Genomic DNA, 57,671 nt, shown 5'->3' on the forward strand with positions numbered 1-57,671 from the left:
CCCGTTCAGTCCGCCGGCCGAGTACGCACCGCTGCGCGACGAAGGGCCCATGTCCCGGGTGGTGCTCCAGAACGGAAAGTCGGCCTGGTTGGCCACCCGCCACGAGCACGTACGCACTCTTCTCAGCCATCCGGCCACCTCGGCCAGCAGAGCCCATCCCGCCTTCCCCGCGACCGTCGCCAATGTGGGGGCTTTCGCGCAGAAGGGTTTCCTGCTGTCGATGGACTCCCCGGACCATTCGCTTCACCGGCGCATGGTCACCAGCGAATTCACGCTCAATCGTGTCCGCCGCCTGCGTCCGCGTATTCAGGAAATCGTGGACGAATGCGTGGACCGCATTCTGGAGGCCGGCGCGGGCGGCAGGCCGGTGGATCTGGTCCAGGAACTCTCGCTGCCGGTCCCCTCACTCGTCATCTGCGAGCTGCTCGGGGTTCCGTACGAGACCCGCGGCACGTTCCAGAAGTACACCGAGGTACTGCTGGAACGATCCAGCACACCCGAGGAGCGCGGGGCCGCCTTCGGCGCTCTGCGCACGTTCCTCGGCGACCTGGTGTCCAGCAAGGACGACGCGCCCGATGACGCGCTGCTCAGCCGCCTCGCCGTGAAGTACCGGGAAGCGGGCATCTACGACCACGAGCTGCTCACCGGCTTCGCGATGCTCCTGCTCCTGGCCGGCCACGAGACGACGGCGAACATGATCTCGCTCGGAGTGGCGGCCCTGCTGCGGGAGCCGGAGAAGCTCGCCACGATCACCGCCGACCCGTCCACGACCCCGGGCGCGGTCGAGGAACTGCTGCGCTGGTTCAGCATCGTGGACTACCCGACCGCCCGCGTGGCCCTTGAGGACATCGAGGTCGGCGACGTCGTCGTACGCGCGGGCGAGGGCTTCATCGCGTCGGCCGCCGCCGCCAACCACGACGAGCGGGTCTTCCCCGACGCGGCCACGCTCGACCTGGGACGCCAGACGTCCGGCCACGTCGCCTTCGGCTTCGGCGTGCACGCCTGCCTCGGCCAGAACCTGGCCCGGGCCGAGCTCGAGATTGTCTACGACACCCTTTTCCGGCGCATCCCCGGACTGCGCCTGGTCGGTCCCCCGGAAGACCTTCCGTTCAAGGACGCGACCGTATTCGGAATCCACCGACTGGAGGTGACCTGGTGAGCCAGGCACGACTGCTGATCACCATCAAGGAAGAGGAGTGCTGCTCCTCCGGTATCTGCGCGCTGACCGCGCCGGATGTGTTCGACCAGCGTGAGGAGGACGGCGTCGTCTTCCTGCTCGACAAGGACCCCGAGCCGTCGCTGCACGCCGAGGTGAAGGACGCGGCGCGCCGCTGCCCGTCGCTCGCCATCGAGGTCGAGGAAATCCCGGCCTGACGGTCCTTTCGCCCGCCCGCTTGCCCGCTCCCCAGAAAAGGGTCTTTCTCCAGTGGCTGACAACGAAGACAAGTTCCGCGAATACCTCAAGCGGGCCACCGCCGATCTGCGACAGGCCCGGCGGGAGCTCTCCGATGTGGAGGAGCGGGCGAATGAGCCGTTGGCGATCGTGGGTATGGCGTGTCGGTTCCCTGGGGGTGTGACGTCTCCGGAGGGCTTGTGGGATCTGGTCGAGCGGGGTGGGGACGCGGTTGGTGAGTTCCCGTCGGACCGTGGCTGGGATGTGGAGGGTCTGTTCGATCCGGACCCGGCCGTGGCGGGTAAGTCGATGACGCGTCGGGGCGGGTTCCTGTACGAGGCTTCGGGTTTTGACGCGGAGTTCTTCGGTATCTCGCCTCGTGAGGCCCTTGCGATGGATCCGCAGCAGCGTTTGCTGTTGGAGACGGCGTGGGAGGCGTTCGAGCGGGCCGGGATCGTGCCCGAGGCGTTGAAGGGCAGCAACACCGGAGTCTTCGCCGGTGTCATGTACAACGACTACGCCTCCCGACTGCGGCCCGCGCCCGAGAACTTCGAGGGCTACCTGGTCAACGGCAGCCTGGGCAGCATCGCCTCGGGACGGATCGCGTACACCTTCGGCCTCGAAGGCCCGGCCGTCTCCGTGGACACCGCCTGTTCCTCGTCCCTCGTCGCGCTGCACCAGGCCGGGCAGGCGCTGCGCAAGGACGAGTGCTCACTCGCGCTCGCGGGCGGGGTCGCCATCATGGCGACCCCCACCACGTTCGTGGAGTTCAGCCGTCAGCGGGGGCTGTCCCCGGACGGCCACTGCAAGGCCTTCTCCGATTCCGCCGACGGAACGGGCTGGGCCGAGGGTGTGGGGTGGCTGGTGCTGGAGCGTTTGTCGGACGCGCGGCGCAATGGGCATCCGGTGCTGGCGGTGATCAAGGGTTCGGCGGTCAATCAGGACGGTGCGAGCAACGGGTTGACGGCACCGAATGGTCCTTCGCAGCAGCGGGTGATCCGGCAGGCTCTGGCGAACGCGCGGGTGTCGGCCGCGGACGTGGATGTGGTCGAGGCGCACGGTACGGGGACCAGGCTGGGTGACCCGATCGAGGCGCAGGCCCTGATCGCGACGTACGGTCAGGAGCACTCGGCGGACCGGCCGTTGTGGCTCGGTTCGCTGAAGTCGAACATCGGTCACACGCAGGCCGCGGCGGGTGTCGCGGCGGTCATCAAGATGGTCATGGCCATGCGGCACGGCGTCCTGCCCCGCACCCTGCACGTGGACAAGCCGAGCTCGCATGTCGACTGGTCCGCGGGCGCGGTGGAACTGCTGACCGAACAGCGCGCCTGGCCCGAGGTCGACCGCCCGCGCCGCGCGGCGGTGTCCTCGTTCGGCATCTCCGGTACGAACTCCCACGTCATCCTGGAACAAGATCCCGAGCAGGCCCCTGTTGCGGAGGGTGCGGACCCGGTCCTCGTGCCGTGGGTGGTCTCGGGGCGCAGTGCGGAGGCGTTGCGCGCGCAGGCGGGGAAGCTCGCCGAGTTCGTACGCGGTTCGGATGCGTCGCTGCTCGATGTCGGGTACTCGCTCGCCTCGTCGCGCACGGCTTTCGAGCACCGCACGGTAGTGGTGGGCGCGGACCGCGAAGAGCTGGTCGCTGCACTGGAAGGTGTTCGTGCTGCGGGTACTGCCGGGCCGGCGCGGACGGCGTTGCTGTTCACGGGGCAGGGATGCCAGCGGGCAGGGATGGGCCGGGAGCTGTATGAGGCGTACCCGGTCTTCGCCGAGGCGTTCGACGCTGCCTGTGCGCATCTGGACGTGCCTCTGGGCCGGTCGTTGAAGGATGTGGTGTTCGAGGGCGATCCGGTGCTGGATCAGACCCGGTTCACGCAGGCCGCCCTGTTCGCGCTTGAGTCGGCTCTTTTCACGCTGGTGTCGTCATGGGGTGTGCGTCCGGATGCGCTGATCGGTCACTCGATCGGTGAGGTGACCGCCGCGTTCGCGGCGGGTGTGTTCTCCCTTGAGGACGCGTGTGCGCTGGTCGCGGTACGGGGTCGGCTGATGCAGGCCGCGCGTATGGGGGGTGCGATGCTCGCCATCGCCGCCCCAGAGACCGATGTCCTGCCCGAGCTGGGTGACGGTGTGTCGCTCGCGGCGGTGAACGGTCCCGCAGCGGTCGTGGTCTCCGGTGACGCGGACGCGGTTGAGGCGTTGGAGGAGCTGTTCCGTAGCCGTGGGGTCAAGGTCAAGCGCCTCACGGTCTCGCACGCGTTCCACTCCGCGCACATGGACACGGCCCTGGCCGAGTTCGAGCAGGAGATCGGCTCCCTCACGTTCAACGAGCCCCAGATCACGGTCATATCGAACGTGACCGGTCAGATTGCTGATGAGCTGACCAGCCCTGCCTACTGGGCGCGTCAGATCCGCGCGGCGGTCCGTTTCCACGACGGCGTTCGCACCTTGGACGCCCAGGGCATCACCACGTATCTGGAGCTGGGTCCGGACCCGGTCCTGACGTCGCTCGTTCAGAGCACCCTGGACACCCCCACCGCAGCCTCCGTGCTCAACGTTCGCAGTGAAGAACCTCGCGCTCTGCTGCGTGCCCTGGCCACCGCCTACACCAGCGGGACGGACATCGACTGGACGGCTCTCCTGCCCGGCGGGAACCGCGTCGACCTGCCGACTTACGCGTTCCAGCACGAGGAGTTCTGGCTCCACCCGATCCACCAGACCGACGTCACCGCAGCCGGACTCGACGCCGGCGGGCACCCCCTGCTCGGGGCCGCCGTCGAGATCGCCGACACCGGACACCTCGTCCTGACCGGGCTCCTGTCCGACCAGCGGCTGCCCTGGCTCACCGACCACACCATCGCCGGCACCACCCTCCTGCCCGGCACCGCGTTCGTCGACCTCGCCCTGCACGCCGCCCACCTCACCGGCCTCGCCACCATCGAGGACCTGGTCCTGGCCGCCCCCCTCACCCTCACCCCCCACACCCCCACACGCCTCCAGGTCACCGTCGAACCCGCCGACCCCACCGGCCACCGCACCCTGACCATCCACTCCCGCACCGACACCACCGACACCTGGACCCCCCACGCCACAGGCACCCTCACCCCCCACACCCAACCCGCACCCCCCACACCCACCACCTGGCCCCCCACCGGCGCCACCCCCCACGACCTCACCGACCTCTACGACCACCTCGCCGACCAGGGCTACACCTACGGACCCGCCTTCCAAGGACTCACCGCCCTCTGGCACCACGGCACCGACCTCTACGCCGAAATCAACCTCCCCACCCACACAGAACCCACCGACCACACCCTCCACCCCGCCCTCCTCGACGCCGCCCTCCACCCCCTCATCCTCAACACCACCAACGAACCCACCACCACCCAACGCATCCCCTTCGCCTGGAACAACATCACCCTCCACGCCACCCACCCCACCACCCTCCACGTCCACCTCACCCCCACCACCCCCGACACCGTCGAACTGGCCCTGTACGACGGCAATGGCGGCCCGGTCGCCCACATCGGCGGGCTCACCACCCGGCCCGTCAGCCGGGAGCAGCTCGGCGCGGCGGCCGGCGCCACGAACGAATCGGGCGTCCATCTGCTCGACTGGTCTCCGCTGGCCCCGGCCACGGACGTGCCGGCGCCGAAGTCGGTGGCGCTGCTCGGGGCGGCCGACCCGCTGGGGCTGGCCCCCGTGCTCGGGGGCTGCGCCCGCTACGAGGATCTGGCGGCGCTGGGCGCCACCGTGGACGCCGGTGCCGAGGCACCCGGCCTGGTCCTGGTGAGCGTGGCAGGCGAGGGCGAGGACACCACCGACGTCCTGACGGCGACCCGGACCGTGCTGTACGGGGCCACCGGCCTGGTGCAGGAGTGGCTGTCCGACGAACGGTTCGCGCGATCCCGGCTGGTCGTCGTGACGCGTGGCGCCGTCGCCACCCGGCCGGGACCGGAGATACGGGACCTCGCGGCGGCTCCCGTCTGGGGTCTGGTGCGTTCGGCACGGACGGAGAACCCGGAGCGCTTCGCGCTCCTGGACCTGGACACCGTGCCGGACGTGGCTTCGGCGGCGGCGGACGCGGTGCTCCAGGTGCTGGTGGAGGAGCTGCCCGAGGCGGCGGTCCGGGACGGGAGCGCCCACGTACCGCGGCTGGTGCGGCCGGCGGATGCCGCAGGGGTGCTGACCCCGCCCGACGGCGCCGGTTCCTGGCGCGTCGATGTCACCAGCAAGGGCACGCTCGGCAATCTGGCGCTCGTACCGCACCCCGAGGGGGAGCGTCCGCTCGCTGCCCACGAGATCCGGGTGGCGATGCGCGCGGGTGGTCTCAACTTCCGTGACGTGATGATCGGCCTCGGCATGTACCCGGGCGACGACGCCATGATCGGCGGCGAGGGCGCGGGCATCGTCCTGGAGACCGGCTCCGAGGTGACCGGGCTGTCCGTCGGTGACCGGGTGTTCGGCATGTTCCCCTCGGGCGGGCTGGGGCCGGTCGGGGTCACCGACCACCGGCTGACCGCCCGGATCCCGCGAGGACTCTCCTTCAGCCAGGCATCCGTCATCCCGGTCGTGTACCTGACGGCGTATTACGGTCTGACGGATCTGGCGGGCCTGCGGGCGGGCGAGCGGTTGCTGGTGCATTCGGCGGCGGGCGGGGTCGGGATGGCCGCCACCCAGATCGCCCGGCACCTGGGCGCCGAGGTCTTCGGCACGGCCAGCACCGGCAAGTGGGACACCCTGCGCGCCCTCGGCTTCGACGACGCCCACCTGGCCAACTCCCGCACCCTCGACTTCGAGCAGCAGTTCACCACCGCCACCGAAGGACAGGGATTCGACGTCGTACTCGACTCCCTCGCCAAGGAATTCGTCGACGCCACCCTGCGCCTCCAGCCCCACGGCGGCCGCTTCCTGGAAATCGGCAAGACGGACATCCGGGATGCCGAGGAGGTGGCGGCCGCGTACCCGGGCATCGTCTACCAGGCGTTCGACCTCATGGAGGCGGGTCCGGAGCGGACCCAGGAGATGCTGAAGGCCCTGGTGGAGCTGTTCGAGGCCGGGGTGCTGACCCCGCCGCCGCTGACCGCGTGGGACGTGAGCCACGCACCGGCCGCCCTGCGTCACCTCAGCCAGGCACAGCACGTGGGCAAGACGCTGCTGTCACTGCCGCGTGAGCTGGATCCGGCGGGAACGGTCCTGATCACCGGGGCCACCGGCACCCTGGGCACCCTCCTCGCCCACCACCTCGTCACCCACCACGACGTCCACCACCTCCTCCTGACCAGCCGCCGGGGCCCCGACGCCCCCGGAGCCGACACCCTGCGCACCGAACTCGAAGCCCTCGGCGCCACCGTCACCCTGACCGCCTGCGACACCGCCGACCGCGACGCCCTCGCCACCCTCCTGAACACCATCCCCACCGACCACCCCCTCACCGCCGTCATCCACACCGCAGGCGTCCTCGACGACGGCACCATCGACACCCTCACCCCCGAGCGCCTCGACACCGTCCTGCGCCCCAAGGCCGACACCGCCTGGCACCTCCACGAACTCACCCGCGACACCGACCTCGCCGCCTTCGTCCTCTACTCCTCCGCCGCCGGCATCCTCGGCAACGCCGGACAAGCCAACTACGCCGCCGCCAACACCTTCCTCGACGCCCTCGCCGCACACCGCCACACCCAAGGACTCCCCGCCACCTCCCTCGCCTGGGGACTCTGGGACCAGGCGAGCACGATGACGGGGCAGCTGGACGAGACGGCGCTGGCCCGGCTGGCCCGTACCGGTGTGACCGCGCTGACCTCCGCCGACGGCATGGCCCGCTTCGACGCGGCGCTCGGGCTGCGCCAGCCCGTGTCCGTGGCGATGGGGCTCGACCAGGCGACGCTCGCCGAGCGGGCGCAGGCGGGCCTGCTGGATCCGCTGTTCAGCGCCCTCGTACGACAGGCGCGCCCGCGTCCGCAGGCGCGTGCCGCCGCCCGTTCCGCGAGCGGGGGCGCGGGTGAGGTCTCCCTGGCCGACAGGCTCGCTCCCCTGTCGGCCCAGGAGCGGCGCAAGCGGCTGGCGGAGCTGGTCGGTGAGCATGTCGCGGCCGTGCTCGGCCACTCCTCGGCGGACAGCGTGGGAGCGGACCGGCTGTTCCAGTCGCTCGGCTTCGACTCGCTGTCCGCCGTCGAGCTGCGCAACCGGCTCGGCGCCGCCACCGGACAGCGGCTCACCCCGACCCTGATCTTCGACCACCCCACCCCCGGCGCGCTGACCGCGCACCTGGACGAACTGCTCGCTCCCGCGGAGCGGGACGTCTTCGCGGGCATCGTCAGCGAACTCGACCTGGTCCAGGACGCGTTGGGCTCGACCGAGCCGTCCGCGGCGGCCGTGGGCCGGCTGACGGCCCGGCTGCAGGACTTCCTGCTGCGGCTGGAGGAGCACGGCGGGTCCGGACCCGCGAGCGACGACGAGGGGTCCGCCGAGCGGATCTCCGTGGCGACGGACGACGAGATCTTCGACCTCATCGACAACGAGCTCGGCATCGCCTGAGGCCGTCCGGCCCCGGGCCCGTCACGGGCCCGGGGCCGGACGCCGGGCACCATGCACGACACCAGAAACCGGAGGAACAGGATATGTCCGATCCCGTTATCATCGCGGGCGGCGGGCCCGCAGGGCTGATGCTGGCCCACGAGCTCGGACTGTGGGGCATCGACAGTGTCGTGCTGGAGCGGCTTCCCTCCCGCAGCGGCCGGTCCGTGGGCCAGGCCGTCAACACCACCGTCGTGGAACTGCTGGACCAGCGGGGCCTGCTGGAGGGTCTGCAGAAGCACACCACTCCGGTCCAGGGAACCCATTTCTCCCTGCTGTGGCTCGACATGACCCCGCTCGAAGGACGCCATCAGCCGGCCCTGCTGCTCGCTCAGGAGTATCTGGAGAAGCAGTTGGAGCGGCACGCGCTGAAGCGTGGCGCCGAGGTCCGCTACGGGCATGAGCTGGCGGGCTACACCCAGGACGAGTTCGGGGTCAGCGTCACGGTCCGCGCCGGCGAGGAGACGTACGAGCTGCGCGGCAGCTACCTGGTGGGCGCCGACGGCGAGGACAGCGTGGTCCGCGCCCAGACCGGGATCGCCTTCTCCGGTACGGGCCCGGCCAGTTGCGGTCTGGTCGCGGATGTGGAGATCGACATCCAGGACCTGCCGGAGATCCACCGCGGCGCCCGGTTCTGCCCGGTGGGCGGGCTGTACTCGTCGGTGCCCGTGGAGCCGGGGGTCACTCGGGTGATCACCGCGGAGTTCGACACGGACCTGCCGGGTCCGTCGGTGGAGCCGACGGCGGCCGAGCTGCGGGGGGCCGTCGCGCGGCTCAACGACACGCCGTTCCCGGATGTCCCGGTGCGCTGGATCCGCCGCTACGGCGGCCCGTCGCGCGTCGCCGAGACGTACCAGGCCGAGCGGGTCTTCCTGGTGGGCGACGCGGCGCACACCTTCTACCCGCTGGCCGGGCTGCGCATGAACCTGGTGCTTCAGGACGCGGTGAACCTGGGCTGGAAGCTCGCGGCGGACCTGCTCGGCTGGGCCCCGGCCAATCTGCTCGACACGTACACGGCGGAGCGGCGCCCGCAGGGTCTGCGCGCGGCCGCCGCGACCGACACCCAACTCGCCCTGATCCACCCGGTGGAGAAGGTGGCGCCGGTGCGGGCTCTGATGGCGGAGCTGCTGAAGTTCCCGGACGCCAACCGCTACCTGCTGGAGCTGTCCACGGGCCTGGACGTCAGCTACGCCCCGGAGGGCGCGGCCGCGCCCGTGGGGCGGCGGCTGCCGCACGTGCCGCTCGTGACGGCGACCGGGCCCGGCAGTGTGGCCTCGGCGCTGCACGCCGGGCGGGGCGTGTTCCTGGACCTGACGGGCTCCGGGGGCGCGGCGAATCCGGTGGCGGCGTGGGCGGACCGCATCGAGTGGGTGGCGGCCGAGCCGGTCGCGGAGATCGGCGCGTCGGCCGTGCTCGTACGGCCGGACGGGCATGTGGCGTGGGCCGGTGAGCCGGGCGATGCCACGCTGCGGCCGGTGCTGGAGCAGTGGTTCGGGGCGCCGGGGGCCTGAGGGCCGCTCCGGGCCCCGACGGGTGCATGGTGAAGGGCCGGGGCAGTCCGCCCCGGCCCTTCACCATGCACCCTCTCTCACGTCAGGAGAACTTGCCCGCCCATGCGGCGACGGTGGGCTCGTCCACGAGGTCCTTGAAGGAGACGGTCAGTCCGGCGCGCCGCCAGACGTTGACGAGCTGCATGATGTGCAGCGACTTGAGGCCGAGGGCGATGAGGTTGGCGTCGTCGGCGATGTCCCTGGCGTGGAAGCCGACGAGTTCGGCGACGGCCTCGCGGATCTCGTCGGCGGTGGGTGCGGTGGTGGTCCGGCTCATGGTGGGCCCTTTCTCTCTGGTCCTGTCCGGGGCTACGGGATGTCGACGATCTCCAGAACGGCGCAGCCCACTTCCATGCCGACGGCGGCCGCGAGCAGGAGGACGTGGTCGCCGGGGCGCAGTTCGCCGGAGGCAAGGAGGTGTTCGAGGCCGACGATCTGGTCGGTGCCGCCTGAGTGGCCGACGCGGCGGTTGAACTCCCAGGTCCCGCGGGACTCCTCGATGCCCAGCGGCTCCAGGAAGCCGTTCCGGATCTGGTCGAAGGCGACGGCGCTGTGCGCGACGCGCGTGATGTCGTCGAGCGTGCGTCCGGCGTCCGTGAGGGCGGCCGTGACGGTCTCGACCACGATGTCACCGAGGTGGAAGACGGGCGGGGCCACACCCTGCATCCACTGGGCGCGGATGTGGTCGGTGCGGGCCTCCAGGTCGAGCGGGTGGCCCAGGGTGATGCTCGGCGGGAAGAGCGGGTCGCCGCCTCGGTGCAGGATCTCGGCCTCCGGGATGGAGATCGAGGAGACGGACAGCAGCTTGGCGAAGCCCTCTCGCCGGGAGAGCACGACGGCGGAGCCCGCGTCGCCGAGCACGTAGTTCGAGCTGACCCGCCAGCGGTCCAGGCCCGGGGTGGAGAAGTTGTCGCCGGCGGTGATCAGAACGGCACCGGCGGCCGGGTCGGCGGTCATCATGGCGGCGGCGAACCGCAGCGAGGTGATCATGCCGAGGCAGCCCTGGCGCAGTTCCAGGGCGGGCACGGGCCGGTTCACCGTGCGGTGCAGGATGTAGTGGGGGGCCGACCAGATGTCGGGGCCCTGGTGGAAGACGGGCGTGTGGATGAGCGCCGCGATCTCCTCCGGCTCGTGCCCGGAGCGTTTGAGGGCCTCCTCGGCCGCGGCGACCGCCATGTCGGGGGCGGGCACGTCCCCGGCGACCGCGACCGAGACCATGCCGCTGGACGCCCGCAGGGTCTCGTCGTACCAGCCCTTTTCGATGGCCTCGTCGACGCTGACCCGGTCGGGTATCCAGCTGCCGATCCCAGCCAGGTACACGTTGTCCACTTTCATCCTGTGCGCCCGCTTTCAGAAGAGCCTGTGAGGGTACGGGGCACCTTCCCAGGCGGCCCTTGTGCGGCTCTTTCGTAGCGCTTGCAGCATGATGTGGGCGTGGGGCTGCGGGAGATGAAGAAACTCAAGGTCAGGCAGGCGATCCAGCGGGAGACGCTGCGCCTGTTCGAAGAGCGCGGATACCGGGCGACGACGGTCGAGGAGATCGCCGCGGCGGCGGAGGTGTCCACGACGACCTTCTACCGCTACTACTCCTCCAAGGAGGACGTGATCCTGTCCGGGGTCCATGACCGCGGGCCGGAGGCGGCGGAGGCGCCCGGCGCGCACCCGCTGCACTTCGCGGACGGAGGCCTGCCCGAGGGAGGTTCCCTGCTGGCCGGGCTACGGGTCATGCTGGCCGGTGTACGCGAGAGCGGGGCGTTCGACGAGGGCCGTGCGGAGCTGCTGACCCGGTTGCGCATGATCAACCGGGTACCGGAGCTGCGGGCCCTCAACGCCCAGCGCACCCAGGAGGGGCTGCGTGAGCTGGCCCGGTTGCTGGCGGCCCGGAGCGGCACGGATCCCGACGGTCCGGAGGGGTACCGGACGCGGGTGCTGGCGGCGGCGATCGGGGGCGCGGTGGCCGAGACCCTGCGCTTCTGGGTGGACCAGGGCGGGGAGCCGGATCTGGACGACCTCTTCGCCCGGACCCTGGACCTGTTGGCTCCCGCGGTGGAGCGGGCCTCGCACTGATGCGGCCGCCCGGCGGTTTAAGGCTGCTTTAGAAGCTGCTCCTAGCCTTCGGCGACGACGGGCGTATTGCCACACCACCGAGGAGCACGATCGTGACCCAAATCCAGGACCTTCCGCGTCTTCCCTTCGACCGTGACCGCGACGATGTGAACGGCATCGCGCCGAAGTTCCGCTCGCTGCGCACCGAGTCGCCGGTGGTCCGCGTGACCACCTCGGCCGGCGACGAGGCCTGGCTCGTCACCCGCTACGGCGAGGTCAAGCAGCTCCTCAACGACGCCCGCCTCGGCCGCTCCCACCACGCGCCGGAGACGGCCTCCCGGGTGGCCAACGCCGCCGTGCTGACCGGCCCGCTGGGCAAGCCCGAGGACGAGGTGCCCACCCGTACGAAGCTGCGCCGGCTGCTGGCCCCGGCCTTCTCGGCGCGCCGGGTGCAGAAGCTCCAGGGCGGCGTCCAGCAGCTGATCGACCAGCTGCTCGACAACCTGGAGAAGGGCCCGAACCCCGGGGACTTCCACGAGGCGCTGTCCTTCCCGCTGCCCGTGCTGGTCATCTGCCAGCTGCTCGGCGTGCCCGGCGAGGACCGCGAGGAGTTCCGCCGGATGTCGGCGGGTGCGACCAGCCTGACGGACGTGGAGAAGGCCAAGGCGTCCTGGGGCGAGCTGCACGGCTACATGCGCAGCCTCATCGAGGTGAAGCGCAGGACCCCGGGCGAGGACGTGTTCTCGGACCTGGTCGCCGTACAGGAGAAGGAGGGCCTGGCGGACGACGAGATCGCGCGGATGGCCGCTGGTCTGCTGTTCGCCGGGCACGAGACCACGGTGACACGGCTGGACCTCGGGACGCTGCTGCTGCTCACCCACCCCGAGGAGCGCAAGAAGCTGCAGGCCGACCCGAAGGGGCTCGTGCAGGGCGCGGTCGAGGAGATCCTGCGGATGGCGGCGCCGTCCACGCAGGACGTGCTGCCCCGCTACACGCACGACGACATCGAGGTCGCCGGTACCACCATTCCCAAGGGCGACCTGGTGATGCTGGCGTTCACGGCCACCAACCGCGACCCGGACATCTTCTCCGACCCGGACGTCTTCGACATCACCCGGGACAGCACGCAGCACCTGGCCTTCGGTCACGGTCCGCGCTTCTGCCTCGGTTCGGGCCTGGCCCGTCTGGAGCTCCAGGCGCTGTTCTCCACGCTGTTCGTCCGGTTCCCGGACCTGCAGCTGGCGGTGGACCCGGCGGAACTGCAGTTCCGCGACGACACCCTGACGGGTGGTCTGGCCTCGCTGCCGGTCACCTGGTAGTCCGCGCATACGAAGAGGCGGCGCGTCCCTGTGGGGGCGCGCCGCCTCTTCGTGTCCGGGCGTCCGGTGCCGGGACATGATCCGGCCCCCGCGGCGGGGGATGTCGCGGGGGCCGGACGTCGGGGGGATTCGCCGGAAGCGGCGGATCAGCGGGAGGGTTCGGGCTGCGGCGGAGCCACCGGCTCGGCCGCTGCGGCCTTCTGGGCCGACCGGTGGTTCTTGGCCGCCAGGCAGAGCAGCACGGAGCCGACGACGGCGCCGAGCGGCAGGATCAGCGTGCTGTGCATGGTGGTGACGAACCCGTGGTCGTAGACGGCCTCGGCCGCGGCGGCGAGTTGCCGGGCGGCGGCCGTCGGCAGGCCCTGGGCGAGCTCCTTGATGGTGTCGGCGTCGGGGCTCGCACCGGAGGAGAAGGCGTCGACGAAGCCCTCGCGGCTCTGGGCAGACAGCCCGGAGGAACGGGTGGCCGCCTCCTCGTGCAGGGTGGTGGCGAGCCGGCTCTGCAGGACGGCACCGACAACGGAGGCGCCGAGGACGGAGCCGATCTGGCGGATGGTGTTGTTGACGCCGGAGGCGGCACCCGCCAGGCGCGGCGGTACGTTGCGCATGGCCTCGGTGGCCATCGGCGCGAGCAGGCAGCCGGTGCCCAGGCCCACCACGGCCATCGGCAGCGTGAAGGTGTACCAGTGGCTGTCCACCGCGGCGAAGGCGAGGACCAGCGAGATGCCGATGCCGTAGACGGCGAGGCCGAACAGCAGCACGTTCTTGCCGCCGATCTTGTCGGACATCCGGCCCGCGAACGGGGCGGTCACCATCGACAGCAGCGGCGAGGGGGCGAGGGTGAGACCTGCCTGCACGGCGGACATGCCGAGCACGGACTGCAGGTAGATGTTCACCGGCAGCACCAGGCCGAGCAGGGCCATCGAGATGAGCGCGACGATCACGGTCATCACGGTGAAGTTCCGGTCCTTGAAGAGCGCGAACGGTACGAGCGGCTCGTCGTCCTGCTTGCGGCGCTGGTAGAGCACGAACACACCGAGCAGGGCCACGCCGCCGACGATCAGGGCCACGATGCCCGTGTTCCAGTCGTAGCGTTCGCCCTCCTGGAGGCCGAAGCTCAGGCAGAACAGCGCGACGGTGACGATGAGGACGCCGACGATGTCGAACTTGTGGGTCCGGGCCGGGCGGATGTCGGGCACGAGCAGGAAGGTCAGCACGAGCACGGCGATGCCGACGGGCACGTTGATGAAGAAGATCCAGCGCCAGCCGACGGTGCTGACGATCAGCCCGCCGAGCGTCGGCCCGGAGATGGTGGCGACACCGGCGATGGAGCCCCAGACGCCCATGGCCGCACCGCGCCGGTCCGCCGGGAACACCGCGATGATCATCACCATCGTCTGAGGCACCATCATGGCCGCGCCCAGGCCCTGCACCGCACGGGTGGCGATGAGCATGCCGGGGTCGACGGCGAGGCCGCAGGCGACGCTGGCCAGGGTGAACAGCACGACGCCCGAGGCGAACAGGGTACGAGGACCGCGGAGGTCACCGAGGCGGCCGAAGGTGATCAGGGTGACGGCGAGGACGAGCGCATAGGCACTGACCACCCACAGGGCCTCGTCAAGGGAGGAACCGAGTCTCTCCATCATGTCGGGGATCGCGATGTTCACGATCGTCAGGTCCAGCAGTGTCATGAAGAACCCGAGACCGAGCGTCATCAAGACCGCCCACGGGTTCCCGCGCAACTTACTCACGGATGCTCCTCGTCCTCCACCGAAGTGGCTCGCCTCTAAAATCTGGGACAGTGACCCGAAAATGTCAATGCCCCACTTACCAGGGCCGGTTGGAACCGGCCCCATGTCTCACTGACTGAGTTCCTCGTCGAGTGCGGAAAACAGTTCGGCGTCGGTGATGTCCGCCAGCCCCTCGTCGGAGGGCTCGGCGGCGCCGTCGGCGGCCGCCTGCCACCTGCGCAGCAGTTCGCGCAGCCGGCCGCCCGCCCGTTCGTGGTCCTCGGTACCGGCCTCGGCCGCTTCGAGGGCCGCCTCCAGCCGGTCCAGCTCCTGGGACAGCCCGCCGGCTCCGGAGTCCTCCGGTACGAGCCGGCCCAGCAGTTCGGCGGTGAGCGCCTCGGCCGTCGGGTGGTCGAAGACGAGCGTGGCCGAAAGACGCAGCCCGGTGGCCGTGGTGAGACGGTCACGCAGTTCGACCGAGGTGAGCGAGTCGAAGCCGAGTTCCTGAAGGCTGCGTGCGGGATCGACCCGCCGGTCGTCCGCGTGGCCGAGCACCCCGGCGATCTCGCCCCGCACCAGGGCCAGTACGGCTCCGGCACGCTCGTCGGCGCCGAGTGCGGCGAGCCGGTCCGCGAGCGAGGTCACCGATCCGCCCGCGCCGGTGGCGGCCGCGGCGGCGCTGCGACGGGCCGGGGTGCGGACGAGGCCGCGCAGCGGCGCGGGAAGGGTGCCCGCCCCGGCCCGGGCCCGCAGCGCGGCGGAGTCCAGCAGGACCGGAGCCAGGGCCGGTTGCGAGCGGGCGGCCAGGGCCGCGTCCAGCAGGGCCAGGCCCTGTTCGGCGGACATCGGGGCGAGGCCGGTGCGGGCCAGCCGGGCGCGGTCGGCGGCGCCGAGCTCTTCGGCCATGCCGGCGCCGTCGCCTCCCCACAGCCCCCAGGCAAGCGACAGCGCGGGCAGTCCGGCCGCGCGGCGCTGCTGGGCGAAGGCGTCCAGGAAGGCGTTGGCGGCGGCGTAGTTGGCCTGCCCCGCGGTGCCGAGCAGCGCGGCGACCGAGGAGAACACGACGAAGGAGTCGAGGGCGGTCCCCCGGGTCAGCTCGTGCAGGTTGCACACGGCGTCGGCCTTGGGCCGCAGCACGGTGTCGAACCGCTCGGCGGTGAGCCCGGTCAGCACCCCGTCGTCCAGTACGCCCGCGGTGTGCACGACCGAGGTCAGCGGATGGTCCTGGTCCACCCGCCCCAGGAGTCCGGCGAGCGCGTCGCGGTCGGCGACGTCGCAGGCGACGAAGACCGCCTCGGCGCCCAGTTCCCGCAGCTGCGCGCCCAGTTCCGCCGCGCCGGGTGCGTCGGCACCCCGGCGGCTCGCGAGCAGCAGGTGCCGTACCCCGTACGTGGTCACCAGGTGCCGGGCGACCAGTCCGCCCAGGAACCCGCCGGCGCCGGTGAGCAGGACGGTTCCGCCCTCCCGGAACGCCGGGGCCGGGGCGGGGTCGTCGGGCCGGGCCGGCACGAGGCGGGGAGCGTGGACGGCTCCGGCGCGCAGCGCGAGCTGTGGCTCGCCGTGCTCCACGGCGGAGAGCGCCGCGGCGGGGACGGCGGCCGCGGAGGCCGGGTCCTCGTCCAGGTCCAGGACGACGAGGCGTCCGGGGTGTTCCGCCTGGGCGGACCGCAGCAGGCCCAGCAGGGCGGCGGCCACGGGATCGGGTACGCCGTCGCCGACGGGCGCGCCGCCCCGGGTGAGCACGACGAGGCTGCTGTCGGCGAGCGCGTCCTCGGCCGGCCAGCTCTGGAGGAACCCCAGCAGTCCGCCGATGGCCTCACGGAGCGCCTCGGGCGGGGTCGCGGAGGCCGGCTCCTCGGACGGGACCACGGCGTCGGTGACGACGAAGCGGGGCGCGGACGCCCCCGACCGGACGGCCTCGGTGAGCTCGGCCAGTCCGCCGTAACGCGTGGTCCCGGCGGGTGCGGCGGTCACCTCGGACACCGGGCCGAGCAGGGCCCAGTCCGCCGGTCCTGCCGGGCCTTCCTGCGGCAGCGGCAGGGAAATCCAGTCGAGGCGCAGGAGGCCGCCGTCCGCGCCCGGGCTGCCCTGGGCGGCGGTGGCGAGGGCGCCTTCGGGGAGCGGGCGTACGGCGAGGGCGTCGACCGTGGCGACCATCCGCCCCTGCGGGTCGGCGAGGTCCAGTCGGTACGCGCCCTCGGCACCCGTGGGGGCGACGCGGACGCGCAGGGCGCCCGCCCCGGTGGCGTGCAGGCGGAGCCCGCTCCACAGGAAGGGGACGTGGATCCGGTCGGACCCTTCGCCTTCCCCGTCGTCGCCCCGGCCGGGGCCGCCGAGCGCGAGGGTGCGCAGGGCCGAGTCGAGCAGTGCGGGGTGCAGGCCGAAGTCGCCTTCACCGGCGCCCGTTCCCTCGGGCAGCCGTACGTCCAGGTAGCGGACGTCGCCTTCCCGCCAGGCCGCGGCCAGTCCCTGGAACGCCGGGCCGTAGCCGAGCCCGGCGGCCACGAGCCGGTCGGCGAGCGCGTCCACGTCCACCGGTTCGGCACCGGCCGGGGGCCAGGCCTCGGCCCAGGGCGCGGCGGGCGGGGCGGCGGTCGCGGACGGTGCCAGGGTGCCGGTGGCGTGCCGGGTCCAGTCGCCGCCGTCGACGCCGGAGTGGACGGCGAAGGTGTGCCGCCCGCTGCCGTCGCCGGTGTCGGTGACCTGGATCTGCAGGCGCGGTGCGGCGCGCTCCGGGAGCACCAGCGGCGCCTCCAGGTTCAGTTCCTCGACGGTGTCGCAGCCCACCTGGTCCCCGGCGTACACCGCGAGGTCCGCGAAGGCGGCGCCCGGCAGCAGGACCGAGCCCGCGACGACGTGATCGCCGAGCCACGGGAGGCCGGCCAACTCGATGCGGCCCGTCAGCACCGCCCCCTGGCCGTCGGCGAGTGCGACGACCGCGCTCAGCAGCGGGTGCCCGGCGCCCTCCTGTCCTGCCGAGGCCGCGTCCTGGGCCACGGCCGGGGCCTCCAGCCAGTACCGGGTCCGCTGGAAGGCGTACGTCGGCAGTTCCACCGGGTGCGCGGCCGGCAGCAGTGACGGCCAGTCCACGGCGGCGCCCCGGGTGTGGACCGTGCCCAGTGCCGTGAGGAGAGACCGCCCTTCCGGGTGCCCGGCGCGCAGGGCGGACACCGCGTCGGCCCCGTCCAGGGCGCCGCGCACCATGGCCGTCAGCACCGGGTCGGGACCGAGTTCCAGGTAGGTGGTCACGCCCTGCTCGTGCAGGGTGTTCACGCCGTCGTGGAAGCGGACGGCGGCCCGGATGTGCCGGGCCCAGTAGCCGGGGTCGGTCAGTTCGCCGGGTCCGGCGATCCGGCCGGTGATGTTGGAGACGATGGGGATGGCCGGCTCCCGCAGGTCCAGGGTGCGGATGACCTCCTCGAACTCGGCGAGGACGCCGTCCATGTGGGGCGAGTGGAAGGCGTGCGAGACGGTCAGCCGCCGGGTCTTGGTCCCCTGGGCGCGGAAGCCCTCGGCGACCTCGTCGGCCGCGTCGGGGTCTCCGGAGATCACCACCGAGTCCGGCCCGTTGACGGCAGCCAGGCTGAGCCGTCCCGCGTGCCGCTCCAGGTGGGGCAGTACGTCGGCCTCCGCGGCCCGGATCGCGATCATCGCGCCGCCCACCGGGGCCGCCTGCATGAGCCGGCCGCGCGCGGCCACCAGGGTGCAGGCGTCGGCGAGGCTCAGCACACCCGCGGCGTGCGCGGCGCTGATCTCGCCCACGGAGTGGCCGATGAGGAGGGCCGGGGCGAGGCCCGCGTGCTCGGCGAGCCTGAACAGCGAGGTCTCCAGGGCGAACAGCGCGGCCTGGGTGTGCACGGTCTGGTCCAGCAGGTCGGCCTCGGGACTGTCCGGGACCGAGAAGACGATCTCCTTCAGCGGGCGTCCCAGCTCGGGATCGAGGTGGGCGCACACCGCGTCGAAGGCGGCGGCGAAGACCGGGAAGGTCTCGTACAGGTCGCGTCCCATGCCGGGCCGCTGGCTGCCCTGGCCGGTGAACATCACGGCGGTCTTCGGTACGCCACCAGCCGTCCCCCGGACGAGGGCGGGCGTGTCGGTGCCCGCGGCGAGTGCGGCCAGGGCCTCCATGAGCTCGGCCCGGTCCGCACCCGCGACCACCGCGCGATGCTCGAAGCGGGCGCGCGTGGTGGCGAGCGCGAGGGCCACGTCCGCCACCGCCGGTCCTTTGGCGGCCACATGGTCGCGCAGGCGGGACGCCTGGTCCCGCAACGCCTCCTCGGTACGGGCGGACAGCACCCACGGCACGGGAACGGGCCCGGCGTCCGTCGCGCCCTCGGGCCGGGAGTCCTGCGGCGCCTGTTCCAGGATCAGGTGGGCGTTGGTGCCGGAGATGCCGAAGGAGGAGACGGCCGCGCGGCGCGGGCGGTCCAGTGCGGGCCACGGCCGCTGCTCGGTGAGCAGCTCCACCGTCCCGGAGGACCAGTCCACGTGCGGGGTCGGGGCATCCACGTGCAGCGTCTGGGGCAGGACCCCGTTGCGCAGCGCCATGATCATCTTGATGACTCCGGCGACGCCGGACGCGGCCTGTGCGTGCCCGATGTTGGACTTGAGCGAGCCCAGCCACAGCGGCACTTCGGGGCTGTGCTCCTCGCCGTAGGTGGCCAGCAGCGCCTGCGCCTCGATCGGATCGCCCAGCGTGGTGCCGGTGCCGTGCGCCTCCACGGCGTCCACGTCGGCGCCGCTCAGCCCGGCGTCCGCGAGCGCCTGGCGGATCACCCGCTGCTGGGCGGGGCCGCTGGGGGCCGTCAGGCCGTTGCTCGCACCGTCCTGGTTGACGGCGCTGCCGCGGATCACGGCGAGTACCTGGTGCCCGTTGGCCTGCGCGTCGGACAGTTTCTCCAGGAGCACCAGGCCGACGCCCTCGGCCCAGCCGGTCCCGTTGGACTGGGCGGCGAAGGCCTTGCAGCGGCCGTCGGGCGACAGGGCCCGCTGGCGGCTGAACTCCAGATAGGTGGTGGGCGTCGCCATGAGCGTCACACCGCCGGCCAGCGCCATCGTGCACTCGCCCGAGCGCAGCGCCCCGGCGGCCAGGTGCAGGGCGACCAGCGAGGAGGAGCAGGCCGTGTCCACGGTGATGGCGGGGCCTTCGAACCCGAAGGTGTACGCGATGCGCCCGGAGGCGACACTGCCCATGCTGCCGTTGCCGAGGTAGCCCTCGTACCCCGTGGGCGCGGGCTTGAGCCGCGAGGCGTAGTCGTTGTACATGACGCCCGCGAAGACACCGGTCCGGCTCCCGCGCACGGCGGCCGGGTCGATCCCGGCCCGCTCGAAGGCCTCCCACGCGGTTTCCAGCAGCAGACGCTGCTGCGGGTCGGTGGCCAGGGCCTCACGCGGGCTGATGCCGAAGAACTCGGCGTCGAAGTCCTCGGCTCCGTGCAGGAATCCGCCCTGCGTGGAGTACGTACGCCCGACCGCGTCCGGGTCCGGGTCGTACAGCGTCTCCTCGTCCCAGCCCCGGGACGCGGGGAAGGAGCCGACCGCGTCGGTCCCCTGCTCGACCAGACGCCACAGGTCCTCCGGGGATGTGACACCGCCCGGGTAGCGGCAGCTCATCGCGACCACGGCGATCGGCTCGTCCTCCGCGGCGGTGCCCGTGTCCCGCAGCGGTTCGGCGGCCGGGGTGCTCGCGCCGAGGACCCGCTCCAGCAAGTGGTCGGTGACCGCGCGCGGCGTCGGGTGGTCGAAGACGAGGGTCGCCGGCAGGGTCAGGCCGGTCGCGGCCCCGAGCCGGTTGCGCAGCTCCACGGAGGCGAGCGAGTCGAAGCCGAAGTCCTTGAACGGCCGTTGCTCGTTCACGGAGTCGGGCGAACCATGCCCCAGGACCGTCGCCACGGTGGCGCGGACGACCGAGGCGACCGCCTCCGCCCGCCCGTCCTCGGGCAGCGCGGCGATCCGCTCGGCCCAGGCTCCGGACTGTCCGCTGCCCGCTGCGGCAGCGGTGCGCCGGGCGGGGACCCGGACCAGTGAACGGAGCAGCGCCGGGAGCCTGCCCGCGGCCGCCTCGCCACGCAGTGCGCCCAGGTCGAGGCGTGCCGGAACGGTCGCGGAACGCCCGGTCGCCAGGGAGGCGTCGAACAGCGCGAGCCCTTCCTCGGTGTCGAGCGCGGCGATGCCCCCGCGGGTCATCCGGGACAGGTCGGTGTCACTGAGGTGACCGGTCAGTCCGGATGCCTGGCCCCACAGGCCCCAGGCCAGGGAGGTGGCCGGCAGACCCAGGGCGTGGCGGTGGGCGGCGAGGCCGTCGAGCAGACCGTTGGCGGCGGTGTAGTTGCCCTGGCCCGGATTGCCGAGCGTGGCGGTGACGGAGGAGAAGAGGACGAAGGCGGCGAGGTCGGTGTCGCGGGTGAGTTCGTGCAGGTGCCAGGCGGCGTCGGCCTTGGGGCGCAGGACGGTGTCGAGGCGCTCGGGGGTGAGTGCGGTGACCGTGCCGTCGTCCAGGGCACCTGCGGTGTGGATGACCGCGGTGAGGGGGTGGTCGGTGGGTACGGCGGCCAGGAGGGCTGCGAGCGCATCCCGGTCGGCGACATCACAGGACGCGAAGGTGGCCTCGGCGCCCATCTCCCTTAGCTGCGCGCTTAGTTCGGCCGCGCCGGGGGCGTCGGCACCCCGGCGGCTGGCCAGCAGCAGGTGGCGTACGCCGTAGGCGGTGACCAGGTGCCGGGCGAAGAGCCCGCCGAGCGTTCCGGAAGCGCCGGTGACGAGTACCGTCCCGGTCGGGTCGAGGGCCGGAGCCACGGCCGGGCTGTCGTCGGCGCGGATCAGCCGGGGCGCGAGGACGGCCTGCCCGCGCACCGCGAGCTGAGGCTCGGAGGGTGCGCCCGACAGGGCGCGCACCAGGGCGCCCGGGTCGTCACCGCCGCTCGGGTCCAGATCGAGGAGGGCGAAGCGGCCCGGCTCCTCCGCCTGCGCGGTGCGCAGCAGACCCCACACGGCAGCGCCCGCGAGGTCCCGCACGTCCTCGCCCTCCTGCGCGGCGAGCGCGCCCCGGGTGGCGACGACCAGCCGGGTGCCGGCAAGTCCTTCATCGGCCGGCCACTCCTGGACCGCCGCCAGAGCCCGGCCGACCTCGGCCCGGACCTGCTCGGGCAGCGCGGACCCGTCCTCGGCGGAAACCCCGGGGACGAGGAGCACCGCGGCCTCCGGTGCGACCGTCCCCTGCTGTACGGCTGCGAGCAGGGCGGCGGCATCGGCGTGGAGCCCGGCCCCCAGTGCCTCGGCAAGTGCGCGGTCCGTGGGGGAACCGCCGAGCACGGCCGTCGTCGCGGACTCCGTGTCCGGGTCCGGGAGTACCGCCTCGGCCCACTCCACGACGTAGGGGACGGGACGGGCAGCGGTTGCGGGCGCCAGTCCGCCTGCCGGGACCTCGCGGAGTGCGAGGGACGTGACGGTGGCGACGGGTTGTCCGGTGGTGTCGGTGATGTGGAGGGTGATGCTGTCGGTGGGGGTGGGGGTGATGTGGACGCGGACGGTGGTGGCGCCGGTGGCGTGGAGGTGGATTCCGGACCAGGCGAAGGGCAGGCGGGGTGCGGGCAGTTCGGTGCCGGGGGTCAGGAGTGCGGTGTGGAGGGTGGCGTCGAGCAGGGCGGGATGGATGCCGAAGGTGTCGGCGTCGCCGTGCTGGTCCTCGGCGAGGGAGACCTCGGCGAAGACGTCGTCACCGTTGCGCCATGCGGCCTGAACACCCTGGAACACGGGCCCGTACTCGTAACCCGCCGCCGCCAGCTCCTCGTACAGCGTGCTCGTGTCGACCCGGACCGCCCCGGCCGGCGGCCACACCGCATCGGCGGACGCCCCGCGAGGCGCCGGAACCGCCAGGGACGAGAGGACCCCGGCCGCGTGGCCGGTCCACTCGGCCCCGTCGTCCCCGCTCTCCTCCGCGCTCTCGGGGCGGGAGTACACGGTGACGGCGCGGCGGCCGCCTTCCTCGGCGTCAACGACGACCTGGAGGCGGACGGCCCCGGTGGCGCCGAGCAGCAGTGGAGCCTGGAGGGTGAGCTCTTCGAGGACCTCGCAGCCGGTCTCGTACCCGGCCCGGAGGGCAAGCTCCACGAAGGCGGTGCCGGGCAGCAGGACCGTGCCGGAAACGGCGTGATCGGCGAGCCACGGGTGCGACTTCAGCGAGAGCCGCCCGGACAGCACCGCGGACCCGCTGCCGGCGACCTCGGTCACCGCTCCGAGAAGGGGGTGCTCGGCAGAGGTGAGCCCGGCCATCGTGACGTCGCCGGTGTTGGGAGCGGATTCGAGCCAGTAGCGGGTGCGCTGGAAGGCGTACGTGGGCAGGTCGAGGGGGTGCTGGGGCTCGGGGAGGGCTGTGGTCCAGTCGACGGGGACGCCGTGGGTCCATGCCTGGCCGACGGAGAGCAGGAACCGGTCCAGGCCGCCTTCGTCCCGGCGGAGTGACGGCACGGCGAGCGCCGCGACCGCTTCGGCGGCCTCGAAGGTCTCCTGAAGACCGATCGTCAGGACCGGGTGAGCACTCGACTCGATGAACGTGGTGAAGCCGTCCGCGAGCAGGGCCCGGGTCGTCTTCTCGAACTCAACCGTCTGACGCAGATTCCGGTACCAGTACCCCGCGTCCAGGACCGCGCTGTCGACCACCTCGTTCGTGACGGTCGAATAGAACGGGATCTCCGGCCTGCGCGGCACTACCGGCGCCAAAAGCTGCGCCAACTCGTCCTGGATGGACTCCACGTGCGGGGAGTGCGAGGCGTAGTCCACCGCGATACGACGCGAACGCACCCCGTCCGCGTCGAGCACCGCAACCAGCTCGTCCAAAGCACTGTCCGTGCCCGACACGACCGTGGACGACGGGCCGTTGACCGTGGCCACGCCCAGGTCGTCCGGCCACCGCGTCAGGTACGGGCGCACCGCGTCGGCGGGCAGCGCAACCGACAGCATCCCGCCCCGACCGGCCAGAGCGATGATGGCCCGGCTCCGCAGAGCCACCACCAGGGCGCCGTCTTCCAAGGACAGCGCACCCGAGACGACAGCCGCCGCGATCTCGCCCTGCGAATGCCCCACGACCGCGTCCGGCACAACGCCAAAGGATCGCCACGCCTCAGCGAGGGAGACCATCACCGCCCACAACGCGGGCTGGATCACGTCCACCCGCTCCAGCAAGCCGTCCGGGTCACCTTCCAGCAGTACTGGCAGCAGATCCCAGTCCGTGTGAGCCGACAGGGCCCGCGCGCACTCCTCAAGGCGCGCCCGAAACGCAGGCGACGCCCCATACAGACCCGCCGCCATACCGATCCACTGCGAACCCTGCCCCGGAAACACGAACACCGTACGGCCCGCGACCGCCTCGCCCGCCGCTCCGGCATCCGCACGCAGCGCGTCCAGCAGTTCCTGCCGGGTGCTGCCGACCACGGCCTTGCGCTGCCCGAACACCGTACGGTGCGAGACCAGGGCGGTCGCAACAGCACTCGGCGTGAGCTCGGGGGCGTTCTCCATAAACTCCGTCAGACGAGCCACCTGATCACGCAGGGCCTCTTCAGTCCGACCGGACACCATCCACGGCACCACACCACCGGCAGAGGCTTCCGGCAGCGACGCCTCCGGTGCCTGCTCCAGAATCATGTGCGCGTTCGTGCCCGAGATCCCGAACGAGGACACAGCCGCACGGCGCGGACGCTCCAGCTCGGGCCACGACCGCTGCTCGGTCAGCAACTCCACCGAGCCCTGGGACCAGTCCACGTGCGACGTCGGATCAGTCACGTTCAACGTCTGAGGAAGAACCCCCTCGCGCATCGCCATGACCATCTTGATGACACCGCCCACACCCGCAGCGGCCATGGTGTGCCCGATGTTCGACTTCAACGACCCCAACCACAGGGGCTGCTCGGGGGTGCGCTCCTGCCCGTACGTCGCGATCAGGGCCTGCGCCTCGATCGGGTCACCGAGCTTGGTCCCCGTCCCGTGCGCCTCCACCACATCGACGTCCGTACCGCTCAGGCCGGCGTTGGCCAGGGCCTGGCGGATGACGCGCTGCTGGGAGGGGCCGTTCGGCGCGCTGAGCCCGTTGCTCGCACCGTCCTGGTTGACCGCCGAACCCCGGATCACCGCCAGCACCGGGTGGCCGTTGGCCTGGGCATCGGACAACCGCTCCAGCAGCAGGATGCCCGCGCCCTCGCCCCACGCCGTGCCGTCCGCACTCGCGGAGAACGCCTTGCACCGGCCGTCCTGCGACAACCCCTGCTGCCGCGAAAACTCCACGAACATCCCCGGCGAGGACATCACCGTCGCACCACCCGCCAGGGCGAGCGAGCACTCACCCCGTTGCAGCGCCTGCGCAGCCAGGTGAAGGGCGACCAGGGAGGAGGAACAGGCCGTGTCCACGGTCAGCGCCGGCCCCTCCAGGCCAAGGGTGTAGGAAATACGGCCCGAAGCAACACTCGCCGTGTTGCCCGTGAGGAGGTAGCCCTCCGTCCCCGCGACGGGCTCGGCCAGACGGGGCCCGTACTCCCCCGTCATCGCACCGACGAACACACCCGTCCGACTGCCCCTGAGCGACTGCGGAACAATCCCCGACCGCTCCAACGCCTCCCACGCCGTTTCCAGCAGCAGACGCTGCTGCGGGTCCATGGCGAGCGCCTCACGCGGCGAGATCCCGAAGAACTCCGCGTCGAACCCGTCCACCCCCTCCAAGAACCCGCCATACCGCGCATACGACTTCCCCGGCACACCCCGCTCGGCGTCGTACAGCCCCTCAAGGTCCCAGCCACGGTCCTCCGGCCAGCCACCGATCGCGTCCCCGCCCTCAGCAACCAGCCCCCACAATCCCTCCGGGGAGACCACCCCACCCGGGTACCGGCACGCCATCCCCACAATCGCCAACGGCTCGTCGGACGCGTCCTCGACTCCGGCAAGGACCGCGTCCACGGCCTCCGGGTCGGGCGCACCCACCAGGTCGCGAACGATGTGGCGGGCGAGAACGGCGGGGGTCGGGTAGTCGTAGACGAGCGAGGACGGCAGAGCGATGCCGAGGTCGGCGGCCAGACGGCTGCGCAACTCGACGGAGGTGAGCGAGTTGTAGCCCAGGTCCTTGAAGGGCAGTTCGGAATCGATCGCCTCCGCGCTGTCGTATTCGAGGATCTCGGCGGTGTGACGGCAGATCAGGCCCGTGATCAGCTTCTGGCGCAGGAGATCGCCCTGCTTGCCGGTGAGCTTGCGCACCCGGCTCGCCCACTCCCCCAGTACGCCTTCCTGCTCCTCCTGCTCCGGCTCCGGCTCCGGCTCCGCCACGGCAGCCGGGCCGTGCGGGGCATCGGGGACGTCGATCCAGTAGCGCTTGCGCTGGAAGGCGTAGGTGGGCAGCTTGACCCGGTTCCCGCCGGGCAGCAGAGCCGTCCAGTCGACGTCCGTCCCACTCGCATAAGCGGTGGCCAGGGCCCGCAGCAAAGTCCGCGGCTCGTCCCGCCCGTCCTTGAGCGCGGACGCGGCGGTGGGGGCGTCGAGGGTGTTCTGAACGAGGGAGGTCAGGACCGGGTCCGGACCGAGTTCGAGGTACGTGGTGATGCCCTGGGCGTCCAGGGTGCGGATGCCGTCGTGGAAACGGACCGCCGCGCGGATCTGACGCGCCCAGTAGGCAGGGCTGGTCAGCTCGTCGGCCATCTGGCCGGTCACGTTGGATATGACGGTGATCTGGGGCTCGTTGAAGGTGAGGGAGCCGATTGCTTCCTCGAACTCGGCCAGGGCCGTGTCCATGTGCGCGGAGTGGAACGCGTGCGAGACGGTGAGGCGCTTGACCTTGACCCCACGGCTACGGAACAGCTCCTCCAACGCCTCAACCGCGTCCGCGTCACCGGAGACGACCACCGCTGCGGGACCGTTCACCGCAGCCAGCGACACACCCTCGACCAGCTCGGGCACGACATCGGCTTCCGGAGCGGCGATGGCGAGCATCGCACCCCCCGCACGCGCGGCCTGCATCAGCCGACCCCGTACCGCCACCAACGCACACGCGTCCTCCAGCGAGAACACCCCCGCCGCGTACGCCGCGCTCACTTCACCGATCGAGTGACCGATCAGCGCATCCGGACGCACACCCCATGACGACACCAACGTGAAAAGAGCCGACTCAAGCGCGAACAGGGCGGCCTGCGTGAACCGGGTCTGACCCAGGACCGGATCGCCCCCGAACACCACATCCTTCAGCGACCGACCCAGAGGCACATCCAGATACGCACACGCCGCATCGAACGCCTCCGCAAACACCGGGAACGCCTCATACAGCTCCCGGCCCATCCCTGCCCGCTGGCACCCCTGCCCCGTGAACAGCAACGCCGTACCCGCAGCACCCGCCACCGGCCGGCCGCCCCGCACCGACTCCAGACCCGCGACCAGCTCCGCACGATCCGCACCGATCACCACCGCACGGTGCTCGAACACCGTGCGCGTCGACGCCAGCGAATAGCCGACATCCAGCAGCGAACCGTCCTCAAAAGCAGCCAGATTCGCCGCCTGCGCGCGCAGTGCCTCCGCGCTGCGCCCCGAGACCACCCACGGCACCAGGACCGGGTCCGCACCCTGCACGACAGGGGCCCGCTCGGGGCCCGGGCGGAGAATCAGGTGGCAGTTCGTCCCGCCCATACCGAACGAGGACACACCCGCGATACGGGATCCCTCCCACACACCCGTCGATGTCTGGACCCGCAGATTCAACTCATCAAGATCAATCGCCGGATTCACCGACTCGAAATTCAGACTCGCCGGCACCACCCCATACCGCACCGACATCGCGGCCTTGATCAGACCGACAATCCCCGCCGCACCCTCCAAATGCCCGACATTCGTCTTCGCCGAACCCACCACCAACGGCTCGACACGGCCCGGGGCATTCCCCAGCACCATTCCCAGAGCCGCAGCCTCGACCGGATCACCCAACGCCGTCCCGGTCCCGTGCAGTTCCACGTAACCGACCTCGCCCGGCGCCACACCCGCCCGCTCACAAGCAAGCCGCAACACCCCGGCCTGACCCTCCACCCGCGGAGCCGTCAGACCATCACCACCACCATCATTGTTGACCGCACCACCCGCGATCACACACACCACATCATCACCATCAACGACCGCATCCTCCAGCCGCTTCAGAACAACAAGACCCCCACCCTCACCCCGCACATAACCATTCGCCCGACCATCGAAAACAAACGCACGCCCATCCGGCGACAACCCACCGAACTTCGACACCGCCACCGAGGACTCCGGCGCCAGCATCAAATTCACCCCACCCGCCAACGCCAACGACACCTCACCACGACGCAACGCCTCACACGCCTGATGCACCGCCACCAACGCCGACGACTGACCCGAATCCACCACCAACGACGGACCCGTCAAACCCAACAGAAACGACACCCGATTCGCGATCACACTCCGCGCAAGACCCGTCGACGTGAAAGCACCAATCCCCTCCACACCACCCCGACGCGCCAAAACCGCATAATCGTCCGCCATCGCCCCCACGAACACACCCGCGGCAGACCCCCGCACCGAACCCGCCACCACACCGGCGTCCTCGAACGCCTCCCACGCCAACTCCAACACCAACCGCTGCTGCGGATCCATCGCCACAGCCTCACGCGGCGAAATACCAAAGAACCGCGCGTCAAAACCATCAACCCGACTCAAAAACCCCGCACGCCGAGCCACCGACTTCCCCGCCACCGACGGATCGGGGTCATAAAACCCCTCACCGTCCCAACGATCCGAAGGCACCTCGCCCACCGCATCGAAACCCCGGACCAATCCGTCCCAGAACTCCCCCGGACCACCCTCAGCACCCGGAAAGCGACACGACATACCGACAACAGCAATGGCACCGACAGGGCCGTTTTTCGGCATGCCAAAGTCCGGATTCATGATGCCTGTCTCCACTTCGTCACCAGGTCGCACCGCAGGGGTCCAAGCCGATCGTCACAACGTCGGCTAAAGCCCGTCTTGCGCGCTCACTGGACTCCGACCCGCCCGAGAACGTCGAGCTGCAAGTCGATCGGCAGGTCCTGCCGGCGGGAAATGTTGAGCTTGCGGTAGATCCGCGTGAGGTGCTGCTCGACCGTGCTCGTCGTGACGAACAGCTTGGCCCCTATCTCCCTGTTCGTGTATCCGGCGGAGGCCAGGGACGCGACGCGCCGTTCGGACTGGCTGAGGACGGCCACGTCGGGCTCGGGGGCCGCCGCGGCGCAGCGTTCCACCTCGGCGTCGGAGTCTCCGCGCCGGCGGCCCGGCAGGATCTCCCCGCAGAGCGGTGTCGCGTCGCACTCGTCGGCCAGTCTCCACGCGCGCCCGATGACGGAGCCCGCGCGCGGCCCCTCGCCCAGGGTCTGGAGGTTCCGGCCGAAGTCGGCGACGGCCTTGGCTAGTTCCAGGCGGTCACCGCAGCTCCGCAGGTCGGCGACCGCCCGGGTGAGGAGGGCCGGCCGGTCGTGGGTCTCCTCGGTCGCGGCGTGCAGGCGCAGCGCCATGCCGCGGGTCCGCGCGCCGATACCCGGTACGGCGAGCTGCGCCGTGGTCAGCACGCGTGCCTCGCAGGGGCGGCGCAGGCGCAGCAGGGCGTCGGCCGCGTCGATGCGCCAGGGCAGACCGCCGGGGTGGTCCAGGCCCCACCGTCCGGCCAGGCGGCCCACGTCGAGGAATTCGCTCAGGGCGGCCTGGGCACGGTGCGTGGCCAGGTAGTACCTGCCCCGTGCCTGGAGGTACGGCAGGGCGTGCACGGTGCGGGGCAGGTGGTCGGGCAGGGGCAGCGGAAGGTGCCGGGCGGCGTCGTCGTAGCGGCCCATGGCGGTGAGCGCGGTGACGAGGACCGCGACGGGGCGGTACATGAACGTTCCGCCGCGTCCCGCGACCGCCGCCACGGCGGCGCTCGCCGCGCGCTCGGCACCGGCGAGGTCGCCGAGGTGGATGAGTGCCTCGCCGCGCAGCGAGGCGAACATGGCCTGCCAGCCGCGGGCCCGGCGGTGTTCGGCGTCGGCGTGCAGTTTCCGGCACCGGACGGCGGCCCGGCGCGGGTGTCCGGTGTGCAGCAGGATGCGTACGGCCTGGACCAGCGGTTCGAAGGTGTCGTGTGCCAGCGGGGTTCCCTCGATCAGCCGTTCGGCGGCGGACGCGTCCCAGGGGTCGCCCGGGTGGGTCCACAGCGCGGCGCAGAGGGGGGTCGCGTCGCTGTCGGCGGCGGGTGGGACCGCGAAGAGGTCGCGCAGTGCGTCGGCGCCGGAGGGCGCGAGCCGCAGTACCTCCGCCGCCTCCGCCACCCGTCCCTGGGCGACGAGCAGACGGGCCAGCGAGCCCGTGGGCGCGCCGGAGCGTCCGGCACGCAGTGCGGCGAGCGGAGCGTCGAGGTGCTGTTCGGCGGCGGCGGGGGTGAGGCGCCAGGTGAGGGCGGCGAGTTGCAGGCCGATCCGCCACCGGGTCGGTTCGTCGTCGGTGCCGGCGTGGGCGAGTTGCAGGCAGGCGGCGGCGCGTTCGGCCTCGTCGGCGGCGAGGGCCTGCTGTCCGGCCTCGCAGAGCGTACGCACGGCCCAGTCCCCGGGAGCGCTGCCGTGGGCGCGCAGGTACGAGGCGACGGTCTCGGCCTCGGCCCGGTCGGCGTACAGCGCCTCGGCCGTACGCCCGTACAGGCGGGTGCGCTCGGCGGCTCCGAGGGTCTCCAGTGCGGCGGCGGCGATGTCGGGGTGACGCAGTCCGGGCCCGTCGGTGAGTCCTGTCTCGTCCAGGGCGGCGAGGGCCCGGGCGGCGTCCGCGGGGGCTGCCCCGGCGACGGCGGCGGCGCGGTCGAGGGTGGCGTGGGTCCCGAGGACGGCCAGGGCGCGGGCGAGGTCGCGGGCGGGGCGCCCGCAGCGCTGGAGGCAGGCCCGCACCGCGTCGGCGAACGGCCCCGCCGGTTCGGGGTGGGCGGTGTCGTACTCGGACATCAGGGCCCTGAGCAGCAGCGGATTGCCTCCGGTGCGCGCGTAGAGGCGGTCGGCCGATTCGCCGGGCGCCCCGCCCCGGAGGCGGTCGCGCAGGAGGGCTGCGGTGGCGGCGCGGTCGAGACGGCCGAGGCGGATCCGGTCGAAGCCCGGGTGGCGCAGCAGTTCGGTGACGGCATCGCGGGCGTCCGCGCCCGGGCCGCCGAGCGGGCCGGTGAGCACGATGAGCAGGCCGGTGCCGCGCGGGGCCCTGATCGAACCGGTCAGGAAGGCGAGGGAGGCCGCGTCGGCGTACTGCAGGTCATCGAGGCAGACGACGAGCGGTGCGGGTCCGTCCAGCCCCCGGACGGCCGCGGTGAAGGAGGCGGCCGCGGAAGCGTCGGGGGCGGCGCCGGGAGTCCGCGCGGAGTGGGTGCGCAGTGCCTCGGCCCACTCGTCCAGCGCGCGGTGACCCGTGGCGGGCCCCTTGGGGGTGGCAGCGGCCCACAGCACGGTCGCGCCGCGTTCGCGGGCGGTGTCGGCGATGGTCCTGAGCGTTTCGGACTTGCCGCACCCGGAGGCGCCTTCGATGAGCACGATGGCGGTGGCACCGGTCTCCGCCGCCGCGAGGGCGGCGTTCAGCCGGGCGAGTTCGGTATCCCGGGACAAGAGCGTCATCAGCCGTTTCCCCCGTTGCGCAGCGTCACTTGTCCGCCCAGCGTAAGGACCGGCCGGGGAGCCGGCCCACGCTCCGCAGTGGCCAGTTATTGCCTGGCCACAACTCCGCGCGCCGGGTCAGCCGACGGCGCTGCCGAGCCGTTCCTGGCCCAGGGCCGCCAAGTCGTCGGCGATGGCGCGGGTCACCGCGTCCTGCTGCGGAGTGAGGTAGAAGTGGCCGCCGGGGAAGCTGCGGAAGGTGAAGCTTCCGGAGGTGTGCTCGCGCCACTCCATCGCCTCGTGCAGGCTCACCCGGGGGTCGGACTCCCCGGTGAGCACGCTGAGCGGGCAGCTCAGCGCGCGGTCCCGGCCGGGGTCGGGCTGGTAGCGGTACGTCTCGATGGCCTTGAAGTCGGCGCGGATGGCGGGCAGCACCATGCGGACGATCTCCTCGTCGGCGAGCACCCCCGGGTCGGTGCCGGCCAGTTGCTGGATCTCCGCGATGAGGGCGTCGTCGCCCTTGGTGTGCACGCTGTCGGGGCGCGGCATGTGGGGGGCGCGGCGGCCGGAGACGATCAGGCCGAGCGGCGGTTCGCCCTCCGCCTCCATGCCGCGGGCGAGTTCGAAGCCCAGTACGGCGCCCATGCTGTGTCCGAAGAGGACCAGCGGGCGGTCGGCCCAGGGCCGCAGCGCCTGGTGGATGGCGTCGACGAGTTCCTCGGTGACGGTGATCGGAGGCTCGTGGCGGCGGTCCTGGCGGCCCGGGTACTGGATGGCCAGGACGTCGGCGTGGGCGGCCAGGGCCTGGGAGAAGGAGAAGAAGGCGGAGGCGGTGCCCCCCGCGTGCGGGAGGCAGACGAGGCGGTACGGCTGCTCGGGGGCCGGGTGGAAGCGGCGGACCCACAGCTCCGTGTCGGTGTCGATGCTCATTCCCGTTCCTGCTCCCTGCTCGTTGCCCGGTACTCGTCGCATGCGCGGAGGGCAAGGTAACGGCGGGTGGTTAAGCCGTACTTGTGCGGCGGTCACCACCCGGCGGAGGGGCACTTCCCGATTGCCCACTCCTGGCCTTCAACCGGAAGACGTATCTGGGGCACACTCTGGACTCGCTGGTCCGGCAGACCCTGCCGCGCGAGGCCTCGCCCTACCCGGCGGCGGTGCGCTCCGGCCCCGGTCCCGCGAGCAGGGCGAGGGTCCTGCGGCGGGGCAGGAGGCGGGTGGTCAGGAGTGCGAGCAGGCGGTTGACCCGGCCCGGGACCGTGGTCGGCCCGTCCTCCTCGCGCAGGGCGCGCTGGGCCGCCGCGACGACCTGTTCCGGCGTCCCGACCAGGGCGGCGGGCGCGTCCTCGTGGCGCTGGGACTCGGTCGCCGTCATGCCGGGGCAGAGCGCCAGCACCCGGATGCCGGTGTCGCGGTGGGCCGTCCAGAGCGCTTCGGTGAGGGCGGTCGTGTACGCCTTGGTGGCGCTGTACACGGCGAGGTCCGGCTTCGGGGTCCAGCCGAGCGTCGAGGAGACGTTCAGCAGGGCGTCCCCGGGGCGGGCGTGGCTCAGGAAGGCGTACGAGAGTGCCGTCACGGCGCGGCAGTTGAGGTTCAGCATATCCTCGGCCCGGGACAGCGGGGTCTCCGTGAAGGCGCCCGTGGTGGCGGTCCCGGCGTTGTTGACCAGCAGCTGGACGCGGGTGCGGGCGATCAGCTCGCCGGTGCGGCGCACCCCGTCCTCGGTGGCGAGGTCGGCGGCCAGCCACGTGTGGCCGGGGCCCAGTCCGTCGGTGAGGGCCCGCAGCCGTTCGGCGTCACGGGCGACGGCGATGACCCGGTGGCCGTCGGCGGCCAGGCGGTGGGCGAAGGCCCGGCCGATCCCGGCGCCGGCCCCGGTGACCAGGGCGGTCGGGCGGTCGTCGGTCCGCGTCGGCACGGGTCACCCCGCCGAGGGGCGGGTCGCGGGCTGGGCGCGGAAGGAGAACGCCTCCATCAGGCGGCGGCGCCCGGTCTTCTGCACCGCCGCGATCCCCCAGGTGCCGTCGCCCCGAGGCACCAGGGTGTACGTCGTGATCTTGTCGTACCGCCCCTCCTTCGCACCGTGCTTGCGGGCGGCCCCCCGGGTGACGGCCACGGCCGTGTCCCGGCCACGGTGGAACCGCACGCCGATCACGTCGAGGTCGAGCCGGGTCCCCTTGAGGAAGCTGTCGAACAGGGCCTGATGGGCGCGCCCGATCTCGGCGCCGCCCTGGTAGACGGTGCCACGTACGTGACGTCGGTGGCGTCCTCGGTGAAGCAGGCGCCGTACGCGGCTCCGTCCCCGGCGGCCCAGGCGGCGGCGCTGCGGTGCAGCAAGGCGTGGACGGCGGTGGTGTCCTCGGTGGTGGTCATGCCGGTGTCCTTCCGGGGGTGGTGGGCGGGCGGGGTCACTTCTCGGCCTTCGGGGCGGTGGCCGGGTCCCAGAGGAAGGAGACGCGCTCCATGACGTTCTGACGCTGCGTGTTGTGGAAGGCGGCGATGCGCCAGTGGCCGTCGCCCTCGCGGACGAGCGTGTACGTCTGGGTCTTGCTCAGGTCCGCGGCGGACGGCGCGTCCCCCTTGTAGGTGTCGCCCCGGCTGGTGACGACGGCGGTGTCGGGGCCGTAGAACCGGATGCCGAGGAACGAGTCGGCGAGGCTGGTGCCCTTGACGAACCCGCCGAACAGGGCGTGGTGGGCGTCGGCGATGTCCTCGCGGCCCTGGTAGTGGGTGCCGACGTAGGTGGTGTACGTGGCGTCCGCGGTGAACTGCTCGCCGTATCCGGTGGCGTCGGCGCGGCCCCAGGCGTCGGTGAAGTCGCGCAGGGTGTCGCAGACGGCGCGCTGGTCGCCGGCCGCCGCCGTGCCGGACGGGGTGGCGATACGGGTCGGGGTGACGGCGGTGCACTCCGCCTCTCCGAGGACCTTGGGGTCGGAGGTGGCGTCGAGCCAGAAGTAGCCGCCGCCGGCCGCGAGAACGGTGACCAGGGCGCCTCCGATGAGGACCCGCTTGACGGTGCGGCGACGGGAGCGCGGCTTGGGGGCGGTCGGCTCGGGTGCGGTGGTGTCCGGGGTCTCGGTGGCGGTGCTCATGCTCATGGTTCCCTCCGTGGTAACTTCACAGACAGAGAAGATGCTGCGAAGCATCTTCTTCGTCAAAGATTTCTCTTCGCTGAAGAAGCGATTATGGAGCGGAGGAGCCCGTGTCAACAACAGCCATGCCGTCCGGCGCCAGTGAGACCTACCGCCGGTATCTGAGCGCCGTCATGCTGCACGGCCACGCCAGCGCCAAGGCGTGCGAACTGGGCGCCACCGACCTGTACGCACTCAACATCCTGGGTCTCACCGGACCGTTGACCCCTGGTGAGCTCGGCGCACGCACGGGGCTGACCACCGGCCCCACCACCCGCCTGATCGACCGGCTGGAGGCGGCGGGGTACGTGCGCCGCGCACCGTCCCCCGACGACCGGCGCAAGGTGATCGTGGAGCCCATCGGCAAACCGGCCGGACTGGACGAGGCGATGGCCCCCGCCCGGAAGCGCATCGGCGAGCTCTTCGCCGACTACACGCCCGACCAGCTCGCCGTCCTGTTCGACTACTTCGCCCGCGCCTCGGACGCGTACCAGGCCGCCGCCGAGCAGCTGCGCGGCGCCGGTTCCGACTGAAGGTCCGGCCGAAGGGAACACGGGCCGGCTCCGCATGGAGTACGAAGAATCGTTACGTCGACGCCGCGCGGGTGACCTCGCGCGTCCGGGGGCCGGGCTCAGGGAAGGGACCTGCGGGTCCGGCAGCTCGCCGGGGCCCGGCGTCGGGGCGGCCGTACGTGCCCCGGATCGGTACGGGTGCAGTCGACATGGGTTACATGAGGCTTCGTCATGGGGCGGCCGCCGCGTTCGGCGCGCTCGCTCTCCTCACCGCGCAGCCGGGGTCCGCGAGCGCCGCCGTGGGGGACTTCTCCTACACGTACGCCGGGCTCGACGGCATGCCGCGCACGGTCACCCTGCACGATCCCCAGAGCCCCGGCTGCGTCACGCTCCCCGAGGTCGCCGACACCCGGGGCTCCGAGCCCGCCTACGCCCCGCAGAACGAGACCGCCGAGTGGGTCATGGTGTTCACCGGCACCGACTGCACCGGCGACTCCTGGACCCTGGGCCCACACGGGCGCCCCACATCGGAACGGCTCAAGCTGCGCTCGGTGTACCTGACCGGGCGTCACTAGGGCCTGTCGTCAAACTGCCGTCGTCCGCCCGGGGGGCGGGCCGGGCGGCGTCAGGTGCATCCCCAAGTTCTCGGCTCCGCTCGAACAGGGGAGACCCCACTTCTCGGCGTGCCGGCCCCAGTGCGTGCATGGCGTCGCCCGGCAGACGGCAGTTTGACGACAGGCCCTAGGGGGTGTCAGCCGAGGATGAGCGGGAGCCGTGCCGCCAGGGCGCCCAGGTCGGCCGTCTGCGCGGGGGTCGGTGTGCTGCGGCCCGTGCCGGTCCGCAGTGCGTCGGCGTCGGTGAGCGAGGCGGGGAACGCGGCGCCCGCGACCGCCTCCAGCGCGGTCCGGGCCACGGCCAGGGTCTCGGTGGGCGGCCCGGGGGCGGCGGGCAGGTGGGCCACGAGGTCGAGGTGGTGCAGGGTGCCTTCGAGGACGTACGCGGAGAGGTAGTCGGCGACCGTGAGGACCATGTCCTGCGTACGGACCCGGGCGGCCGGGTCCGCGAGACCGGCGGCGCGGACGGCCGCCGTGCCGACGTCGTCGATGTGGTGCTTGAGCCAGCGCGGTTCGCCGTACGCGGCCGCCAGCCGGGGGATCAGGGCGTCGAGCGGGTCGTCGCCCTTCGGGGGTTCGGGGAGCAGCGTCCAGTAGCCGGGCGCGTCGGTCGTGGCGGGCGCGTCGGCGGGGGTGACCAGGGTGATCAGGACGTCCTGCGCGTCGATGACCAGGTGACACACCAGGTCCCGGACGAGCCACCCCGTACAGCCCGAGGGTTTGTCGAAGTCCTCGTCGGGAAGACCGGCCACGGCGTCGAGCAGCGCCGTCCAGGAACGCGAAAAGGAATGCATGCGCCCACGCTAGGGGGTGTGCGCCTCATCCGTAGTGACGCAGCTGCGGCCACATCTCGGCCCAGGGGTGGCGCGGCCCCGTACAGACGTAGACGTGTCCGCCCCATTCCACGTTGTGCATGCCGTACGGGTTGGTGAGGCCGGCGGCCACGGTGACGTGCCGGAAGTACCGGCGCAGCTGGGCCTCGTAGCCGGGGGCGTGCTCCGGGCCGGGGGCGACGGCCAGGACCGTGGTGGCGGCCGGGTCGCCGGGGCCCCACCACCAGTCGGTGTTGTGGGCGCTCACGGCCTGCGGAAGGCCGGTGCCGCGCCCGAGTTCGTTGATGGCGCCCGCTTCTCCGTAGTCGGCCGTGTAGATCACCGCGTGGGCGCGCTGCTCCTGGGGGAGGCCGTCCCACACCTGGCGCACGGTGCCGACGAGTTGGGGCCAGCCGAGGGTCTCCCCGGTGTTGGTGCTGACGCCGTACGTCCAGGCGACCGCGCCCGGCGGCAGGACAGGCAGGACGATGACGGCGAGCACCGCGGTGGAGACGGCGGTCGCGATCGTGAGGGAGCGCATACGGTCGCGGCGGGCACGCAGCCATCCGTCGAGCCCGACGGCACCGGCCGCCAGCAGGCACACGTACAGCCCGCCCAGGTAGTAGATCTGGGCGCCCGTCGTCACGGCGAACACCACGAACAGCACGGCGTACGCAGCGACCAGGCACTGCCACAGGGGCCGCCCCGAGCGCCAGAGGAAGCGCAGGCCGCCGAACCACAGGACCGCCGTGGCGAACCCGGCCGTGGCGAGCTGCCCGACGATCCAGGTGAGGATGTTCCCTGGGCCGCCGTTCTTCTCGTTGAGCGCCCGGGTCATCTCGAACATGGCCCAGTCGTGGTGCGCCTGCCACCACAGGTCCGGCAGCACCAGCAGCACGGCGAGCACGGCTCCCGCCAGGAGCCACCGGTCGGCCACCGTGCGCCGGGCCGGGCCGAGGAGGACGGCGGCCACCAGAACGATCCCGAAGATGCCGGCGAGATGGTTGAACTCGGCGCCGATGCCGACGAGCGCCCCGGCCGCGAGCCACCAGCGGGTGTCGCCGGTGCGGCCGATCCGTACGACCACGAGCGCGATGGCCGCCCAGGCCAGCACCTCGTACGCCGTGGTGTTGGCGAGGTGCGCGCCGCCCAGGAGCACGGGCATGGCGGCGGTCGCGACCGCCGCGAGGAGCTGCGTCCGCCGGGCGCCGCCGAGCTCCCGCGCCGTCAGCCCGCCCACGACCACCGTGCCCGCCGCGGCGAGCGCGGGCCAGAGCCGCAGCCCGGCCTCCGAAACGCCGAACAGCTCCAGCGAGACGCGCGCCAGCAGCGGGGCCAGGACCGGCTGGTCCACGTAACTCGCCTGGAGGTGCCGGGCGCTGTCGAGGAAGTACAGCTCGTCGATGTGGAAGCCGTAGCGCGTGGACAGAGCCATGAGGAGGACGAAGACCCCGGCGGCGACGAGAAGCACGCGGCGGTCGGGCGGGGCCAGGGGGTGGCTCGCAGTGTCGGGTGCGGGTATGTCCGTCTCGTCCGCCATGTCGTCCGTCCCCCGGTGCCGGCGTCCCGGGGCGTCGTCCGCAGCCCGGGCGGCCCGTGTACCGCGGGCCGCCCACACCCTAAGGCCAGGCGAGGTCGTCCACTGTGGCGGCGGGTGTCTGCCAACCCTGCCCTCGCCGTCAGCTCCCGGCCACCCACTGCGCGTGGAAGCCGTGCGGGATGCGTACCGGAAGCTTCACGACGGCGACGGGCCGCCCGGTGAAGTCCGCCGTGTCGATGACGACGAGGTCGCTGGTGCCGGAGGCGGTGTCGTAGACGGCGCTGAGCAGATAGCCGTCTCCCTCCGGGGCACGGGCGGAGCGGGGTACAAAGACCGCTTCGCCGCCCTCGCGGCCCGGCCCGAAGCGGTGCCGGTCGACGCGGCCTGTCACGAGGTCGTGGCGCAGCAGCGCGGGCCCGGCGAGCGCGGCGCCCTGGTCCGGGTGCAGCTCCACCGTAAAGGCGTAGCGGTACGGGGAGCCCGCGTACCGGTCGTCGATGCGGGGGAACTCCTGGGTCTCGCCGGACAGCCGGTCCTCGGTCACGAGGCCGCCGGCCCGGTCCACGGTCCAGCGCCACAGGGTGGGCGCCGACTCGCTGGGATGCAGGGGGTCGCGGTCGAAGGCGCGCTCGTGGCGGATGACGTCGATGACGATGTGGCGGCCACGGCTGTACGCGTTGACGGGATGGAAGACGAAGCACGGGGCGATGCTCATCCACCGCACGTCGGCGTCCGTGCCCTCCCGGGGGAGTATGCCGAGGCGAGCCTCATGGCTGTCGTTCCAGGTGTACGGGACGCGTGAACCCGCGGCCGCCGCCCGGGCGTCGTAGGTGACCGGCAGGTCGTAGATGATTGCCTCGCGGTCCGTCAGCGAGAAGGCGTGCATCATCGGGGTGTCCTTCACCGTGATGTTCTCGCGTCGGCGTACCCGCCCCGACGCGTCCAGCGTCAGGTGGTCGACCCCGGGGCGGCCCGGCTCGTACGCCACCGCGTGCATCTCCTGGGTGAGCGGATCAACGACGGGGTGGGCGCTGAAGCCGCCGGGCAGGGTGCCGTCGAAGTCGACCCGGTCGAGCGTTTCCAGCCGGTCGCCGAGCCGGGTGGGCAGCGCGCCGCCGTCGGCGAGCGCGAGGGTGTGCCCGGCGTGCCGGACGATCGCGCAGTTGGTGTTGTCCGACAGGCCGTGACGCGGGCCGGGCGCGGGGAGTTCGCCGAGGGCGCGTGCCACGCGGTCCGTGCGCACCCAGCGGTTGCGGTACCACTCGGCGCGGCCGCCGCGCAGGCGCAGGCCGTGCACCATCGCGTCGCCGGCGAAGGAGTGGTCGACGGCCGGGTCGTGGCCGTCCATCGTGTTGGGGCCGATCCGCAGGAAGGTGCCGTCGAGCTCGGCGGGCAGCTGTCCGCTCACCGCCGGGAAGGGCAGGGTCACCTCTTCGCGAACCGGCCGGTAGCCGCTGCTCAGCAGATGTGACGTGCTGTGCCGGTGATGAGTGGGCATTGCTGTCCATCCTCACGAATCGCTGTTACGTAACATCGTTATGGCAGCGTTGCACCGGCATGACAGGATGTCAACCGTGAGCCCACGGACAGCGAATCCCGCTCTTGGCGTACAACTCCTCGAAGCCGCGGCACAGCTCCTCGCCGAGGAGGGTCCCGCCGCGCTGTCGACCCGTCGTCTCGCCGCGGCGGTGGGTGCCTCAACGACGGCGGTGTACACGCACTTCGGCGGAAAGAGCGACCTGGTCAGGGCCATGGTCAAGGAGGGCTTCCGGCTGCTCGACCGGCGACTGCGAGAGGTGCCGGAGTCGTCGGACCCGGTCACCGACATCTGCTCCCTCGGGGTGGCCTACCGGTGCAACGCGCTGGAGCATCGCCACCTCTACGGGGTGATGTTCGGGGGCGCCGTCCTGGGCGGCTTCTCGCTGACCACGGAGGACCGCCAGCACGGCCGCTACACCCTCAACGTCCTGGTGCGGGCGGTGGAGCGCGGCATGGAGACGGGCCGGCTGCACCCGGGGGACGCGTACCTGGTGGCCCATCAGCTGTGGGTCGCGCTGCACGGTCTCGTGACGCTCGAACTCGGCGACTACCTGGTCGAGCCGTACGACGCGAACGTCTGCTTCGAGGCCCAGCTCACCGGCCTCCTCGTGAGCGTCGGCGCGGCCCGGGACACGGTGGCCGCCGCGCTGCGGCAGAGCTGCGACGGCACGGACGCCCCCTGAGGGGGTGCGGATTCAGCCCGCAGAGGCCGGCCGTGGAGCGGGACAACCCCTAGTACGGCCTCGGGACAGCGCGGCCGCCGGGACCGTACGACCGCGTGGACAGCACGCTCGCGTAAATCCGTGACTCGGCGTCACGGCTTCTCCCGCGATGAACCTCCTTCGAGAATGCTCTCTTACGCCGACATCGAGTAGTCCGCCGAGGCCGGACCCGCTTCAAGCAATGTCGGAGAGGCAGTGCGCGCTGCCGTCGCTCATTCTCGGAACGCGAACCCGTGCAGGACAAGCCGTCCAGCTCTTTGTGGTAAGTGAGGGGGAGTGCGATGAATCAACGCGAGCGATTTCGCAGAATAACGCCAGGTGTAGTGACGGTGCTGGTGGCCGCGTCCCTGTTCTTTGCGGTCCGGAGTTCCGTCGCAGTGGCGGGCGGTGACGAGGCCGCCGCAAAGTACAAGTTCCAGGAAATACCCATCGCGCTGCCGCCCGGTTACAACTCGCAACCGATGAATACGGTCCGCAAGGTGAACCCGGCGTACGAGAAGATCCGGTCCTGGATCTCATCCGTGGGTGCCGGTATCGCGATCAACGACCTGGTCGGCAACGGCAAGGCCGACGGCATGTGCATCGTCGACACCCGTACGGATCAGGTCGTCGTGACGTACACGCCGAACGCCGTCAAGGAGGACCGGTTCACCCCGTTCGTCCTCGACGGGTCCCCGCTCCCGATGGATGACGCCATGGCGCCCACCGGCTGCGCGCCCGGCGACTTCAACGGCGACGGCAGGATGGACCTGATGGTCTCCTACTGGGGCCGTACTCCGATCGCCTTCATGGCCAAGGAGAGTGCGACCACGCTGTCGCCCGACGCGTACGTGGCCCGCGAGGTGGTGCCGTCCAAGAGCATCGACGGCGCCTACCACGGCCCCCGCTGGAACACCGACGCCCTGTACGTCGGTGACATGGACGGCAGCGGACACCCGTCCGTCGTCGTGGGGAACTACTTCCGGGACTCGGACGTGCTCGACCCGAACGGTCTCGACAACGTGGGCATGAACGACTCGCTGTCCAACTCGAAGAACGCGGGCGGCGACCACGTCATGCGCTGGACGGACGCGACCACCGGTGACGAGCCCGGTGTCTCCTTCGTGGAGGAGAAGGGGGCCATCCCCTACAAGGCGTCCACCGGCTGGACCCTCGCGGTCGCCGGGGCCGACCTGACCGGCGACGACCTGCCCGAGCTGTACATCGCCGACGACTTCGGCCACGACCACCTGCTCTACAACCGGTCGACCCCCGGGCACATCAAGTTCACCGAGGCCACCGGCAAGCGCACGCCGACCACGCCCAAGTCCTTCGTGCTCGGCAAGGGCTCGTTCAAGGGCATGGGCGTCGACTTCGCCGACGTCGACCACAACGGCAGCTTCGACATGATGGTCAGCAACATCACCGTCGCGTGGGGTCTGGAGGAGAGCAACTTCCTCTGGAAGAACAACGCCCGCGACGAGGCCGCGATGGCCCGCAAGCTGGCCGACGGCGAGGCACCGTTCAAGCAGGAGGCGCAGGAGCACGGCGTCGCGTGGACCGGCTGGGGCTGGGACACCAAGATGGCCGACTTCCTGAACAACGGTGATCTGTCGATCCTCCAGGCCACCGGCTTCGTGAAGGGCAAGATCGACCGCTGGCCCTGGCTCCAGGAGATGGCCATGGCCAACGACAACCTGCTGTCCAACCCGAAGATGTGGCCGAACGTCCAGCCCGGTGACGACATCGCCGGTGACGACATACTCGGCTTCTACGCGAAGACCGAGAGCGGCAAGTACGCCAACGTCTCCAAGCAGCTCGGTCTGGACGTCGAGACCCCGACCAGGGCACTCGCCACCGGCGACACCACCGGGACCGGAACGCTCGACTTCGCCGTCGCGCGGCAGTGGGGCCCGCCGGCCTTCTACGCCAACGAGGCGCCCGCGAAGGGCCAGTACCTCGGCCTGCGGCTGTACCGGCCGGCCACCGGCTCGGACAAGGACGCAGGTAAGGGCATCGCGAACATCGGCGCGCCGGCCTACGGCGCCACCGTCAAGGTCACCACGGCCGCCGGTACCCAGGTCTCCCACCTCGACGGCGGCGGCGGGCACAGCGGATTCCGCAGCTTCGACGTGCACTTCGGGCTCGGCACCCACACCGGTCCGGCGACCGTGGAGCTCTCCTGGCGCGACGCGGACGGCGGCAGGCACCGCACCACCCAGAAGCTCACCCCCGGCACCCACACGTTCATGCTGACCGACACCGCGCAGGAGGTTGCCAACCGATGACCGACGTCGCCTCTCCCCCAGCCGGCTCCCCGCCGGCGGCCAAGCGCGACCCGCGTTACCTCGCGCTGCGCAACTTCGCCATCTCGATGAGCGTGTTCAACATCCTCGGCTATACCGTGCTCGGTTTCGAGCAGCCGTGGCTGTGGCCCATCATCGCGATCGTCACCGGATATGTGACCGAGATCCTCCTGGAATTGCTGAGTTCCTGGGCACAGCGCCGCTCGCCGCGCTACCAGGGCAAGGGATTCCGCGGACTCTACGAGTTCCTGCTGCCCTCGCATATCACCGCGCTGGCCGTGAACATGCTGCTGTACGCGAACAATCAGATTCTGCCGGTTCTCTTCGGCGTGTTCGTGGGTGTCGCGGGCAAGCACGCTCTCCAGGCACCCGTCGCGGGCCGTATGCGGCACTTCATGAATCCGTCGAACTTCGGCATCACTCTCGCGCTCGTCTGTTTCGGATCATGGGTGAGCATCGCGCCGCCCTACGAGTTCACCGAGAACGCCGACACATTCTTCCGGATGGCGATTCCGCTGATCATCGCCACCGCCGGAACCATCATCAACACGGCGCTCACGAAGCGGACCGCGCTGATCGTCGGCTGGCTCGGCGCCTTCGTGATCCAGGCCCTGATCCGGCACTGGTTCTGGGACGTGGCCCTGGCCTCCGCGCTCGGACCGATGAGCGGTGTGGCCTTCATCCTCTTCACCAACTACATGATCACCGACCCGGGCACCACCCCCACCAAGGGGCGCAACCAGTTCATGTTCGGGTCGTCGGTCGCCATGGTCTACGGCGTGATGATGCTCTTCAACGTCGTCTACACCCTCTTCTTCGCCACCACCGCGGTCTGCGCCCTGCGCGGCATCGGCTGGTGGGTCGCCCACTTCATCCAGCGCCGCAAGGCATCCGGGATCTCCGGGGGCGGCCAAGCCGGCGGCCCGAGCCGGGCGGTCGATGACAAGACCACGATCGAGGCGGTGGCCGCATGACGTCCTCCCCCCCTACGCAGCCCTCCGGGATCGCCGTCGTCGGTATGGCCTGCCGCTACCCCGATGCGGACAGCCACGAGGAACTGTGGCAGAACGTCCTGGCCGGTCGGCGAGCCTTCCGCAGACTGCCGGACGAGCGCATGCGCGCCGAGGACTACTACTCGCCCGACCCCGCGGCCCCGGACCGCTTCTACTCCAGCAAGGCCGCCGTCATCGACGGCTTCGCATTCGACCGGGTCAAATACCGCGTCGCGGGCAGCACCTTCCGCGCCACCGACATGACGCACTGGCTCGCGCTCGACACGGCCGCCCGGGCCCTGGAGGACGCGGGATTCCCGCTGGGCGAAGGGCTCGGCGACCTCAACACCGGGGTCATCCTCGGCAACACCCTGACCGGCGAATTCAGCAGGGCCAACCTGATGCGGCTGCGCTGGCCCTACGTGCGCCGCACCGTCGGCGCCGCACTGCGCGAGCAGGGCTGGGACGACGACGCGCTGGCGAAGTTCCTGGGCGAGCTGGAGGAGCGCTACAAGAGCCCCTTCCCGCCGATCGGTGAGGACTCCCTGGCCGGCGGCCTCGCCAACACCATCGCCGGACGGATCTGCAACCACTTCGACCTCAAGGGCGGCGGGTTCACCGTCGACGGGGCCTGCTCCTCGTCGCTGCTCTCCGTCGCCACCGCGTGCGACGCCCTGGCCGACGGCCGGCTCGACGTTGCCGTGGTCGGCGGGGTGGATCTCAGCATCGACCCCTTCGAAGTCATCGGCTTCGCCAAGACGGGCGCCCTCGCCACCGGTGAGATGCGCGTCTACGACCGCGGGTCCAACGGCTTCTGGCCCGGTGAGGGCTGCGGCATGCTCGTCCTCATGCGCGACCGGGACGCCGTCGCGCAGGGCAGGTTCCGCTACGCCAACGTCGCCGGCTGGGGCTACTCCTCCGACGGCCGGGGAGGGATCACCCGGCCCGAGGCCAGCGGACACCGCCTGGCCCTCCAGCGGGCCTACGCCGCCGCCGGGTTCGGCATCGAGACCGTCGGCTACTTCGAAGGCCACGGCACCGGTACGGCCGTGGGCGACGCCACCGAACTGCGCGCCTTCTCGGAAGCACGCCGCGCCGCCGACCCCGACACGGAACCCGCCGCCATCAGCACAGTGAAGGGCAACTTCGGGCACACCAAGGCCGCGGCAGGCGTCGCCGGACTCATCAAGGCCATCCTCGCCGTACGCCACCAGGTCATCCCGCCCGCGACCAGCCACGTGGACCCGCACCCCGAACTCACCGGCGACCGGCCGGCCCTGCGGGTCCCCGGCGACGCGGAGCTGTGGCCCGAGGGCGCCCCCATCCGCGCCGGTGTCTCCTCCATGGGATTCGGCGGGATCAACGCCCACGTGGTGGTCGAACACGCCGACGGAGTACGCAAGGAGGCCGTCGGCCGCGTCACCCGGCAGCTCGTACGGTCACGGCAGGACACGGAACTGCTGCTGCTCGACGCCGAGACGACGGCCGAGCTGCGCGGGAAGGCCACCCACCTGGCCGCCTTCGTCCAGAAGCTGTCCTTCGCGGAACTGGGCGACCTCGCCGCCACCCTTCAGAGCGACCTCGACGGCCGGCCGGTCCGGGCCGCCGTCGTCGCGGCCACCCCGGAACAGGCGGAAAAGCGCTTCACCAAGCTCCTCACGCTGCTGGACGGCGGGGCCCGGTCGGCGCTCGACATCGACGGCGGAGTGTTCCTCGGCGGTGCCACGCCACAGGCCCGCATCGGGTTCCTCTTCCCCGGCCAGGGAGCCGGCCGGCGCGCGGACGGCGGTGCGCTGCGCCGCCGCTTCGCAGCCGTCGACGAGCTGTACCGCGCTCACCCGCTGCCCGCCGAAGGCGACCTGGCCGACACGGCGGTGGCCCAGCCGCGCATCGTCACCTCCTCCCTCGCGGCCCTGCGGGTGCTCTCCGACCTGGGCATCGAGGCGGTGGGCGCGGCCGGTCACAGCCTCGGCGAGGTCACCGCCCTGCACTGGGCGGGAGCCACGGACGAAGCCTCGGTGCTGCGGATCGCGGCGGAACGCGGCCGGCTCATGGCGGCGGCGAGCGCGGGCGGCGGCGGCATGGCGGGCATCTCCGCCCCCGCCGACGACGTCGAACCGCTGCTGGCCGGTGAACCGGTCGTGATCGCCGGCTACAACGGCCCCCGGCAGACCGTGATCTCCGGCCCCGCCGACGCCGTCCAGCGGGTCTGCGCCGCCGCCTCCGCCCGGGGACTGGGCACCGCGGCCGTCAACGTCTCGCACGCGTTCCACTCCGAGGCCGTCGCCCCCGCGGCCGAAGCCCTCGGGACCTTCCTGCGGGCGCAGGAGTTCACTCCGCCCGCCCGCCGCATGATCTCGACGGTCACCGCCGACGAGGTCACGGCCGACACCGATGTGCCGGAGCTGCTGACCCGGCAGGTGCGGCAGCCGGTGCGCTTCGCCGAAGCGGTCCAGACCCTGTCCGCCGAGGTCGACCTGCTGCTCGAAGTCGGCCCGGGGAAGATCCTGCGAGGACTGGCCGAGGACATCGCGCCCGGTGTGCCCGTCGTCTCGCTCGACGCCGACAGCACCTCGCTGTCCGGACTGCTGACCGCCGCAGCGGCCGCGTACGCCCTCGGCGCGCGCCTGGAGTCCGGCGCGTTGTTCAAGGGCCGCTTCACCCGGCCGCTGCCCCTGGACAAGGAGTTCCGCTTCTTCGCCAGCCCGGCCGAGTCCACCCCCGACGTCGACCTGCGCTTCACCGACGTACGCGTGGACGAGCCGCCCGCCCCCGCGCAGGCGGACGAGACCACGGCAGACGCCACGGGCGGCGAAGGCGACAGCCTCTCGGTGGTCCTGCGGCTGGCCGCGGAGCGTGCCGAACTCCCCCTGGAAGCGGTCAACCCGCACAGCAACCCGCTCGACGAACTGCATCTGAGCTCCATCACCGTGACCCAGATCATGAACCGCGCGGCCCAGGAACTCGGCATCACAGCCCCCATGGTGACCACGGCGTTCGCCACCTCCACGCTGGCCGAGCTCGCGGGCCTGCTGGACGGGCTGCGGGAGACCGGCAAGGCCGACGACGGGGCGGAGGAGTCCCGGATCGCCCAGGGCGTCGCCCCTTGGGTGCGCGCCTTCGCCATCGACCTGGTGCCCACCGAGCCGGGCCCAGCCACCGTGTGGGGGTCCGCCGGGCACGGGGACTGGGAGCTGTTCGCATCCGAACGGCACCCGCTCGCGCCCGCGCTCCACGAGGCGCTGTCCACCGCGGGGCTCGGCGGCGGCGTGCTGCTGTGCCTGCCCAGGGACTGCGACGAGAACCACACCCCGCTGATGATCGCCGCCGTCCGTGCCGCGCTCTCCCGCGGCGCCTCCCGCTTCCTGGCGGTGGGGGACCGGCGCGGCGCCGCAGGTCTGGCCAAGACCCTGCACCTGGAGGCGCCGGACATCGCGACCACCGTCGTCACCCTGCCGCTGCCCGACGACATGCCGGCCGACCGCGCCCGCGAACTGAGCGCCCGCATCGTCACCGACGTCGCGGCGACCAGCGGATTCAGCGAGGTCCGCTACGGGCCCGACGGCCTTCGCACCGTACCCGTCCTCCGCGCGCTGCCCCATGCCTCCCCGGCCGGTGAGCGTGACGCGGACGCCGGGGCGGGGCAGGCGCTCGGGGCCGGGGACGTCCTGCTGGTGACCGGCGGCGGCAAGGGCATCACGGCGGAATGCGCCCTCGCCCTCGCCGTCGGCACCGGAGCCGGAGTCGGCCTGCTCGGCCGGTCCGACCCGGCGACCGACCCGGAACTGCGGGCCAACCTGCGCCGGATGACCGCGGCGGGCGTCAACTTCCGTTACGTGAGCGCCGACGTCACCTCCGGCGACGAGGTCAAGGCGGCGGTCGCCGAGATCGGCGACGCGCTCGGACCGGTCACCGCCGTGCTGCACGGCGCCGGCCGCAACGAACCGCACGCCCTCGCCAACCTGGACGAGGCGTCGTTCCGCCGCACGCTCGCCACGAAGATCACCGGTCTGGAGAACGTGCTCACCGCCGTCGACCCGGCCGCCCTGCGTCTCCTGCTGACGTTCGGCAGCATCATCGGCCGGGCCGGGCTGCGTGGCGAGGGGGACTACGCCACCGCCAACGACTGGCTCACGGACCTGACCCTGCGGGTGCAGGAGGACTACCCCGACTGCCGCTGTGTGGCACTGGAGTGGTCCGTCTGGTCCGGGGCCGGAATGGGCGAACGGCTTGGCGTGCTGGAGTCGCTGGTCCGGGAGGGCATCGAGCCGATCCCCACCGAGGACGGCGTGGCCATGCTCAAGCAGCTGCTCGCCGAGGGGCGGACGCCGTCCGCCCTGGTGGTGATGGGACGGGCCGGCGGCCTGCCCACACTGACCCTGGAGACCGCCGACCTGCCGCTCATGCGCTTCGTGGACCGCCCGCAGGCCCACTACCCGGGCATCGAACTGGTCGTCGACTCCGATCTCAGCGCCTCCGACGACCCCTATCTGTCCGACCACGAGCTCGACGGCGACCTGCTGTTCCCCGCGGTGCTCGGCATGGAGGCCATGGCCCAGGCGGCCGCGGCGCTCACCGGGTTCGAGGGCGCGCCCGTCCTTGAGGACATGGAGTTCCTCCGCCCGATCGTCGTACCCCCGGACGGCCGGACCACCATCAAGGTCGCGGTGCTGGCCGAGAGCCCCGGGGCCGTGAAGGCCGTCATCCGCAGCAGCGAGACCGGCTTCCAGGCCGACCACTTCCGCGCCACGCTCCGCTACGACCGCCCGGAGCCGGAGGACGCCGGGCCCGTCCCCGTATCCGACGACGCACCGCGCATCCCGCTGGATCCCGCACGGGACCTCTACGGACCGGTCCTCTTCCAGGGGGCGCGCTTCCAGCGCCTCGCCGGCTACCGCCAACTGGCCGCCAAGGAGTGTGTCGCCGAGATCGCGGACATGGCCACCCTCCCCTGGTTCGCCCGGCACCTGCCCGACGAACTCGTCCTCGCCGACCCGGGGACACGGGACGCGCTGATGCACTCCATCCAGTGCTGCGTACCGGACGCCACGCTGCTCCCGGTGAGCGTGGAACGCCTCCACCTGGCGGACCCCGCCGCCGCGCGCGGCGACAAGCAGGTGACGCTGCACGCGCGGGAGCGGTCGCGCAACGGGGACACGTACGTCTACAACCTCGACGTCCGCGACGAGCTCGGCACCCTGGTCGAACGCTGGGAGGGGCTGGTCCTCCAGGCAGTCCGCAAGCAGGACGGCACCGGTCCCTGGCAGCCCGCCCTGCTCGGCCCCTACCTGGAGCGGCGCGCCGAAAGGCTCCTGCCCGAGGCCGTACGGTGTGTCGTCCGGCCCGACGGCGAGGCACCCGGGGAAGGGCTGACCGCCCGCCGGAAGGCCACCGCGGAGGCCGCCGGCTGGGCCCTGGGCCGCCGGACCACGGTGGACCACCGCCCGGACGGCAGGCCCGAGATCGCGGGCGGACCGCGGATCTCCGCCTCGCACGGCGCGGGGGTGACCCTGGTGGTGACCAGCGAGGCACCGGTGGCCTGCGACGTACAGCAGGCCGAGCACCGCTCCCCGGAGGAGTGGGCGGGGATGCTCGGAGCGGAAGGCACCGCTCTCGCCCGACTGATCGCGGCCGAGCACCACGAGGAGCCGTCGGTCGCGGCCACCCGGGTGTGGAGCGCGGTCGAGTGCCTGCGCAAGAGCGGACGTGCGGTCGCCGCGCTCACGGTGGACAGCACACCCGATGCCGAGAAGCACTGGGTGGTGCTGCGCTCGGGAGAGGCCCGCATCGCGACCTTCCCGACATCCCTGGAAGGGGTCGGTGAGCCCGTCGTCTTCGCGCTCATGGCCCAGCCCGTGGAGAGGAACGACTAACGATGTCGCCGTACTACGAGTACCGCCACCTGGTCGGGTTCGAGGACACCAACCTGGTCGGCAACGTCTACTACGTCAACTACCTGCGATGGCAGGGCCGGTGCCGGGAGATGTTCCTGCACGAGCGCGCACCCGAAGTGCTCGCGGACATCCAGGACGACCTGAAGCTCTTCACCCTCAAGGTCGACTGCGAGTTCTTCGCGGAGATCACGGCGTTCGACGAGCTGTCCATCCGTATGCGCCTCGACGACCTGACCCAGACCCAGGTGGCCTTCAGCTTCGACTACGTCCGGGTGCGACCGGACGGGACCGAGGACCTCGTGGCCAGGGGCCGGCAACGGATCGCGTGCATGCGCGGCCCCAACGCGGACACCCGCCCGGCACGGGTGCCGGAGGCGCTGCGCAACGCGCTCGCGCCGTACGCCGCACCCGGGCAGGGGCAGCTCATCGGTACGACGAGCGGGGCCGGGACATGACCCTCGTAGACCGGCTTTCCGTGGGCCCGCCGCCCGCGGCGGACCCGACGGGCCCGGATCTCGCACTCGGTGAACTGCGCGGTGTGCTGGGGCGCTTCGCCACCGGGGTCACCGTCCTCACCACGGGCCGGGACACCCCCCAGGGCATGACCGCGAACTCCTTCACCTCCGTCTCGCTCGAACCGCCGATGATCCTGGTGTGCGTCAAGCGCACGGCGGCGCTGCACGACGCCATCCTCACCGAGAAGGCGTTCGCGGTCTCGGTCCTGGCGGGCCATCAGCGGGATGTGGCCAAGTACTTCGCGGACCGCGGCAGGCCACGCGGCTCCCGTGAGTTCGAGACGGTCGACTCCACGCCGGGACAGCACACCGGGGCCCCCGTCCTGACCGACGCTCAGGCATGGCTGGAATGCGGCCTTGCGGCGGTGTACGACGGCGGTGACCATTCCATCTTCCTGGGCTCGGTGCTCGACATCGGGCGCGGGGAGACCGACGACCCGCTGCTGTATTTCGGCGGCGGATTCCACCAGCTGCCGGCCTGACCGGACCGCCGAGACCGACCACCAAGGGAGAGGTGCCAGATGGCCACACCGCTCGGTTCGCTGCGTAGGCTCGTGCTCGCCCCTTCGCTGCACTCGGTCAGCTTCGCCGGCCGGAAGTTCCCCGTCACCCGGACCCCGGCCACGGACCGGCTGGAGATGATCCCCCAGTCGGTCGTCGTCGGATTCGAGTGGGGCATCGAGTCCCGGGGGACCGCGGAGGTGGAACAGCGGCTGGCGATGGTCGAACCCGAGATGCGGGGCTTCGCGTACGAGGGGGCCGCCATGGCGTTCACCGTGCGCGACACGATACGCGGGCACCGGACCGGGGAGCTGATCCTCGGCTCCGGCCGCCCGCACTTCTTCCTGGCCTACATAGGCATCGGATTCGCCATGGCGCGGCTGCCCCGCCCGCTGTGGCGGAAGATACTGCCCGACCTCAGCGACATCCCGTTCCACCCCACGATGAGCTGGCTGGCCGTCGACGGATACGGCTTCGACCTCGCGTACTTCCATACGGCGCGCTGGGTCGACCAGCAGCAGCGCCCCGTGCCCTACCCCTGGGAAGGGCACCCCGGCTACTTCCTGCGGGCCGTCGACCAGGGCATCGGACGGGCACTGTGGTTCATCCACGGCGGCCGCCCGACCGCGGTGGCCGCGGCCGTGGCACGGTTCGCCGAGGACCGGCGGGCCGACCTGTGGAGCGGCGTCGGTCTCGCCGCGACCTTCGCGGGCGGCGCGACGGCCGCGGAGCTCGGCCGGATGCGGGACACGGCCGCCCGTGACGGCTACGCCGGGGACCTCGCGGTCGGCGCGGTGTTCGCCGTCAAGGCGCGGCACTACGCGGACTTCGTACCCGGGCACACGGTCGCGGCGGCGTCCGCGCTGACCGGACTGGGCATCGAGGAGGCCGTGGATCTGGCCGACCGCACCGAGGTCGAGCGCACCGGCACCGGACCCGAGCCGCAATACGAGCTGTGGCGCCGGAACATCCGCACGCAGTGGCTGAGCACGGTCGTCACCCCTTCCCACGAGGAGTAGAAATGGCGAATCAGTTCGGCCGGCTCCGCAGCCGCCTGCTGACCCCGAGCATGAACGAGACCAAGCTGTCCACCCGCGGCTTCCACGAGAAGAGCCCCGAGGCGCGCGAACGGCTCGAAATGGTCGGCGAGTCCTTCCTGACCGGCTATGCCCACGCCGCCGCGTCCTCATCGACCGCGGACGCCGAAGCCGGGCTCGAAACCGTACCGGCGGAGTTCCGCGGGTTCGCGTACGAGGGGGCCGCGATGGGGATGGCGGTGCGTGACGGACTGCCGATCGGCGGCAGCCGGCACGTGGAACGCTTCCTGGACGGCGAGGCTTCGAAGCACGCCTACATGGCCTACGTGGGCGTCGGCTGGGCCATGGCCCGGGTGCCGCGGTTCCGCTGGTCGCGGATGTACCTCGCCGACCCGCTGCTGCGCTGGCTCGCGCTCGACGGATACGGCTTCCACCAGGCGTATTTCCGCACCGACCAGTACGTCCACGGGCAGTATCAGGACCCCGGCTTCACCTGGCCCGGCGCCCCTCGCTCCCCGTACGCCAACCGGGTCATCGACCAAGGGGTCGGCCGCGCCGCCTGGTTCGTCGGCGGGACCGACGTCGAGCGGATCACCGCTCTGCTCGACGCGTTCCCCGAGGACCGGCACGCCGACCTCTACGCGGGGGCGGCCCTGGCCGCCACGTACGCCGGGGGCGTCGGCAAGGAGGAACTTCAGCTCTTCCTGGAGCGGTCCGGGAAGCACCGCCAATGGGTCGCCCAGGGCTCCGCGTTCGCCGCCACCGCGCGCGTCGAGGCCGGGCTGGACAACGCGCACACCGCGCTGGCCACCGAGGTGCTGTGCGGCACCACCCCCGAGCAGGCCGTCGCCGTCTGCCGCGAGTCGCGGCCCGGTCCCGGCGCCGACCGGGACACGCCGGCCTACGAGATCTGGCGCTGCCGGATCGCCGAACGGCTCACCGCCGGCGCGGAGGGCCGGGCCCTGTGACCGCCACCCAGGCCGAAGCGACCGGGACCCGGCGGGTCCCTCCCGGCCCCTCCCGGCTGGCCACCTTCAAGTTGCTCAACATGCTCCTGCGCGATCGGCTCGCGCTCATGCGCACGGCCGCGGACGGCTACGGCGATGCCGTCCGGGTCGCGATCGGCCCCAAGACGCTCTACTTCTTCAACCATCCCGACTACGCCAAATACGTGCTCGCCGACAACCCGGCGAACTACCACAAGGGCATCGGCCTGCACCAGGCCCGCCGGGCGCTCGGTGACGGACTGCTGACCAGCGAGGGCGAGCTGTGGCGGGAACAGCGCCGGGTGATCCAGCCCGCGTTCCAGGCCAAACGGATCGCGGCCCAGGCCGAGGTCGTGGCCGAGGAGGCCGCCCGGATGGTCGGCCGGCTGCGCTCCCGTACGGGGACCGGGCCGGTGGACATCACGGGCGAGATGACCGAGCTGACCCTCGGCGTGCTCGGGCGCACCCTGCTCGACGAGGATCTGAGCGGCCACACCTCGATCGGCCACGACTTCGAGGCCGTACAGGACCAGGCGATGTTCGAGGTCGTCACCCTGGGGGCGGTCCCGCAGTTCCTGCCGCTGCCCCAGCAGCTCCGCTTCCGCGCCGCCCGGGCCCGGTTGCAGAAGGTGACCGAGAAGCTGGCGGCGGAACGCGCGTCGCGCTCCGGCGGAGACACCGACGACGTGCTCTCCCGGCTGCTCGAATCCGTGCACGCCGAACAGGACCCGCGGGTCGCGCGGCGCAGGCTGCGCGACGAGCTGGTCACCCTGCTGCTCGCCGGGCACGAGACCACGGCCAGCACCCTCAGCTGGGCCTTCCACCTCATCGACCAGAACCCCGAGGTGGCCGAGCGGCTGCGCGACGAGGCCCGCAGCGTGCTCGGCGACCGGCTGCCTGAGTACGAGGACCTGCACCGGCTGACGTACACCTCCATGGTGGTGGAGGAGACCATGCGGCTCTACCCGCCGGTATGGATGCTCTCCCGGATCGCCCAGGCCCCCGACGTCATCGCCGGATACGGCATTCCCAAGGGCGCCGACGTGGTGGTGTGCCCCTACACGCTGCACCGGCACCCCGGGTTCTGGGAGCAGCCCGAACGCTTCGACCCGGAGCGCTTCGACCGGCGGCGACGGGCGCAGCGCCCCCGCTACGCGTACATCCCGTTCGGCGCCGGACCGCGGTTCTGCGTGGGGAACCACCTCGGGATGATGGAAGCGGTGTTCGTCATCGCGATGGTCATGCGTGAACTCCGCCTGGTGCTGCCGAAGGGCGCGTCCGTGGTGCCCGAGCCGATGCTCTCGCTGCGTGTACGCGGGGGCCTGCGGATGTCCGTGCGGAAAGCCTGACGCCCGGAGGACTCCTGCCTGGTCTCGGCCAGGGGGGCATTACGGGCGGCATGAGGGCCTTCTGGTTGTTCATGCAGATATCGCAATCCACACCGAACCCGGAAGGCCCTCACTCATTCAAAATCACTTCACAGGTACAAGGACCTGTCCGCTGGCGCCGTTCAAGCCAGTTGTTCCCGTGATACGCCCGTCAGGGCGAGGTTCCAGACACGTTCGAGCTGCCTCACGATCCCTTCGTGTCCTTGCTCGGTCTCCGGTCTTGCGTACAGATGCGCCTCGGCCCCGTTGATGAGGTGCTCCACCAGCGAGGTGACGTCCCCGGGCCGGGCGCTGTTGCGGAGCTGGTCGGCCGTGTGGGCTTCGGTGAGGAGGTCCTGCACGGCCGACAGCCAACTGCTGGGCCAGACGGAAGGGGCGGCCCGTTCCCGGGCGAGACGGGCCGTGGCACGGACCGACGGCTCCGTCTCCAAGAGGCGGACGAGGTCGAGCGCGAGATCGGCGACCCGCGTGAGCGGTGGCTCCGTCCGTACGGTCACCTGCTCCACGAGGGCCCGGATGAGATGGCCGCCCTCCTCCTGGATGGCGTCCGCCATCTCCGCCTTCGTCACGAAGTGGAAGCCCAGTGAGCCCATGGATACGCCCGCGGTCTTGCTGATGCGGGCGAGCGATGTGCCGTCGTAGCCGCTTTGGCCGAATTCGACAGCCGCGGCCCGGATGATGGCGGTGCGCGTCCGTAAAGCTCTGTCCTGTTTCACCATGATGTCTCCAAATATCCTCCGGCTCGCACATTTTTGCGAGTCGCGTACTTCCGTGCGGTGCTTGATGTGTACCGAGGTGGCGAAGTGGGAACAGTTGCCCCTGTGGAAAAAAATGAGGGTGCCCCTCTTATTTTTACATCGCGGTAGCGGGGCTTGATCAAGGTGGTCCAACACTTCGGTACATGTCGTTTCCTGGGGTGCCGTCACCCCTCTCGCAAGGCCCTGGACGGTCGTCGCAGCACGCGGAAAACGTGAGATGGGAGGCATGGCATGGAGGGCTGCTTCGGCCGTGGCCCTCCACGATTCGCTCTCGGCAAGGACTCGAATTCGCCTGGTGCCTGAATATTCCCGCAGGACACCGAAAAAGCTGCACCCGACCATCACAGCCCGCCCATCCGGACCCGTAATGCTTGGTTTTGCAGATATGGGGGAGATGCATGGAGACGCCCGACACAACTCTCACACCGGCATCGCTGCCCGCGTTCGCCAGAGAGCTGTTCGACCACCTGCCGAGGGCCGACCAACGCCGTTGGGCACACATTTATCTGGAGGGCCTGCTCAATACACCGGGAAAGAAATCGGTACGACGCATTGCCGAAACGGTCTCGGGATCGCCCACCGCCCCCCAGTCGCTCCAGCAGTTCGTCAACGCGAGCCCGTGGGACTGGATGCCCGTCCGGGAGCAGCTCGCCCGCTGGGTCGAACGGCGCCTGCTCCCGCGGGCACTGGTGATCGACCAGGTCATCCTGCGCAAGCGCGGACAGCACTCCTGCGGGGTGCACCGCCGCTATCTGACGTCCACGGGGCGCTCGGTGACCTGCCAGGTGGGAGTCGGCGCCTTTCTGGCATCCGACGACGCCGCGGTCCCGGTGAACTGGAGCCTGTTCCTTCCCCGGGCGTGGACCGAGGACCCGATCCGGCGAGCGCGCACCCGCATCCCGGAGACGGCGCGGGCCCGGCCCTTCGCGTCGCACGCGCTGGAGCTGGCCGGCCACGCCGCCCGGCGCGCCCGGTCGAGGCCGCTGCCCGTGGTGGCCGACCTGGAGGGCACACCCGGGGCGAGCGATCTGATCGGCCGGCTCGACGGAAGCGGGCGCGAGTTCGTCGTCTCCGTGCCCGGCAAGCTCAGGATCGTCCCCGGCAGCGTCCGAATGGCGCACTGCCCGGTCACCCCTTCGTTCCTCGGACCGGTCCTGCCTGCCTACAGCCTTCATGAGCGTGATCCCGGCTTCCAGGTCCATACCGAGGAGGTGCCCCTGCCCGCCCACCTCGGCGCCGGCACCGTGACGTCCTGTTTAGTCCACGTACCCGAGACGGGGCCCGGGGCGGCGATGCGCACCTACCGGCTGCTCGTGGTCCGGAACACGGCGAAGGGCTGTCCCGCGCAACTGTGGCTCACCAACATGCTGGAGACCTCCACAAAGGACGTGCTCGACCTGGCGGCGTTGCTGCCCCGCACGGCGCGTGCTGTACGGGACATGGAGAAACAGGTCGGCCTGCTCGACTTCGAGGGGCGTTCCTATCCGGGGTGGCACCACCACATGACCCTGGTGTCGGCGGCCTACGCGCACCGCCTGCTCAGCTCCGTCGTCCCATGGGGCGGCGGTCACCCGCTGCCGCGCGAGCGGATGCTGGTGACCTGCGCGGGGGCCGAACCGTGAGCGTCCCGCCGTGTGGCCACCCGGCGGGGCTCAGGCTGCCCAGGGCGGCGATCGGGATGCCAGATCAGGAGGAAGGCCCCGATAAGGCCGAAGACGACCATGGCCTGAATCGTTCGCCCGGGGAGGCCGCTTCCTTCAGCGCGCCGGCTGCCGCGACCAGGGTCCGCGGGCGGGGCACGTGTCCGTTGAAGAAGAAGGACGGGGCGGGGGGTTCGGGGGACGCTGACCTGTTCCGTACATCGACTGGGGCAGGTATGTGCGCCAAGGCGTGCCGCCTTCCCTGAAGGAGAGTGGGGGATACGCGGCGAATGCTAAGGGCGCCGAGGCTTTTCCGGGGGGTGGCACCGGCAACTCAGCACTTTGGGAGAAGGTGTGGTGAAGGGTGAGGGCGACCTTCACGATGCCGATCATCCGGCCCCTTGGTACGCCTTGTCCGCCCAACATTTGAGCCCGGCAAGACTGCCCTCCATATGTCATAGGCATATGGAGGGCAGTGAAATCGGATGGCACACTCCGGGGGACGATCAGGCCGGACTCCTGCGAGCCGGACGGCGGCGGGGGCCTGGAGAGCACTTGCGCGCCCCGTACGGGCAGGAGCGGTGACAGCTCACAGGCCGGCCGGGGCGCGCAAGTGCGCGCCGATCGCCGTCGCCTCGTGCCGGCGGCGTACTCCTCCGCACGTGGCCTCCGCACTACTCCCGGGCACGGCGATCAGCACCGGCGGGTCCAGCGGGCTCGCCGGGCGGAGCACCACGTCTGCGGGCATCAGCAGCATCCCGGGCCTGACCGTGACGGGCCCGAGGCGTCCGACGGACAGGTTCTCCGGGCCTCCGCGTCCGCGGCCGGCCACGACCGAGGGGCTTCCGTAGGGGACGGAGGCGGCCATCAGATACCAGGTCCCCGGCTGGACGTCGCGCAGTTCGAACGGGCCGGGCCCGTCCATGATGGTGCACTGCGCGGGGATGCCCTGGGGGATGGGGCTCTCGAAGAGCCCGACGAACACCTGCCCAAGGGGCCGGTCGCCCGGCAGCACGATGCGGCCGTGCACGGAGAGCCCCTGAGCGGAACCGGAAGCACTTGCCAGTGACGTCGGCTGCGCGGTCACACTCCTGAAATTCCCGTCCAGTTCCCGGAATCTGCTCGGCGATAGTCCGACACACTCTTTGAACCGCGAGCTGAATGTCCCCACACTGCCGTATCCGACCTGGGCGCTGATATCCGCGACGCTGTGCTGGGTGCCGACCAGAAGGCGCTTCGCCTCCTGAATGCGGAGCGCGGACAGAAAGCGCCCCGGCGAAACGCCCGTCACCTCCCTGAACATCCGGGAGAAATGGAATTTGCTGAACTGTGCGGTCCTTGCCAGGTCGTCAGTAGTCAGGTCCTGGTCAAGACGTTCATGCATATAGTCGATGACCTGGAGGATTGCAATCTCCATGGAAGCGGTGGTCATGGGTAACCCCTTCGAAGGATTCAAGCGCGGGAACGGCCGGCGGGAACAGACTGCATCCTTTCCCTGTCCGAAAGTTCTTCAGCGAAGCGCCGCCAGGCGTCCGCACACTTCAGCGCGATTTCCGCAACGGTCTCCGTGCAGTGCGGCGGAATCGCGTCGACACG

33 protein-coding genes and 1 pseudogene (2 of these 34 cut by a window edge) are annotated in these 57,671 nt (G+C 71.5%); 18 read left to right on the forward strand and 16 right to left on the reverse strand.

The genetic code is table 11. The features are described 5' to 3' along the window. The 4 genes and pseudogenes from OHS17_RS33035 to OHS17_RS33050 form a co-directional block, all read left to right on the forward strand. A protein-coding gene (locus tag OHS17_RS33035) for a cytochrome P450 (RefSeq protein WP_330315487.1) crosses the window boundary here: on the forward strand, nucleotides 1–1,159 show its 3' portion. The gene continues 53 nt to the left of window position 1, outside the view; only the last 1,159 of its 1,212 coding nucleotides appear in the window; the start codon falls outside the window, past its left edge; the stop codon is at nucleotides 1,157–1,159. Beyond that, nucleotides 1,156–1,374, forward strand: coding sequence for a ferredoxin (locus OHS17_RS33040; protein WP_330315488.1), 219 nt, complete (start codon nucleotides 1,156–1,158; stop codon nucleotides 1,372–1,374). Before OHS17_RS33035 ends, OHS17_RS33040 begins: the two co-directional genes overlap by 4 nt. A 61-nt stretch (nucleotides 1,375–1,435) precedes the next feature. Further along, nucleotides 1,436–7,924, forward strand: a pseudogene (locus OHS17_RS33045) (SDR family NAD(P)-dependent oxidoreductase); the annotation flags it as partial. An 83-nt stretch (nucleotides 7,925–8,007) separates the two neighbouring features. Beyond that, nucleotides 8,008–9,474 (forward strand): FAD-dependent monooxygenase, encoded by a 1,467-nt coding sequence (locus OHS17_RS33050; RefSeq protein ID WP_330315490.1) that lies wholly within the window; start codon nucleotides 8,008–8,010, stop codon nucleotides 9,472–9,474. A gap of 82 nt (nucleotides 9,475–9,556) precedes the next feature. Here the strand turns inward: OHS17_RS33050 and OHS17_RS33055 are convergent, their stop codons facing one another. Next, a complete protein-coding gene (locus OHS17_RS33055; RefSeq protein WP_161211086.1) occupies nucleotides 9,557–9,790 on the reverse strand; it encodes a phosphopantetheine-binding protein in 234 nt (77 codons plus the stop codon). A gap of 32 nt (nucleotides 9,791–9,822) precedes the next feature. Continuing rightward, on the reverse strand, nucleotides 9,823–10,833 hold the full coding sequence (locus OHS17_RS33060; RefSeq protein ID WP_330315491.1) for a ketoacyl-ACP synthase III family protein: 1,011 nt from the start codon (nucleotides 10,831–10,833) through the stop codon (nucleotides 9,823–9,825). 114 nt (nucleotides 10,834–10,947) lie between these two features. On the opposite strand from OHS17_RS33060, the gene OHS17_RS33065 reads away from it, so the two are divergent. Both OHS17_RS33065 and OHS17_RS33070 read left to right on the forward strand, forming a co-directional pair. Beyond that, the gene (locus tag OHS17_RS33065; protein WP_330315492.1) at nucleotides 10,948–11,580 is read left to right on the forward strand and encodes a TetR/AcrR family transcriptional regulator; all 633 of its coding nucleotides are present in this window, start codon (nucleotides 10,948–10,950) and stop codon (nucleotides 11,578–11,580) included. A gap of 92 nt (nucleotides 11,581–11,672) precedes the next feature. Continuing rightward, the gene (locus tag OHS17_RS33070; protein ID WP_330315493.1) at nucleotides 11,673–12,878 is read left to right on the forward strand and encodes a cytochrome P450; all 1,206 of its coding nucleotides are present in this window, start codon (nucleotides 11,673–11,675) and stop codon (nucleotides 12,876–12,878) included. A 146-nt stretch (nucleotides 12,879–13,024) separates the two neighbouring features. On the opposite strand, the gene OHS17_RS33075 is transcribed toward OHS17_RS33070, so the two are convergent. From OHS17_RS33075 to OHS17_RS33110, 8 genes are all read right to left on the reverse strand, one after another. Further along, on the reverse strand, nucleotides 13,025–14,629 hold the full coding sequence (locus OHS17_RS33075; protein ID WP_330315494.1) for a DHA2 family efflux MFS transporter permease subunit: 1,605 nt from the start codon (nucleotides 14,627–14,629) through the stop codon (nucleotides 13,025–13,027). Nucleotides 14,630–14,737: 108 nt separating this feature from the next. Next, entirely contained in the window at nucleotides 14,738–28,531 is a 13,794-nt protein-coding gene (locus tag OHS17_RS33080; RefSeq protein WP_330315610.1) for a type I polyketide synthase, read from the reverse strand. 86 nt (nucleotides 28,532–28,617) lie between these two features. Then, on the reverse strand, nucleotides 28,618–31,233 hold the full coding sequence (locus OHS17_RS33085; protein ID WP_330315495.1) for a helix-turn-helix transcriptional regulator: 2,616 nt from the start codon (nucleotides 31,231–31,233) through the stop codon (nucleotides 28,618–28,620). Between the two features lie 117 nt (nucleotides 31,234–31,350). Continuing rightward, the gene (locus OHS17_RS33090) at nucleotides 31,351–32,142 is read right to left on the reverse strand and encodes a thioesterase II family protein (protein WP_330315496.1); all 792 of its coding nucleotides are present in this window, start codon (nucleotides 32,140–32,142) and stop codon (nucleotides 31,351–31,353) included. 211 nt (nucleotides 32,143–32,353) lie between these two features. Continuing rightward, nucleotides 32,354–33,127 carry an SDR family NAD(P)-dependent oxidoreductase gene (locus OHS17_RS33095; RefSeq protein WP_330315497.1) on the reverse strand — a complete coding sequence of 258 codons (774 nt, stop codon included), beginning with the start codon at nucleotides 33,125–33,127 and terminating at the stop codon, nucleotides 32,354–32,356. Nucleotides 33,128–33,130: 3 nt separating this feature from the next. After that, nucleotides 33,131–33,427 (reverse strand): hypothetical protein, encoded by a 297-nt coding sequence (locus OHS17_RS33100; protein WP_330315611.1) that lies wholly within the window; start codon nucleotides 33,425–33,427, stop codon nucleotides 33,131–33,133. Further along, nucleotides 33,361–33,582 (reverse strand): hypothetical protein, encoded by a 222-nt coding sequence (locus tag OHS17_RS33105; RefSeq protein WP_330315498.1) that lies wholly within the window; start codon nucleotides 33,580–33,582, stop codon nucleotides 33,361–33,363. The genes OHS17_RS33100 and OHS17_RS33105 overlap by 67 nt, the downstream gene beginning before the upstream one ends. A 35-nt stretch (nucleotides 33,583–33,617) precedes the next feature. Further along, complete coding sequence (locus OHS17_RS33110; RefSeq protein WP_330315499.1) at nucleotides 33,618–34,307, reverse strand: SgcJ/EcaC family oxidoreductase; 690 nt, start codon at nucleotides 34,305–34,307, stop codon at nucleotides 33,618–33,620. Nucleotides 34,308–34,426: 119 nt separating this feature from the next. Between OHS17_RS33110 and OHS17_RS33115 the strand changes: the two genes are divergently transcribed. Both OHS17_RS33115 and OHS17_RS33120 read left to right on the forward strand, forming a co-directional pair. Further along, nucleotides 34,427–34,873 (forward strand): MarR family winged helix-turn-helix transcriptional regulator, encoded by a 447-nt coding sequence (locus OHS17_RS33115; protein ID WP_161206621.1) that lies wholly within the window; start codon nucleotides 34,427–34,429, stop codon nucleotides 34,871–34,873. Between the two features lie 197 nt (nucleotides 34,874–35,070). Beyond that, nucleotides 35,071–35,427 (forward strand): hypothetical protein, encoded by a 357-nt coding sequence (locus tag OHS17_RS33120; protein WP_330315500.1) that lies wholly within the window; start codon nucleotides 35,071–35,073, stop codon nucleotides 35,425–35,427. A gap of 176 nt (nucleotides 35,428–35,603) precedes the next feature. Here OHS17_RS33120 and OHS17_RS33125 read toward each other — a convergent pair whose 3' ends face one another. From OHS17_RS33125 to OHS17_RS33135, 3 genes are all read right to left on the reverse strand, one after another. Further along, entirely contained in the window at nucleotides 35,604–36,260 is a 657-nt protein-coding gene (locus tag OHS17_RS33125) for a maleylpyruvate isomerase N-terminal domain-containing protein (RefSeq protein ID WP_330315501.1), read from the reverse strand. 25 nt (nucleotides 36,261–36,285) lie between these two features. Continuing rightward, nucleotides 36,286–37,818 carry an ArnT family glycosyltransferase gene (locus OHS17_RS33130; protein ID WP_330315502.1) on the reverse strand — a complete coding sequence of 511 codons (1,533 nt, stop codon included), beginning with the start codon at nucleotides 37,816–37,818 and terminating at the stop codon, nucleotides 36,286–36,288. Between the two features lie 139 nt (nucleotides 37,819–37,957). Next, the gene (locus tag OHS17_RS33135) at nucleotides 37,958–39,316 is read right to left on the reverse strand and encodes a carotenoid oxygenase family protein (RefSeq protein WP_330315503.1); all 1,359 of its coding nucleotides are present in this window, start codon (nucleotides 39,314–39,316) and stop codon (nucleotides 37,958–37,960) included. Nucleotides 39,317–39,392: 76 nt separating this feature from the next. Between OHS17_RS33135 and OHS17_RS33140 the strand changes: the two genes are divergently transcribed. The 9 genes from OHS17_RS33140 (at nucleotide 39,393) to OHS17_RS33180 (ending at nucleotide 53,638) form a co-directional block, all read left to right on the forward strand. Next, nucleotides 39,393–40,040, forward strand: a complete 648-nt coding sequence (locus OHS17_RS33140) for a TetR/AcrR family transcriptional regulator (protein WP_026171889.1) — start codon at nucleotides 39,393–39,395, stop codon at nucleotides 40,038–40,040. Between the two features lie 320 nt (nucleotides 40,041–40,360). Continuing rightward, nucleotides 40,361–42,346, forward strand: a complete 1,986-nt coding sequence (locus OHS17_RS33145; protein WP_330315504.1) for an ASPIC/UnbV domain-containing protein — start codon at nucleotides 40,361–40,363, stop codon at nucleotides 42,344–42,346. Then, nucleotides 42,343–43,338, forward strand: a complete 996-nt coding sequence (locus tag OHS17_RS33150) for an enediyne biosynthesis protein (RefSeq protein ID WP_330315505.1) — start codon at nucleotides 42,343–42,345, stop codon at nucleotides 43,336–43,338. Before OHS17_RS33145 ends, OHS17_RS33150 begins: the two co-directional genes overlap by 4 nt. After that, a complete protein-coding gene (locus OHS17_RS33155) occupies nucleotides 43,335–49,229 on the forward strand; it encodes a type I polyketide synthase (protein ID WP_330315506.1) in 5,895 nt (1,964 codons plus the stop codon). Before OHS17_RS33150 ends, OHS17_RS33155 begins: the two co-directional genes overlap by 4 nt. 2 nt (nucleotides 49,230–49,231) lie before the next feature. Beyond that, nucleotides 49,232–49,705 carry an acyl-CoA thioesterase gene (locus OHS17_RS33160; RefSeq protein WP_330315507.1) on the forward strand — a complete coding sequence of 158 codons (474 nt, stop codon included), beginning with the start codon at nucleotides 49,232–49,234 and terminating at the stop codon, nucleotides 49,703–49,705. Beyond that, a complete protein-coding gene (locus OHS17_RS33165; protein ID WP_330315508.1) occupies nucleotides 49,702–50,247 on the forward strand; it encodes a flavin reductase family protein in 546 nt (181 codons plus the stop codon). Before OHS17_RS33160 ends, OHS17_RS33165 begins: the two co-directional genes overlap by 4 nt. A gap of 39 nt (nucleotides 50,248–50,286) precedes the next feature. Next, a complete protein-coding gene (locus OHS17_RS33170) occupies nucleotides 50,287–51,285 on the forward strand; it encodes a DUF1702 family protein (RefSeq protein WP_330315509.1) in 999 nt (332 codons plus the stop codon). 2 nt (nucleotides 51,286–51,287) lie between these two features. After that, nucleotides 51,288–52,271, forward strand: coding sequence for a DUF1702 family protein (locus OHS17_RS33175; protein ID WP_330315510.1), 984 nt, complete (start codon nucleotides 51,288–51,290; stop codon nucleotides 52,269–52,271). Beyond that, the gene (locus OHS17_RS33180) at nucleotides 52,268–53,638 is read left to right on the forward strand and encodes a cytochrome P450 (protein WP_330315511.1); all 1,371 of its coding nucleotides are present in this window, start codon (nucleotides 52,268–52,270) and stop codon (nucleotides 53,636–53,638) included. The genes OHS17_RS33175 and OHS17_RS33180 overlap by 4 nt, the downstream gene beginning before the upstream one ends. 161 nt (nucleotides 53,639–53,799) lie before the next feature. On the opposite strand, the gene OHS17_RS33185 is transcribed toward OHS17_RS33180, so the two are convergent. Beyond that, nucleotides 53,800–54,396, reverse strand: a complete 597-nt coding sequence (locus tag OHS17_RS33185; protein ID WP_330315512.1) for a helix-turn-helix domain-containing protein — start codon at nucleotides 54,394–54,396, stop codon at nucleotides 53,800–53,802. Between the two features lie 437 nt (nucleotides 54,397–54,833). On the opposite strand from OHS17_RS33185, the gene OHS17_RS33190 reads away from it, so the two are divergent. Continuing rightward, nucleotides 54,834–56,057, forward strand: a complete 1,224-nt coding sequence (locus OHS17_RS33190) for an IS701 family transposase (protein WP_330315513.1) — start codon at nucleotides 54,834–54,836, stop codon at nucleotides 56,055–56,057. Nucleotides 56,058–56,664: 607 nt separating this feature from the next. Here OHS17_RS33190 and OHS17_RS33195 read toward each other — a convergent pair. Both OHS17_RS33195 and OHS17_RS33200 read right to left on the reverse strand, forming a co-directional pair. Beyond that, a complete protein-coding gene (locus OHS17_RS33195) occupies nucleotides 56,665–57,507 on the reverse strand; it encodes an AraC family transcriptional regulator (protein WP_330315514.1) in 843 nt (280 codons plus the stop codon). Between the two features lie 20 nt (nucleotides 57,508–57,527). Continuing rightward, nucleotides 57,528–57,671, reverse strand: partial view of a ParB/RepB/Spo0J family partition protein gene (locus OHS17_RS33200; protein ID WP_330315515.1) — the 3' portion only. Its footprint extends 861 nt past the window's final position; the window shows 144 of its 1,005 coding nt (coding positions 862–1,005); its start codon lies off the right edge, out of view — the gene reads right to left on this strand; it ends in the stop codon at nucleotides 57,528–57,530.

Source organism: Streptomyces sp. NBC_00523 (assembly GCF_036346615.1).
In the GTDB taxonomy this organism is placed as follows: domain Bacteria; phylum Actinomycetota; class Actinomycetes; order Streptomycetales; family Streptomycetaceae; genus Streptomyces.

What these genes read in the sequence shown, in the direction of transcription:
- OHS17_RS33050 (WP_330315490.1), top strand. Translation starts at nt 8,008, where the DNA reads ATGTCCGATCCCGTTATCATCGCGGGCGGCGGGCCCGCAGGGCTGATG.
- OHS17_RS33055 (WP_161211086.1), bottom strand. Translation starts at nt 9,790, where the DNA reads ATGAGCCGGACCACCACCGCACCCACCGCCGACGAGATCCGCGAGGCC.
- OHS17_RS33080 (WP_330315610.1), bottom strand. Translation starts at nt 28,531, where the DNA reads ATGAATCCGGACTTTGGCATGCCGAAAAACGGCCCTGTCGGTGCCATT.
- OHS17_RS33085 (WP_330315495.1), bottom strand. Translation starts at nt 31,233, where the DNA reads ATGACGCTCTTGTCCCGGGATACCGAACTCGCCCGGCTGAACGCCGCC.
- OHS17_RS33090 (WP_330315496.1), bottom strand. Translation starts at nt 32,142, where the DNA reads ATGAGCATCGACACCGACACGGAGCTGTGGGTCCGCCGCTTCCACCCG.
- OHS17_RS33105 (WP_330315498.1), bottom strand. Translation starts at nt 33,582, where the DNA reads ATGACCACCACCGAGGACACCACCGCCGTCCACGCCTTGCTGCACCGC.
- OHS17_RS33110 (WP_330315499.1), bottom strand. Translation starts at nt 34,307, where the DNA reads ATGAGCATGAGCACCGCCACCGAGACCCCGGACACCACCGCACCCGAG.
- OHS17_RS33115 (WP_161206621.1), top strand. Translation starts at nt 34,427, where the DNA reads ATGCCGTCCGGCGCCAGTGAGACCTACCGCCGGTATCTGAGCGCCGTC.
- OHS17_RS33120 (WP_330315500.1), top strand. Translation starts at nt 35,071, where the DNA reads ATGAGGCTTCGTCATGGGGCGGCCGCCGCGTTCGGCGCGCTCGCTCTC.
- OHS17_RS33125 (WP_330315501.1), bottom strand. Translation starts at nt 36,260, where the DNA reads ATGCATTCCTTTTCGCGTTCCTGGACGGCGCTGCTCGACGCCGTGGCC.
- OHS17_RS33130 (WP_330315502.1), bottom strand. Translation starts at nt 37,818, where the DNA reads ATGGCGGACGAGACGGACATACCCGCACCCGACACTGCGAGCCACCCC.
- OHS17_RS33135 (WP_330315503.1), bottom strand. Translation starts at nt 39,316, where the DNA reads ATGCCCACTCATCACCGGCACAGCACGTCACATCTGCTGAGCAGCGGC.
- OHS17_RS33145 (WP_330315504.1), top strand. Translation starts at nt 40,361, where the DNA reads ATGAATCAACGCGAGCGATTTCGCAGAATAACGCCAGGTGTAGTGACG.
- OHS17_RS33150 (WP_330315505.1), top strand. Translation starts at nt 42,343, where the DNA reads ATGACCGACGTCGCCTCTCCCCCAGCCGGCTCCCCGCCGGCGGCCAAG.
- OHS17_RS33155 (WP_330315506.1), top strand. Translation starts at nt 43,335, where the DNA reads ATGACGTCCTCCCCCCCTACGCAGCCCTCCGGGATCGCCGTCGTCGGT.
- OHS17_RS33160 (WP_330315507.1), top strand. Translation starts at nt 49,232, where the DNA reads ATGTCGCCGTACTACGAGTACCGCCACCTGGTCGGGTTCGAGGACACC.
- OHS17_RS33165 (WP_330315508.1), top strand. Translation starts at nt 49,702, where the DNA reads ATGACCCTCGTAGACCGGCTTTCCGTGGGCCCGCCGCCCGCGGCGGAC.
- OHS17_RS33170 (WP_330315509.1), top strand. Translation starts at nt 50,287, where the DNA reads ATGGCCACACCGCTCGGTTCGCTGCGTAGGCTCGTGCTCGCCCCTTCG.
- OHS17_RS33175 (WP_330315510.1), top strand. Translation starts at nt 51,288, where the DNA reads ATGGCGAATCAGTTCGGCCGGCTCCGCAGCCGCCTGCTGACCCCGAGC.
- OHS17_RS33185 (WP_330315512.1), bottom strand. Translation starts at nt 54,396, where the DNA reads ATGGTGAAACAGGACAGAGCTTTACGGACGCGCACCGCCATCATCCGG.
- OHS17_RS33190 (WP_330315513.1), top strand. Translation starts at nt 54,834, where the DNA reads ATGGAGACGCCCGACACAACTCTCACACCGGCATCGCTGCCCGCGTTC.
- OHS17_RS33195 (WP_330315514.1), bottom strand. Translation starts at nt 57,507, where the DNA reads ATGACCACCGCTTCCATGGAGATTGCAATCCTCCAGGTCATCGACTAT.